The following is a 57671-nucleotide window of genomic DNA, read 5'->3' as shown; positions in this document are numbered from 1 at the left end:
CATCAGCCGTCAATAATTTGGTAACCGAGAATTTCATTATTCCGAAGCACGTTTACGAAAATACGAAAGATTTTTCAGGTAGTTCATTGACGCCAGGCAATGTTGGTACTGGCCCATACACATTAGAGAGTTATAAGCAGGGTCAAGAAGTCCGTTTCGTCCGTAATGACAATTATTTTGGTGAAAAGCCAAAGTTGAAGCACGTGGTACTTCGCATTTTGACCGACCCAAACACGACTGATATCGCTTTAAAGAAGGGCGAAGTTGATGCATCGTTCGTTTTGCCAACTGAGTTGAAGAACTTAAAGGGACATGACTTGACCGTCCATGCGTTCTCAGAGGATCGTGTGGGTTACTTGGGCTTGAACACACATGTTAAGAAGTTGGCAAATAAGTCAGTGCGTCAGGCGATTTTCTATGCACTAGATAAGAATGAAATGAATAAGGCGGCGTACCTCGATAAGAAGTATTACAATACGCCAACTTCATTCTTACCACCAAAGAATTCATTTGCGACGACTGATGTTGCGGCTTACAAGACGAATGTCGGCAAAGCCAAGGCACTCCTTAACAAAGCGGGTGTGAAAAATCTAACCCTTAACTTAGGGTATACGTCTGGGGATGCCGCACAAAAAATTCAAGGTAGCTTGATTGCCGCACAATTAAGTAAGGCTGGCATTAAGGTGAATGTTGAAGCGGTTGATGCCACCGCGTTGTCAACAGCTATTCACAAGAAGGATCAAACCAAGTACGATGCCTTTTTGAATGGCTACATCATGGGAACGGACCCTTATCAATATACGCCGTTGTACACGTCAACTGGTTTTGCTAACTACTGGCAGTACAAGGATCCAGCCATTGATAAATTGTTTACGAAGGGCGACTTAGAGAGTTCAGCGTCTGCTCGTCAAGCAACATACAAGAAGTTACAACAAAAGATTGCGGATGCCGCAGTGATGTATCCAATTGTTGATAACAAGAAGATTTTGGTGATGAATAAGGACGTCAAGGGCTTCTCTGAGGCGAAGACTTTGCCAGTTTACACATTTGCTGACTGGTCAAAGTTGTCAAAGTAGACGGGAGACGCATATGTTAAAAACGATTTTTAGTCGTTTGCTGCAGGCGATTCCGTTATTGATTGTAATTTCGTTTTTGGTCTTTGGTATGATCCATCTCGCACCGTTTGATGCGGTCGATGCGATTATTAAACCTAATATGTCGCCGGGTGTTGTCCATGTTTTACGTGAACGCTATGGATTGGATCAACCTTTTTTGACGCAGTATGTGCTCTGGTTGGAAAATTTTGTCATGGGGCACTTTGGTCATTCGATTATTAACCAACAAGATATCGGTCAGGCGTTGGCTGAACGGATTCCTAATACAGTGATTTTGGTATTACCGGCGTATGGGACCTCGGTGGTGATTGCAACAGTGCTAGGCTTGATTGGCGGTCGTGCACCGCAGAGTTGGGCTGGTCGTGTAATTGATACCGTGACGGCGGTTGGATTAGCAACACCGTCCTTCTGGATTGCACTGCTACTTATCTACTTTTTGGGTTATGCAGCCAACTTATTCCCACTGTTTGGAATGGGAAGTGCCCATCAACCGTTCGACGTTCTATGGCATATGGTGTTGCCATACATCACATTGGTTGTGGCGTATTTCCCTGAATTGGCACGGTATGTACAAAGTAAGACGATTGGTGAATACCAACAGGATTATGTGATGGTCCAACGGGCGTTTGGCGCAACTGAACGACAAATCCTATTCCATCATGTTTTACCAAATGTACTGTTGCCGGTCGTAACACAAATCGGACAGTCATTACCGTTGTTGGTTACAGGGGCCATGATTACGGAAACAGTGTTTAGTTGGCCTGGTGTGGGTACGTACATGATGAATGCGTCGGTTAAATTAGATTATCCAGTTATCTTAGCGGTGATGCTGTTATCAGCTGCACTGGTGGTCATTGGTAATTTGCTAGCTGACGTCTTGTATGCTGTCGTTGATCCACGGGTTAGGAGGTAGTCATGCGCGAACGATTTAAGGAAACTATTCAGCAACAACATGCTTACCTAACCTGGTTAATTGTGATGGCTGTACTCGTGCTCATTGTGTTATTAGCACCGATTTTGCCATTGCATCCGAATGCAGTTGATGTCGTGCACATGTCACAAGGGCCTAGCTGGCAGCATTGGTTCGGCACGGATGATTTGGGCCGTGATTATTTAGCCCGTGTGGTTTATGGCGGTCGTATTTCGCTGGGGGTTGGTTTTCTAGCAATGCTGGTTTCGGTTATGTTAGGAACTACCATCGGAGTGATGGCTGGCTACTTTGGCGGATTGGCAGATACCATCTTAATGCGTTTGTTAGATGTTTTCTCGTCAGTACCTTGGCTAGTTTTAGTCGTTGTGTTGAGTGCTTTCTTACGACCTGGTTTAACGACCATTATTATCGTGATTAGTGCCTTTTCGTGGATGTCGATTGCGCGTTTAGTCCGAGCCGAAACAGTGACTGTTAAGGAACGCGATTTTGTGAAGTATGCGCAATTTATCGGTATGTCACCTTGGTATGTCATGTGGCATCATATTTTGCCGATGGTGACGCCGATTATTGTGGCAGCTGCAGGCGCGAACATTGCGAATGCGATTATGACGGAATCGGCTTTGAGCTTTTTGGGGATGGGGGTCCAGGACCCGGCTGCCTCATGGGGGTCGTTGTTGAACGCCGCCCAGTCGCGTTTGCAGGATGCGCCGTACATGGCAATTATTCCCGGCTTGTTTATCATCATGACGGTTTTAGCCTTTAATAAGTTAGGTAATTTACTACGAGATATGACATCACCGGAGGATAATCATGGTTAAACCTATTATTAAAATGGAGGGCCTGACGGTGACGGTTCCAAGCAAACGGGGTACGATGGTGCCTATTTTGAATGGGGTGAATTTAACGATTATGCCCAATCAAGTATTAGGCCTAGTCGGTGAATCAGGTTCCGGCAAGACGATGACCATGCGTACGATCCTTGGACTGTTACCGAAGGGGGCGACAGCCGCTGCAGATGTGTGGCAGTTAGCGGGTGAAGATAGCCCAGTTGGTCAACATCAGCAGTTGCGAATGGCGATGGTATTTCAGGATCCTTTAACGGGGTTGAATCCGGTCCGGACAATTGGCTTTCATTTAATTGAGGTGGTTAAGCGAGTTCATCCACGTTATTCGCGTTTGCAACAACAAGCAGCGGCAGAGCAGGCACTTGAAAAAGTGAATATTCCTAAGCCAACGCAACGACTAAAACAGTATCCACATGAGTTGTCAGGTGGTCTGCGACAGCGTGTTTTGATTGCGATGGCCCTTTTAGCCGAACCAGATGTCCTGATTGCGGATGAGCCGACTACAGCTTTGGATGTGACGGTTCAAGCACAAATTTTAACCTTGTTAAAAGAATTGCAACGGACGGAACAGTTGACCATCATTTTTATTACCCATGATTTAGGCGTCATTTCAGCAGTCGCAGATACCATTGCCGTCATGCGTGATGGTCAGATTGTTGAGGCGGGTACTAGCGCAGATATTTTCCAACAGGCGCAACATCCGTATACACAGGCCTTGTTAGCAGCGGTAACGGCCGTAACGGATGGTTATGGCAGCGGGCTACAGACTGTGCCACATACCGATAGACAACACCATGAGGAAATCTGGTTGTCGGCAACACATCGTGTCCTAGGGGGTGCGTCAGATGGCAAATGAGTTACTAAAACTAGCAAATATTACGGTGCGATACCCAGGACGACATGGTAAGCCAGACCTAGTGGCGCTGGATGATGTCTCTTTAACAATTTACGAAGGTGAAACGCTTGGCTTGGTGGGGGAATCCGGTTCAGGGAAAACGACCCTCGGCCAGGTGGCGTTATCACTGTTGCAGCCAACTTCAGGTGAAATAGCCTTCGCTGGTCAGGCAATTACGAAACAAAATCGGCGCACTGTTATGGATGACATGCAGTTGATTTTCCAGGACCCCTATGAATCATTGAACCCCAAGCATACTGCCTTAGAATTGGTCCGTGAGCCATTACGTCGACGTTTTGATCCGGCGACTGCCACAGAGATGGCAACACAGGCGCTTGCAGCAGTGGGGCTAACACCGGCGGACGGTGAAAAATATCCAGTAGCGTTTTCTGGTGGTCAGCGCCAGCGTATCGGGATAGCCAGGGCGATTGTCGGTCAGCCCAAATTCATCGTAGCTGATGAACCGATTTCAGCGTTAGATGTGTCGATTCAGGCGCAAGTCCTATCGTTAATGATGGCATTGCGTGAGCAACAAGCGTTGACTTATTTATTTATCTCGCACGATTTAAGTAAGGTGCAGGCCATCTCAGATCGCGTCGCTGTGTTGTACTTTGGCCACTTAGTTGAATTAGGGCCAACGACGGCGATTTTTGACAACCCGGTACATCCGTATACACAAGAGTTGCTTGCTGCAATCCCATCGATTGGTAAACCACTAATCGCGCAGCAACGGCAAACTATTACGGTTGGCACAACATGGGTTGAAGTGACGCCAGGGCATTTTGTCCGACAATAACCCAGATGAAGCTAACTGTTAAGGCCGGGACAAACGGGAGTTGTTCAGACTTGCAACAGTTGGCAAGGAATAGTTGTAGTAAACAAGCTAGTGTCAACCACAGCAACCAGTCGGTTCCAGTTAACCAACAGGCACCAGCTGCTAATATGTCCAAATCGCCATTTCCAAGAAATTTCTCTTGGAGGTGGCGATTTATTATTAAAGCAACGACATACGCGACAAAAATAGTTAGCCAGGGGAGATTGTGTTGTAAACAGGCAATGAAAGTTGGGCAAGCTAACCAGCGCGAATCGATTAATTTCATTTGCCAATCTTGTTTTGCTAAGATGAAAAGTGGCATAATGATGAAGACTTCTAAATAGTGCATAACGTCATCCTTTATCTGTTTGCTGATTAAAGACGTGATATGGCGCGGTTTTTCCAAAAAAGACACGCCCGGAATTGTTTGCAAAATGAATGCCTATATAAAGGCATTTTTAAACGACTAAAAGGGTTGCAACATTTAGTAAGCAGTGTTATATTATTATTTGTGCTTTTAGTGAGCAGGGTGTTTGCGGTGACGCGACGTGCTGAACTCGTGAACGAAAAGTACCATTCAGCTACATTTTTAGACTTGTTATTAAATGACACGCCTGGAAATGTGGACTACACATTATATAGAAAATTGAAAGGGGACTCTTAGACATGCCTACTATTAACCAATTGGTTCGTAAGCCTCGTAAGTCAAAGAGCACGAAGTCAAAGTCACCAGCTTTGAACTTCGGTTACAACTCACAATCAAAGAAGACGACTAGTGTTTCTTCACCACAAAAGCGCGGTGTTGCAACTCGTGTCGGAACGATGACTCCTAAGAAGCCTAACTCAGCTTTGCGTAAGTACGCCCGTGTGCGTCTTTCAAACTTGATCGAAGTTACGGCATACATCCCAGGAATCGGCCACAACTTGCAAGAACACTCTGTTGTTTTGATCCGTGGTGGACGTGTTAAGGACTTGCCTGGAGTTCGTTACCACATCATCCGTGGTGCTTTGGATACTGCCGGTGTTGACGGTCGTATGCAATCACGTTCAAAGTACGGCGCAAAGCGTCCTAAGAAGAAGTAATTAAGGGAGGACATATAAAATGCCACGTAAGGGTTACACTAAGCAGGCTGAAGTTCTGCCTGATCCAATTTACAACTCAAAGCTTGTTTCACGTTTGATCAACCGCTTGATGCTTGATGGTAAGCGTGGAACTGCTTCAACTATCTTGTACGAAGCATTCGATCGCATCAAGGAAGCTACTGGTCAAGAGCCATTGGCTGTGTTCGAAGAAGCTTTGAACAACATCATGCCTGTATTGGAAGTTAAGGCTCGCCGTATCGGTGGTTCTAACTACCAAGTTCCTGTCGAAGTTCGTCCAGAACGTCGTGTAACGTTGGGATTGCGCTGGTTGGTGCAATACTCACGCGCTCGCGGTGAGCACACGATGGATGAGCGTTTGGCTAAGGAAATCATGGATGCTGCCAACAACACTGGTGCATCTGTTAAGAAGCGTGAAGACACGCACAAGATGGCTGAAGCCAACCGTGCCTTCGCACACTACCGTTGGTAATAACCAATTGATGGCTACAGTCAATATGACAGTAGCCATTTTTGTATAACTTACGGTATAATAGAACCAACGCAACTAACATGTGTTGGATGTAATAGAATTTCAAGGAGAAATACTCATGGCTAACAAGCGTGAATACCCATTGCTACGTACGCGTAACATTGGTATCATGGCGCACATCGACGCCGGTAAGACGACGACGACTGAGCGTATTTTGTACTACACTGGTAAGATCCACAAGATTGGTGAGACTCACGACGGAGCTTCACAAATGGACTTCATGGATCAAGAAAAGGAACGTGGAATCACGATCCAATCTGCTGCCACGACTGCCGTTTGGCGTGGATTCCACGACCAATACGACAAGGAACCATACCGTGTTAACATCATTGACACGCCAGGACACGTGGACTTCACTATCGAAGTTGAGCGTTCATTGCGTGTTCTTGACGGTGCGGTTGCCGTTCTTGACGGTGCTGCCGGTGTTGAGCCACAAACTGAAACAGTTTGGCGTCAAGCTGAGACGTACGAAGTACCTCGTATCGTCTTCGTTAACAAGATGGACAAGATGGGTGCTGACTTCCAAATGTCAGTTGACTCATTGAAGTCACGTTTGGACGCTAACGCAAAGGCTGTTCAATGGCCAATCGGTGCCGAAGATGACTTTGAAGCCATCATCGACTTGATTGAAAAGGTTGCTTTGTACCCAATCGATGATTTGGGTGAGAAGTGGGAGAAGCGCGAAATCCCTGCTGACTACGCTGAGTTGGCAGAGGAGAAGTACAACGAATTGGTTGAAGCCATCGCTGATGTTGATGACGATATCATGGAAAAGTACTTGGGCGGAGAAGAAATCTCTGAAGCAGAATTGAAGGCTGCTATCCGTCGCGCAACGATCGCTTTGGAGTTCTACCCAGTTCTTGCAGGTTCAGCCTACAAGGATAAGGGTGTGCAAATGATGCTTGACGCGGTTGTTGACTACTTGCCATCACCAATGGACGTTAAGCCATACATCGCAACGGACCCAGATACTGAAGAAGAAGTTGACTTGATTGCCGACGATGACAAGCCATTCGCGGCTTTGGCATTTAAGGTTATGACGGACCCATTCGTTGGACGTTTGACTTTCGTTCGTGTTTACACGGGTACTTTGGAGTCAGGTTCATACGTTTTGAACACGTCTAAGGGAAAGCGTGAGCGTGTTGGTCGTTTGCTACAAATGCACGCTACGAACCGTACTGAAATCGACGAAGTGTTCTCAGGTGATATCGCTGCCTTGATCGGTTTGAAGGATACGACGACCGGTGACTCATTGACTGCTACGGATCACCCATTGATCTTGGAGTCAATGGAGTTCCCTGACCCAGTTATCCAATTGGCTATCGAGCCAAAGACGAAGGCTGACCAAGACAAGATGTCAACTGCTTTGCAGAAGTTGGCTGAAGAAGACCCATCATTCCGTGCTGAGACGAACCCAGAAACTGGTGACACGTTGATCTCAGGAATGGGTGAGTTGCACTTGGACATCATCGTTGACCGTTTGCGTCGTGAATTTAACGTTGAAGCTACTGTTGGTGCGCCACAAGTTGCTTACCGTGAAGCATTCACGCAAACTGTTCAAGCACGTGGTTACTTTAAGCGTCAATCAGGTGGTAAGGGACAATACGGTGACGTTTGGATTGAATTCTCACCAAACGAAGAAGGTGCCGGATTCGAGTTCGAAGATGCCATCGTTGGTGGTGTGGTTCCTCGTGAATACATCCCTTCAGTTGAAGCTGGTTTGAAGGACTCATTGAACAATGGTCCTTTGGCTGGATTCCCATTGGTTGACTTGAAGGCTAAGTTGTACGATGGTTCATACCACGATGTCGACTCATCAGAAGCTGCCTTTAAGATTGCTGCATCATTGGCTTTGAAGGAAGCTGCAAAGACTGCTGGTGCCGTTATCTTGGAGCCAATCATGAAGGTTGACATCGTTGTTCCTGAGGATAACTTGGGTGATGCAATGGGTCACGTTTCTGCCCGTCGTGGTATGTTGGAAGGACAAGAGCAACGTGGAAACTCAATGATGATCCACGCTAAGGTTCCTCTTTCAGAAATGTTCGGATATGCAACGACTTTGCGTTCAGCTACGCAAGGACGTGGAACTTTCCAAATGGCCTTTGACCACTACGAAGCTGTTCCTAAGAACGTTCAAGAAGACATCATCTCAAAGTACGGTAAGGGTTCGGACGCTGAGTAATTTTAATTACCAGCGACTCACTTACTAATTGAGTTGAAAAATTAAGGATGAAGATAATTCTTTCGAGTTATCTTCATCCTTTTTTGTTTGGTTCCAGTCCGATTTCGTGGCCTTTTTTTCGACAATCTGCTTAAATAGTAAGCGTCACCTATTAATAAACGGGAATTAATCAGGACAAAACAGTCGTATTGTTATAATCAAAGTTGTTGTTAGTCCGATTTACCTCAATTCTCACTACTAATAGGAATTGGGCTAGCAACATCCCCGTGAGTCGGTTTGAAACAGGAGTGTTTTGAACCGCTTTTTTTGAGAGTCGCAGAGTTTAGAGGAGAGTTTTGCTATGTTAAAGACGATTGGTCAAGTGATCAATGATGTGAGGCGAGAGAAACATATCTCTTTAGCACAAATAGCAGATTTGGGCATTAGTAAGTCCCGCTATTATCGGTTTATCGATGGTGAAATTGATATGCCGATGTTTGACATTATGACGATTATGGACGCGCTGACCTTATCATTCGCAGAATTGGGTCAGTTGACTAATAAAGCAAGCCTACAGGATATTACGTTACATTGGTTGTTAACAACGGATATTGCGGAATTGGTTAATCGCGCGAACGGATCGGATGACCAGGATACCGATTTTCGACGGTTGATTTTTGCTTATGCACTAGCATTGCGTGAAGATAATATCAACCCAGAACAAGATGAGGCTATTTTTCAGCGTTTAGTAACCTTGGAGGCTTTCACACTTATTGACTTGGTTGGCTTCGCATTAATCGCACCGGCCGTCTCAGCTGATAAGTTCAAATTATTGTATGTTCGTTACGCTGCTGGCATGGCTAATTTTCAGAATTTTTTGAATAGTGATATTTATGATTTGGTCTTGTCGATTCACATGGCTGCAGTTGATAAATTGCTCTTACAACCGGAAAATCGTAGCTACAGTAGTACGATGTTTGTGATTGAAACAATCCTAAATCAGTATACAGAACCACAATATATGGAACTACGGTTACTGCAGCAAGTCATGCAATTGCTAAAGACAACCACTGATGGGGTGACGTTTACGACGACTAACCGAATGACAACATTGCTTTTAAGCGCCAAGACACATCAAATCGCAGTGATGAAGACGCGCTTAATGAGCCTTGATTTGAGCGCGTTGTGGACCGAATTCCAAGTTGGTGCGTCAAAGTTTTGGGTAAAGCCGAATGAACATGTGCAACTACCGAAGTTTTCAACGTTACCACCAGAAGAAATGTTTAATCACTACGGTGACGTGTTCCGCTGGATTATCAAGCAAAAGCATGTGACGCCTGGGATGGTGGTTGACGCGGGTGTTTCGACTTACAAGCTATATAAGGCTTACAATGAGAATGGTTATCTGCAACTAGAAGAATTATTGAAATTAATGCATCTATTAGACCTGATGCCAAGCGACATCGACGTTGTTTTGCGACGCCGTTTGATTAATGTCACCAACTCGACTTGGTATCAATATAGTTGGCAGCACATGCAACCGCTTGGCTATGATGCGCTTGCAAGGTCAATGCAGTTAAAATACGAGACGGATCACCAACGCAAGGATTTGGAGGCATACTTCGAATTTAAGGCCTTGGATGGATTATTTGTGCACCAGAATTGGTTACAAAGTCCAGCGGCTGCTGAATTAAGTAAGACAATCAGTGATGAATTGATGGCGATGGAAACCTGGACGTACGCTGAGTTTCGTGTGGCACGGTATGCCATGCTACACATTGAAAATCCGGCAGGAATTCAAATGTGGGCACAATTGTTGAATCGAGCGATGCGGAAAGTTGATCAACGTTATATCAACCGCAATACGGTGCTTGATATTTTCGAATGGCCATTATTACGGGCTATCTTGCTTGGTAAGCGAGAGTTAGCAGAAACCTTGTTGCAGGTAGCGCAGGTACCCGATACTGATCCAGCTGATGTGATGGTGTTTGGCCGTGGTCAGCAACGCTTATTTGATATTTACGCGGCTATTTTGCATAATCAACCTCATGCGCGACGAGATTTACAAGAGCATCTAAGTGATTTTGTTGTGCTAGCCGGTGACCGTAAGTTCAGTGATGCCTATCAAAAAATCCTACGACCATTGTGGGAAGAATAGTAAAAAACACACGCTTCGAGTTGTCGGAGCGTGTGTTTTGTTATGTACCGTAACATACAAAATTGCTTATTTTTGGTAAAATAAAGGTTATGTAAAGAAAGGTGGTACTCAGTAATTGGCACAACCCATTATTGAATTTAAGCACGTGGCTAAGCAATATGATGATACAGTCGTATTGAAGTCTGTCGATTTAGAAATCGAAGCAGGAAAGTTCTATACCTTGTTGGGGCCTTCTGGATCAGGTAAGACAACGATTTTACGTTTGATTGCTGGATTTTTGGAAGCCTCATCAGGTGACATCCTGTTTGAAGGGGAACGCATTAATGACGTTCCAGCTGAAAAGCGCCGTGTTAACACGGTTTTCCAGAACTATGCATTGTTCCCAAACATGAATGTTTTTGAGAACGTTGCCTTCGGAATGTCGATTAAGGGTAAACCGAAGAATGAAATTAAGGCCAAGGTCGCTGAAATGCTTGAACTCGTCAAGTTGGGTGGCTATGAGGACCGTGAAATCTCTGAATTGTCTGGTGGACAACAACAACGTGTGGCAATTGCGCGAGCATTGGCTAACGACCCTGAAGTGTTGTTGCTCGACGAACCATTGTCAGCCTTGGACTACAAGTTGCGTAAGGATATGCAATACGAATTGCGCGAGATTCAAAAGCGTTTGGGTATCACGTTTATCTTCGTGACCCACGATCAGGAAGAAGCGTTGGCAATGTCAGACTGGATTTTCGTCACGAACGAAGGTGAAATCGTTCAGAACGGTACGCCGGTTGATATTTACGACGAGCCGATTAATCATTTCGTTGCCGACTTTATCGGCGAATCAAATATTGTACCTGGTGTGATGCGTGAAGACTATTTGGTGGCATTTGCCGGTAAGGAATTTGAAAACGTCGACGGTGGTATGCGTCCAAACGAACAAGTTGAAGTCGTTTTGCGTCCGGAAGACTTGGATTTGGTCGCTGAAGAAGATGGTAAGCTCGTTGTGACGATTGATGACCAATCATTCCGTGGGGATTACTACGAAATTACCGCGCACGATGATGATCAAAACGAATGGCAAGTCCAAGCCACTAACCCGGCTGTTATTGGTGAGCGACGTGGATTGTACTTTGACCCTGAAGATATCCACATCATGCGTTTGAATGAATCAGAAGAAGATTTCGATGCTCGTCTGGAGCAGTACGACGATTCTGAAGAGGAGGGCGCTGATGAACAATAAGAGAACTGTCAGCTACACCGTTCCGTACATTTTGTGGCTCGTTCTCTTTGTCGTTGCACCAGTTGTGCTGTTGGTTGTGCAATCATTTGGCAACATTTACGGCCACTTTACGCTCGACAACTATGCGACCTATTTTAGCTCAGGAACGTATCTACGGATGACATTTAATTCTGTGTTCTTCGCCTTTATCGTGACGTTGATTACATTATTGATTAGTTATCCAATGGCTTATATTATGAGTCGTTTAAAGAATGCCCAATTCTGGTTGTTGTTGGTCATTTTGCCAACTTGGGTGAACTTGTTGCTGAAGGCGTATGCGTTCATCGGTCTGTTTTCTAAGACAGGAACCGTGAATAACTTTTTGTCATTCATCGGCATCGGCCCACACCAAATTATGTTTACGGACACATCATTTATGATTGTGGCGGCGTACATTGAAATTCCATTTATGATTATGCCGATCTTTAATTCATTGGTCGAGTTGGATCGCAGTTTGATTAACGCAGCCCGTGATTTGGGGGCAACGCCTTGGCAAACCTTAACCAAGGTTATCATTCCAATGTCAATGAGTGGTGTTAAAGCTGGTATTCAAGCCGTCTTTATTCCAACGTTGTCATTGTTCATGATTACGCGTTTGATTGGTGGAAATCGTGTCATTACCTTGGGAACTGCTATCGAGGAACACTTCTTGGTGACGCAAAACTGGGGAATGGGATCAACCATCGGCGTTATTTTGATTATCGCGATGGCTGCAACGATGTTCTTCACGCGTGATCGTAAGAAGAAGGGAGGTCGCCGTCGTGGATAATAAGCCAAAGAAGTGGTCGTACATTTACTTGGTCTTCGTGTTCATCTTGATGTATGCGCCCATCTTTTATTTGATTTTCTACTCATTCAATAAAGGTGACTACATGAATGGCTTTGCCGGCTTCTCATTGCGTCATTACCAGGACATGTTTGCGGATTCACGATTGATGGAAATTTTGGTTAACACGTTTATCGTGGCCTTACTTTCATCAGTGATTGCAACGCTGATTGGAACCTTCGGCGCTTTGGGTATCTACAATACAAAGCACCGGGGGACAAAGAATCTGTTGTTGTTTTTGAATAATGTGTTGATGGTATCACCAGATGTTATCATTGGTGCTAGCTTCTTGATTTTCTTCACGATGATCGGCATGAGCTTGGGCTTTGGGTCAGTGGTCTTATCACACATTGCCTTCTCAATTCCAATTGTTGTGTTGATGGTTTTGCCTCGTTTGAATGAAATGAACCCAGCCTTGATTGATGCGGCCCGCGACTTGGGTGCCTCAAACTATCAAGTGTTGTCACGTGTGGTGTTGCCATATGCTTGGCCTGGTATTTTGGCTGGCTTCTTTATGGCGATTACGTACTCACTTGATGATTTCGCAGTGACGTTCTTCGTGACAGGTAATGGTTTCTCAACGTTGTCAGTTGAAATTTACTCACGTGCCCGTCAAGGAATCGATTTGTCAATTAACGCGCTATCAGCATTGATGTTCTTGTTATCATTGCTGTTGGTCATTGTTTACTACTTCATTTCTAACTACAGTGTGAAATCAAGTAAGAAGAAGCGTGGTGGCGCAGCAGGAATGGTGGTGCATCAATAATGAATAGATTAGCATGGTTAACTGGGATTATCCTGGCCGTTGTCGCTTTGTTGTTCGGCATTAACGTTGCGCTACAAAAGTCGGCGGAGTCAGGATTGAAGACTGGTTCAAATAAGACTTTGACGATTTACAACTGGGGTGACTACGTTGATCCGTCATTGATTAAGAAGTTCCAGAAGGAAACTGGGTACAAAGTGGACTATGAGACATTTGACTCAAACGAAGCGATGTATACAAAGATTAAACAAGGTGGGACGCACTATGATTTAGCGGTGCCATCTGACTACATGATTCAAAAAATGAAGAAGGCCCATATGTTGGTTAAGCTTGATCACAGTAAGTTAACAGGCTTGAACAATTATGATAAGCGCTTCATGAACCAACCATTTGATCGTGGCAATCAATACTCAGTACCTTATTTCTGGGGTACGTTGGGAATTGTTTATAACGACAAATATGTTAAGGCGGGCGACATTAAGACATGGAACGACTTATGGAACCCGAAGTACAAGAATTCAATCATGTTGATTGATTCATCACGTGACATCATGGGGATGACGCTTGCTTCAAGTGGCGAGTCGGTTAATACCAAGAGTATTCCTGAATTGGCCGCAGCGAAGGGAAAGTTGGACACTTTGATGCCAAACGTGAAGGCGATTGTCGCCGATGAAATCAAGATGTACATGGCCCAAGATGAGGCTGCCTTGGCGGTGGATTACTCAGGGGATGCAGCAGAAATGATTGCTGAAAATAGCCACTTGCATTACGTGGTACCGTCAGATGGTGGTAACCTCTGGTTCGATAACATTGTGATGCCAAAGACGGTTAAAAATAAGCCAGCTGCATACGCTTTCTTGAACTTTATGAGCCAACCAGAGAACGCAGCAAAGAATGCTGAGTACGTTGGCTATGCCACGCCAAATAAGGCCGGTAAGGCGCTGTTGCCAAAGTCAATTCGTGACGATAAGCAATGGTACCCAGCCGAAAAGACTTTGTCACACTTGGAAGTGTATCAAGATCTTGGCCCATACTGGGTTGGTCAATACAACGATTACTTCTTGGAATTCAAGATGACTAATCGTTAATCAAAAAACGCTACTGGACACGAAGTTCAGTAGCGTTTTTTCTATGTCCGGAAAATAGTTTGGGACATTTCTGATAAGTGAATGTGGCATAATAATACGGGAATTTTTATGCGAAACGACTCAACGCTGGTAAACTAACGAATTAGGAGGGATATTATCAATACTCCTGATAGGTAAAATTATGCGGCTACTCACGTTTTAAGCTAAATTTTCCTACTTTTAGATGCAAGTTCTCTCTCGAATTTTCTTGTTTCTAAAACCCGGGCCTTTCCCTGTCCGGATACATATTAAAGACCCGACTGTGATGACGAAAAAATTATCGAGCAGGTTTACAAATATTTATGGATTGTTGAAATTTGATGTTTTTCTAAAGCTAAGCAACGTATAATTAGCTGTACTGCGTCTTAGCAGAATAACGACAGGTGGGAGTTTTTAATCCATGAAAAAGATTAAACCAGAAATTATTATTGCCGTTGTGGCTGTCATCTTGGTTGCTGGGGGTGTTGGCTTTGCCATGAAGTCCGCACAACAACCAAATGTACCAACACCACAACTTTCTACAAAGGTTGCCAAGAACGAAAGTGAAGTGGTGATGCATACGTCAAAGGGGAACATTAAGATTAAGTTGTTCAACAAGTATGCACCATTGGCAGTTAAGAATTTCATTACACACGCTAAAAAGGGCTACTATAACAACACAACGTTCCACCGGGTTGTAAAGGACTTTATGATTCAAGGTGGTGATCCAAAGGGAACTGGCCAAGGTGGTGAGTCAATTTGGAAGGGCAAGAATAAGAAGATTGATAGTGGTAATGGTTTCAAGAACGAAATTAGTAAGTCACTATTCAACATTCGCGGGGCCCTATCAATGGCCAACGCCGGCGCTGATACCAACGGCTCACAATTCTTCATTAACCAAAACAACGATGATCAAACAAGCAAGATTAGCCAATCTGATTATCCAGAAAAAATCTTCCAAGCCTACAAGAAGGGTGGAAATCCATCATTGGACGGATCTTATACGGTCTTTGGCCAAGTTATTTCTGGGATGAAGGTTGTTGATGAGATTGCTGACCAGAAGGTAAAGGACAATGGCTCAGGCGAAAAGTCAAAGCCAGTTGATCCGGTTAAGGTCACATCAATCGATGTTGTGAAGGAAGCAAAGTAACTCATTCATAAAAAATGCCATGCCTCGAAGTTGAGACATGGCATTTTTACGTTAACCAGCACTTTCCGTTTGGGCATCACGCGCAGCAGCGGTGTTGTTGACCAAAAGTTGGAAATAGTTATCAAAGCCGGGCTTATCATAGCTTTGCATCAAAGCGATAAAATCAACCGTTGACCATTCACTTACAATCACGGCACCATCATTATATTGCAATGAACGTGCAATTGATGAGGTGTTTTCTACCAAGTAGAAGGTGTCGTTTGTGTCCAAGTACAAGAGTTGCAATTTAATGTTCCGATTCGCACCCAATGCAGCTTTAGTTGCCAAAAATGGATCTGACACTAGACGCTGACTAACATTCTCGTGACGAAACTTGTGAATCGTCTCCAACGTGTTACCGATAATCTTCATAGATGGATCCTCGACTTTATCGAATAATGAGAAATTAAAAATTACTCTAATAACATTTTAATAAAACGTTGATGGATATTATAATACCACTAGTTATAGAAAAGGGCTAGATGGTTCTGTGTCCAAAAAAAGAAAGACATCAACCTGCGAGTTTGGTCGACGTCTTTCTTGTTCTTTTAACTATTGAACAATCAAAACGTCTGACTTGGCGTTTTGAACAACGAATGAGGCAACTGAACCAACCAACAAACGCTCCAACGTGTTCAAGCCTGACTTACCAAGCATGATCAATTCGTTACCGTGGTCAGCAGGGAAGTCGCGGGCGATAACCGTCTTTGGTGAACCAAAACGGACGTGGATGTTAACATCCTTAGCGCCTTCGTTGTGAGCAAGTTCTTGGTACTTAGCCAACTTTTCTTCGGCGTCTTGTACCAATTGGTAAACCACATCACCAGAAATTGACATGCCGGCCAAGCCTGACAATGAGTTTGTATCGATGACGTACAACAAATCCAACGTCGTGTTGTTACGAACTGCAACCGCAGCTGCCTTCTCAACTAACACCGTTGAAATCTTTGAACCGTCAACGGGCGCCAAAATGTTCTTGTATGCAATCTTATCTTCTGCCATGGTTCTGTACCATCCTTTTGTAATCCTTAGGAAGCACATATGTATGTGTTCCTTTGATGTATTTTATTATATACCTAATGATACAATAATGTAAGCGTTTACCGTGAGATATTTATGAGATTAAAGAGTGATTGGTTTTTGTGATTTCATTTGCATTATAGCCTAAAATGTTGTGAAAGTTTGTCATTGCGTGTCCGAATTTCTTTTACTTGCACATGGTTAGCAGAGTGTGTATACTTATTGTTATGCGATGAGTCGAGAAGATCATGTTCTGATCTTTGTAAACGGTCCTCATATAACAGCCGCATTGCTGGAGGATGAGATAGGGAGTTGTGGAACTCGCTTCTCTGCACATGACTAACTTCGGTTTCGACCGTTGGTGTACGTTGACTGGTGGGCAACCACCACATGAGCTAGAGCATGTCAATTCTAGCATTGCCAAGCGGAAAACGTCGGTCTTCGGGCCGGCGTTTTTTGCATCCAATTGTGTCCTGAAAATAGCCAATTTAAGGTCATATGTAGTTTTATGCGCTAAAATATGTATGTAAGTTACATGCGATTGGGGGATATGACCATGGAGAAGCTAATTCAAATTCGTATTGAAGAAGAAATTCGTAATGCAGCCGATGAGGTATTTCGTCGCAATGGTTTAACAACGCAACAAGCGGTAAAAATGTTTTTGACACAGGTGGCTAATAACGGACAATCACCATTTGATAATCTGTTTACACCAAAACAACAGTAGTTTGAAAAAACGCCATTTGTGTGATGCAAATGGCGTTTTATTGTTTCTTCATAACATGTTGCGATATGGTTTGCTATAATGAAAGTATTAAAACCTGGGGGATGAATATGAAAACAGTTACTTTTCGTCGTTTCTCGTTTTGGCAACGATTACTGATCAACACGGTGATGTTGCTTGCTTTGGCGGGATTGTTCCACCAAGGTCTTTACATTAGTAACTTTGTGACAGCTATCTTAGCAGCATTAATCTTAGGTGTGTTAAATGCATTAGTGAAGCCTGTGCTCCAAATATTGGCGCTGCCATTTACTATTTTAACTTTTGGCTTGTTTGGGTTAATCGTGAATGGGGTAGTATTGTGGCTCGCCTCACAGATTATTGGAGATGGGTTCCGCTTTGCTAGTTTTGGCTGGGCAGTCTTCATTGCAGTGGTGATGTCGATTGTTAATTTGATTATCTCAAGTTACTTTAGTCGTAAAGACGACGCTGAAAAATAAGGAAGACAACGGATATGGCAAAGAAGATTACAGTTAAAGATTTGCTGGCCAGCACGCACGTAAACTTGGTGGCTGGTGAGGAGTATCTGGATCGCGAAATTACAACGGCAGATATTTCAAGGCCTGGGTTGGAAATGACCGGGTACTTCAATTACTATGCACCAGAACGCGTGCAATTGATGGGAATTACGGAAACGTCATTTGCCCACCGTATGAACCACGATGAGTTATTGATGGTTGCACGCAAGATGATGCAACCCAATACACCAGCTTTTGTCGTTTCAACCGGACGTCAATTGCCAGAAGAGTTTATGCAAGCTGCAATAGAAGCAAAGATTCCAGTATTGGCAACGGATTTGACATCATCACGAATTTTGTCGAATATGACTTACTTCTTAAGTGGCGGTTTGGCAGAACGCCAATCTGTTCACGGTGTTCTGGTTGATATCTTTGGACTTGGTGTGCTGATTACTGGTGATTCAGGAGTTGGTAAGTCTGAAACCGCGCTAGAATTGGTGCAACGTGGTCACCGTTTAATTGCGGACGATCGTGTTGACGTGTACGCGCAAGATGAGGAACGCCTTGTTGGTGAGCCACCTGCTATTTTGCGTAATTTGATGGAACTGCGTGGTGTGGGAATTATTGATGTCATGAACTTGTTTGGGGCTGGTGCGGTGCGCTCGCACGCAACGATTGCCTTCAACCTGCACTTGGCTAAGTGGACAGATGATCAAAAGGTTGACCGTCTTGGTAACGGCGAAGAGAACATTCGCATCCAAGGTGTCGATTTGCCGCGCTTTGTGTTGCCAGTTCAAACTGGTCGTAACTTGGCTGTTTTGATTGAAACGGCGGCTAAGAATTTCCGTGCTAAGAAGATGGGCTTCGATGCCACAGAAACATTTAATGATAATTTAAATCGTTTAATTGCCGAAAATTCGGAAAATTAAGCGAAATTCTTAAGAAAACCCCGTTGTGACGGGGTTTTTCACTTTAAAGCATTTTCAAATTAATGGTTTATGGTATTATTACTGTGTTAGTTTTGGCGTCAGACCAGCACTAACAACAAGGAGGAACATTGTGAGCAATGAAGTGATTGCAGTGCTTGGCGCCGGTTCATGGGGAACGGCCCTTGCAAATGTTGCTGCCGAGAACGGGCATGACGTGCGCCTATGGACGTACAAGCCTGAACAAGTAGTTGAGATTAATGAGCAACACCGCAACAGCAAGTATCTTGGTGATAACCCACTCGACGAGGGTGTCGTTGCCACTGCAGATATGACTGAGGCTGTGCGTGATGCAACCATCGTGTTGAGCGTCGTGCCAACGAAGGCCACACGTGAGGTATCAAAGCACTTGTCTGAAGTCTTGGCAGAGTTGGATCAACAGATTGTGTTGATTGCCGCAACAAAGGGATTGGAGCCTGGTACTTACAAGCGCGCATCAGAGATGCTTGCTGAAGAGGTACCAGCGACGCAACGTTTGGGACTTGGAATTATTTCTGGTCCATCACACGCTGAAGGGGTTATCAAGCATGACCCAACTTTGGTATCAGCTGTTAGCGAAGATTTGGCCACTGCCGAACGTGTGCAAGCAGCTTTTACTAATAATGTCTTCCGTGTATACACGAACACTGATTTGATTGGAGCCGAGTTTGGGGCGGCTCTCAAGAACGTGATTGCTATTGGTGCAGGGGCCCTTGAGAGCCTGGGATTTGATGCAAACGCCAAGGCAGGATTGTTCACTCGTGGATTGGCTGAAATTAGCCGTTTGGGTCAAGCGTTTGGTGCGAACCCAATTACGTTCATGGGCTTGTCAGGTGTTGGTGATTTGTTTGTTACTGCCACGTCAGTGCACTCACGTAATTATCGTGCGGGTGTGCAATTGGGTGAAGGTAAGAAACTTGATGACATCGTCGAAAATATGGGGATGGTCATCGAAGGTATTTCAACAACCAAGGTTGCGCATGAGCTCGCCTTGAAGAAGCACGTTGAAATGCCAATTACATCTACAATTTATCGCGTCTTGTACGAAGGTCAAGATATCAAGGATGCCATCAATGAATTGATGGGTCGTCCAGTTTCACAAGAAGGGAAGTAAATTCATATGAAGCCAGTACGTAAGGCTATTATCCCAGCAGCAGGTTTGGGAACTCGTTTTTTGCCAGCAACTAAGGCCTTGGCCAAGGAAATGTTGCCAATCGTTGATAAGCCAACGATTCAATTTATCATCGAAGAAGCTTTGGCATCAGGTATCGAAGATATCGTTATCGTTGACGGAAAGTCAAAGCGTTCAATCGAAGATCACTTCGATTCAAACCCTGAGTTGGAAAACAACTTGAAGGAAAAGGGGAAGGATGAATTGTTGAAGTTGGTTGAAGAGACGACTGACATCAACTTGTACTTCATCCGTCAATCACACCCACGTGGTTTGGGAGATGCTGTTTTGACGGCCAAGTCATTTATCGGCGACGAGCCATTCGTGGTTATGTTGGGTGACGACTTGATGGCAGACGAGACGCCATTGACGAAGCAATTGATTGACCGTTACAACACGACGGGAGAGTCAACGTTGGCTGTTATGAAGGTGCCTCACGAGCAAGTTTCTGAATACGGTGTGATTGCACCTGAAAAGGAAGTTGAAGACGGTTTGCACCAAGTTAACTCATTCGTTGAGAAGCCAAAGCCAGAAGATGCACCTTCAGACTTGGCAATCATCGGACGTTACTTGTTGACGCCTGAGATCTTCGAAGAATTGGAGAACACGAAGCCTGGTAAGGGTAACGAAATCCAATTGACGGATGCCATTGATTCATTGAACAAGCGTCAACACGTATACGCCCACGAATTTAAGGGTAAGCGTTTTGATATTGGTTCAAAGATTGGTTTCTTGACGACTAACATCGAATATGGTTTGAACCACCCACAAACAGGTGAAGCCTTGAAGCAATACATCAAGGACTTGGCTGCAACGTTGGACTAAACAAAAATAACGATTAAAACAGGACTTTCTCCTTTTGAGAAGGTCCTGTTTTTTAGGTTAAATCTGTTAATGGGATATACGTGTTTCCATTTGCAAGGATAAACGAACCTTAAAATTTCCCGGTTTTGAGACACTACCGCTGAGAATAGTTCACCAAAATATACACTACGGGACTGAAAATTCCCGCTTAATAGTAAATTGCTCCACTGACGAAAGTATAGTGTTATCATGCTCTTTGTTAATGTTAGGTATGGTTACTTCATAATTTAGTGAAGACTTAACGCAAACGGTATGGTTATACAGAGGAAAGTGGGTAAAAAGAGGAATGGTTGATAAAGAAACCAATCACCAAACAAAAGTACACTTCAAGATGTACAAGGATGGTAAGCAGTGGGTCACCCGTGGCTTGGCACTATTTGCAGTGTCGTTGATGGTCGGCGGCCCCGTTGCAAACACATTAACTAATGTGAAGAACAACGTTGCATTTGCGCAGACAACAGACAGCTCATCGAGCGATTCAGTTGCTTTAACAAACACAAACAACGTTGTTTCGGCTAATCAGAAACTAAACGCTGATTATGATGCTTGGCAGAAGCAAGAAGTTGAACTGCAAAAGGACGCGACATTCAATCAATTTATGTTTATGGATGATGTCGTTCGAAATGCGGTTTTGGATGGTCACAATGCAGCTGGTCGTGGGGATTATGCTGGTGTTGTCTCAGCTGATGCTCAGTTGTTGCACTATGTCTCAATTGTGCAAGAAGCATTACGCTTGCTGAAGTCTGTTGACCCAGCAACGAAGGGATACAATGATTTGTTCGAGGATTTGCACCTTGCAAATCAACACGACCCAAAGGCGGTTGAAGCACACGTCATTGCCCTTGGTGGTGTCGTCAATGATTTGACTAATGCAAATGACTTTGATGATACAAAAGCGCCTGATATGGCAGGTGAAAAGGCACCAGCACAAAGCAAGGATTTAACGGATCTTGAAAACCGCATTCAAAATTACTATCAAAATCACGGTATTTTTGGTATTCCAGCTTCAGTGATTAAGGATGTATACAACGAGATTGTGGCAGAAGAGACGACACCATCAAAGAGTGCTGATGCTGATGAAGTTAAGGTATTGCAAGACCTCTTTACCAAGATGAAGCAGGCAGACTTAGCTTATGTGGATAGTACCGTGCATGCAGTTGTTGCCCAAGCAGTCGATGCTAATAATCAAGCAGCGCATGATGGTGTACCGGCTTCCGTGAAGAGTGCCGATTTTAAGGCGATTAATGATGCGGCTACGAAGATTTTAGTCGGTATGGATACCATTGAAAATGATGCACTTGATGCTCATTACAATAACATCCATATTCAAGTTAACGACTTGCAACAACAAGTGGATGATTTCCAAAAGAAGATTAATGATTACAAGGCTGATCAAATTGATCAAGCTGCCCAAAAAATTGTGGATGCTAAAAATGACGCCGCACGAATTGGTATTCATTCTTCTGATGTTGATGACTTGTTCAACCAGGGCATGGCTGAAGCAGGAAAGCCATCCTCAACTAATGTTCGCGATACGGTTAAGAAATTGAACGATATTGCTGAGCAAATGAAAACAGCAACGAAGCAGTCTTGGGACGATCAAATTGGGGCGTTCATGTCTGACGTGCGATCAGTTTACGCCAAGGCAACACATGATGGTGTGCCAGCTAGTGTGAAGGAACCAGCTTACCAGGCGCTTGTTGCTGAGGCGACTAATCAAACTCACCCTGATAGCCTGGGGCTGGAGTTACAGACGTTAGGTAACTTGTTGCAAAAGATGATTGATGCAATTAACGCGTATAAGCCAATTGATTTACCAGCTGGTTCAACAGCAGCAAATCAAACGGCCGTTGTATCAGATGCTAATAGCTTTTTTGCAAGTAACTTAATGGATCAAGGACGTTCATCGTACGGCTCAATGGCCCAATCTTTGGCGACGTCAGCAGCTAAGGATTCAGCGTTGAGTCAAATTAATGTTGATGCAGGTGCTAATTCGGGTAAGGTATCAGATAGCGACCTAGCAGCCGACGTGGCAAATGCAACTTCAGGTATTGATAGTGCAGCTAACGTTTCAGACGTTAATAGCATTGTTAACTCATATGAGAGTAACTTGGTCAGCCAATCTGTTGCAACATCAAATTCAATTGCAACGTCAATTGCTAATTCAGTTGCGGCTTCAGAGTCTGCGTCAATTTCAGCATCAACATCAGTGTCAATTGCTAATTCGTTGGTTCAATCTCAAATTGCTAGTCAAGCAGAGAGTTCAGCAGCGCAATCAATGATTGCGTCAGGCCGTTCAGCAGATGCATCGCAAGAGGCATCACTAGCATCATCAGCTGCAGCAGAATCGATGATTGAATCTGGACACTCAGCAGATGCATCACAAGAAGCATCACTGGCGTCGTCAGCAGCAGAGAATTCAGCAGCGCAATCAATGATTGATGCGGGTCGTTCGGCGGATGCATCACAAGAAGCATCGCTAGCATCATCAGCTGCAGCAGAATCAATGATTACGTCAGGCCGTTCGGCAGATGCGTCACAAGAGGCATCATTGGCGTCATCAGCAGCTGAGAATTCAGCAACGCAATCGATGATTGCGTCAGGCCGTTCAGCTGATGCTGCACAGGAGTCAACGTTGGCCTCATCGGCCGCAAACTCAGCGGCGCAATCAATGATTACGTCAGGCCGTTCGGCAGATGCATCACAAGAAGCGTCACTAGCATCATCTGCTAGTGCAAAGTCAATGATCGAATCAGGACGCTCAGCGGACGCGTCACAGGAGTCAACGTTGGCATCATCAGCGGTCAACTCAGCGGCGCAATCAATGATTGCGTCAGGTCGTTCAGCAGATGCGTCACAAGAAGCGTCACTGGCATCATCTGCTAGTGCAAAGTCAATGATCGACTCAGGACGCTCAGCGGACGCGTCACAAGAGTCAACGTTGGCATCATCGGCGGCCAACTCAGCGGCGCAATCAATGATTGATGCGGGCCGTTCAGCAGCGATGTCACAAGAAGCGTCATTAGCAGCATCTGCCTCAGCACAATCTTTGATTAACGCAGGACGTGATTCATTGATTGCACAAGAATCACAATTGGCTTCAGAAGCAGCACACGAGAAGAGCGTGGCTGATTTCAATAAGGCAAAGAATGATGCGGAAGCGTCAACTAAGGCTGAAGCTAAGTCAAAGGGTGTTGCGAACGACAAAGACGTTGTGAAGGCTATCGAACAAATCAGCAAGGCAACTGATCAAAAGTCATTGCAAAATGCGGTTGATCAAGCAGCGATTGCGATTGCTAATGCGGTTGATCGTGCTAAGACTGCTAAGAGTGGTCATCGCGATGGTCACACGACTAGTGGTAATAACAACACTAAGGGTGGTGCTACTAAGAACCAAAACCCAGAATAAGGTCAACAAGGCATTGGTAATGGCGGTTCAAAGGGGCAGTCAAATCCAAAACAAGGCCACAACGGTACTAAGGGTGACCAAAACACAAATGGTCACCAGAAGTCTGAACAAGGTCAAGGTGTTGTTGCTGGTGGGTCAAATGGCGGTTCAACAAATGGTGGCGTCAATGGTAACCAAGTGGCTGGTCAAAATAGTAGCTACACAGGCGAATCAAATGTTGCTGGCGTAACGAATGGTCAAATTGCCGGTAACAATGCAGGTGATGTTGTGTTGCCAAGCTTGAATGGGGTGTCAACGACAAACGTTGCAACGCCAACGCAATCAGCAACTGGTAATGCAACGGCTGGCGCAGTGATGCCATTGGCAAATGCGACAACTGGCACGAATGCAACGGGTTCAGCACCTACTAACACGACGACTGGTAACACAACCGCGCAAGTTGCCGGTGCTACGTCAGGTACGACGACAACTAATAACGGTCAGCCTACCAAGACTAAGACGGCAGCCAAGACAGATACTGGTACTGCTACAGTTCAAGGTGCGACTGGTTCCGCAGCTGATCCTGCCACCCGCGCATTGCGTGATTCGCAAATGAAGCACAATGACAATAGTGCATTGTTGACGTCATTGCTATCATTGTTAATCGCGGCTGCGGCTGGATTCTGGTTCTTCCTATGGAAGCGTCGCAAGGATCAAGAAGAAAAGATGGACGCAAATTTTGCTGGCGATGATGATGCATTGTCAGATGAAGTGAAGAACATCAAAGATTCTTGGAAGTAATTAAATAGGTAATTAAGACCGATTAATTGGACTTAATTGTGCTTTAAAACGACATTTTGACTGATATTTCGGTCAGAATGTCGTTTTTTCAATGAAATGATTAGAGTTATGTCATAAAACGTGCAACGACGGCGTTTTTGGCTTACTATTAGTAACGAAGAGTTTTAATCAACTTTCAATTAGGGAGCACGAATTATCGTCTCGAGAGAAAGGGGTGGATGCTTGTGTTGGAGAGAGCACAAGGTCACGGGGAACGTACAACCCGTTTTAAGATGTACAAAGATGGCAAGCGTTGGGTAACACGAGGCTTGACTGTTGCTGGGGTAGCTCTAGTGGTAGGAGCGCCTGTGGCGACGGCAACAATGCAGTTAGCTAGTGTATCAACAACGTATGCTCAAACGGTGACGAGTCGGCAATTGACAGCAACTGAGACTGATCAAATTAGTCGATTACAGTCGGTGATGGACTCATACAGTTTTGTGCGGGCAATTGCATTGGATGGCTTGAATTGGCAAGATGATTTGACGGCAGCGTATAACAACGCAACGCAGATGATTCAAACGATTCAATCGGGTGCTTACACGCATACGAATGGTGTTCAAACTGAAGGCATGACTTTTTCTGATCAACAAGTGACAAACGCAGTTAACCGCGTTGAGGATTACGCGTTGGCCATTGAAGTTGCGGACATTCGCGCGCACCATGCCGGTTGGTATGCTGAAGTGGTAAATGGCCAAAAGTTTGCGGACATTCACTATGATGTTTTGACGAGTTATGCGCCCGGTGCACAAGACGGTTTCGTGTGGATGAAGCCATTGTTGCTAGAAATCATTAATGGTAGTCGTGCCGAAGCCAACGATCAGGCTGATATTGTGACGTCATCAGCGGTTGATGCGGAACCAACAAATGTTGCCGGTTCTGATTACTACGACAATACTGCCGCAAAGTCATCAGCAGTTGATTCAGCATTGTCAGTACAAGAATCATCAGCAGTTGATTCAGCGTTGTTGGTACAAGAGTCATCAGCGGTTGACTCAGCGTTGTCGGTACAAGAGTCATCAGCGGTTGACTCAGCGTTGTCGGTACAAGAGTCATCAGCGGTTGACTCAGCGTTGTCGGTACAAGAGTCATCAGCAGTTGACTCAGCGTTGTCGGTACAAGAGTCATCAGCAGTCGATTCCGCATTGTCAGTGCAGGAGTCATCGGCAGTTGGACCAGCTACTTCGGCTAGTGTTGCTGACAAGGCGTCAGCTATACCTAGTGCTAGTCAAGCTAGTGAAGTTGCGTCATCAGCGATTGAAGGACCGGTATCATCACAGGCAAGCAGTATAGCATCTGTTGCGACTGTTGATCGAACTGTGAATACGTCAAACCAGACTACAACTAGTAACGACACATTATTCAACCACGATAATCAGGTGAGTGATGATGCTGTTGCGGCGCCACGTTTGATAACTTCACAATCGACGGCGCCTGCTCTGAGTGCCAAGGCAGTCACTTTGACTACGATGCCAATGGTTATGGCAAGCGAGGCCGGTAAAGTAACTCGTCGGGTCACGACGACGCCAAGTTCTGATGTGTCAGTTTCATCAAGTACGATGGCTGTCTCAAGTGCTACAACGACAGCATCAGGTAGCGTGACATCAAGTACAACCAATTCATCTGCAGTTAGTGTAGCTTCAAATGCAGTAAGTTCAGTGGCTGTTAGTGCAGCACCAAGCGCTGTTGCCACGCAAAACGTGGCAACTAATAACAGTGCTGCCACGACGTCGGCCACTGCGACAAATGGCGCCGGCAACAAGGCACCAGCAGCTACACCTGCAAAAAACGTAGCGATGGATGATGGCGCAACAGTTCAAGCCGGTGTGAACACGGCTGGTAACGATGCCACAAGTCATTTGAATGACACACAATTCTCGTTGAATGACAATACCCAAGTTTTGGGAACTATTTTGTCAACAATCATCGCGATTGCATCTGGAATTGCCTTTAAGATTGTTCGCAGTCGTAAGGGAGCCCATGCGTCGGCAGATGGTGAATTCGATGAAGAAGATGAGCAATTATTCGATATGGTTGCAAAATTGAAAAACTTCATCAAGTAGTTGCATAATATTTTCTACGAATCATAAATCTCCAGTTTTATCAGCTCTGTTTGGCTGACGAAACTGGAGATTTTTTGTTAATTTGAAATTGCGAAACCAAAGCCGTGTTTTTATTTTTTGTAAGCAGTAGAATTGGAACATAAACGAGGAAATTTGGGATTTTAACTCGTTTACGAAACTGCTGAGAGAGGTTTCAAAACAGGGAAAGGGGTGTTTTCTTATGACTAAGAAGACGCAATTAACATTAAAAAATTACGAACATAAAAACAATCGACAATGGGTAGCGAGTGGCTTAACAGCGCTTGGTGTCACCGTCTTGGCCATTTCACCATTGGTAACAACGACCGCCAGTGTCTTGCAACCAACGACGGTGTTTGCGACTGATAATGCACGCAACTTAACGGTAACGGAGCAGTTGCAAATTGCCCGATTACAGGCTGCTATTACAACCTATCAAACAGTTGCAAACATTCAGCTACGCAATGAAGCCGGTTGGCCAGCACAATTGACGCAAGCGATTGTGGATGCCCAAAGTATGATTCAAACAATTCAAACTGCCAGCTATCTAACAGGTAATCGTGATCGTGGTGGTCAACCTTTTGGTGATGATCAGGTCACAAATGCGACAAATCGTATTATGAGTTATGCACTCGCCATTCAAGTTGCCCAAATTCGTCAAGATAATCCAACGTGGTATGCCAAGATGATATCAGGCGCACTTGCTAGCAATATTACGTATGATCCGCTAACGTCAATTGCATTTGGCGCACAGGATGGTTTCCCTTGGATGCAGGGGATGCTCCAACAGATTTTGGCAGTGTATGCGGATAATATGGCGAATGACGTAGTTAGCTCAGACGCGCCCGTTACTTCATCGGCAGCTGATGCATCAGACGCCACGTCGTCAAGTGCCGTTGATGAGTCAGATGCAACTGTTAGCGCAACACCAGACGTGTCAGTTTCAAGTGAAGTTTCAGACAGTCCCGTGTCATCGAGTGCTGCTGATACGTCATCTAGCGTAGTAGCGCCATCAGCTAGTGTAGCGCCAGAATTGTCATCATCTGACAGCGCAATTGATTCGGCTTCAAGTTCGGCCTCAGATAGTAGTGTATCGTCGAGTGCGGTAGATACATCAGTTAGCGCAGTAACGCCATCGTCGAGTGCTGATATCTCGTCGAATGTGACGTCAGATACGTCTGTTTCATCGAGTGTGACTGACGCAGCAGCAAGTACAACAACGTCTTCGATCAGTGTGACTACTGAGACGTCAACAAAGGCCAGCTCAGGTGCATCTGCATCAAACAAGACAGCTAGCGCAGACTCATCAAGTGCAGTTGATACATCTGTAACGAAGGTTAGTGATGTAACTGTTGCACGCCCATCAACAGTTAGTTCTGCATCAGTGGCGGCGTCATCAGCTAGTGTGACTGGCACAACGTCAGCCGTGGCTAGTGCGACAGCAGATGGTGCAGACTCGCTAGTTGCCAATTCAACAACCGTAACTGACCAGGTGACGACATTACAACCAAATCAAGTGTTAGCTGCGACGACGTTACGCAATACGACTAATCTAGCAAATGGGTTAACGACGGTTGCCGGGGGTGCAACGAATGTCCCTTCAGCGCCACAAGCAAGTCAAGTAACACGTTTCCTAGCAGGGGCGCCATCAGCGGCGACAGCAAATAACGTGGCCCAAGCCCAAGCAGCGTACATGGCATCAGCAACATCAAATGTGGCTGCGACAGCGGCTAACGGTAGCACCGCCAACGGACTTGATACAGGGGCGACAGTACAAGCTGGTACGGTGAATGCCACCGATGAGGCAACAACGCATTTGCGAGATACACAGTTTGATACGTCTGCAAATCAGTTGCCAGTAGTAGCGTCAGTCCTTTCAACGTTGTTGGCAGGTTTGGGCGGTTTGTTCTTCATGCTGTGGCGACGTCGCAAGGAGGCCTCGGTTGAGGAATCAGAACGCCTGGCAGCTGAAGATGATCAGCTCTTTGCGGAAATTGACAAGATGAAAGATAACTGGCAGTAATAGTAAGTGATAAAGCATGACGCATAATAATGGGTTGTGCTTTATTTTTGTAAGTGGCCCCTTTTCATTTGACATCAGAACCGGTAGAATAGGTCTTGTAATCTTAAAGATTTATGAGAATCCGAACATAGCGATTCTAAACGAAGGGGGAAGTTAAAATGGCACAACATTATGACACAATAATTCTCGGGGCCGGCCCTGGTGGGATGACCGCAGCAACATACGCATCGCGGGCGAATATGTCAGTTTTGATGATTGATCGCGGCATTTACGGTGGACAGATGAATAACACCGCTGAAGTTGAAAACTATCCAGGGTTCGAGTCTATTCTTGGACCCGAGTTGGCAGAAAAAATGTACGCATCGTCAACAAAATTTGGTGCTGAGTACGCCTTCGGATCGGTCTTGCATGTTGAGGCGCAAAATGATGGGACTTGGCATGTTGTAACGGACATGGACGACTATACGGCCAACACAGTGATTGTTGCGACTGGAGCAGCCAACGTTAAGCTAGCAGTACCTGGCGAAGATCAGTACACTGGTCGTGGGGTGTCATACTGTGCCGTCTGTGATGGGGCCTTCTTCCGTGGACAACACGTAATCGTTGTCGGTGGTGGTGATTCTGCTGTTGAAGAAGCAACGTACTTGGCAGGCTTGGCTGACAAGGTAACCATTGTTCACCGTCGTGACAAGTTGCGTGCCCAAAAGATTTTGCAAGACCGCGCTTTTGCAAATGAGAAAATCGACTTCATTTGGAACACGGAAGTTGAAGAAATCCTTGGCGATGACAAGAAGGTCACTGGTGTCCGTGTGCGGAATAACCAAACTGATGAAGTTTCTGAAATTGCGGCAGCCGGAGTATTCATTTATGTCGGATTGACGCCTGTTTCAGAACCTGTTCAAGCGTTGGGCATTACAGATGCTAATGGCTGGATTAACACGAATGATCGCATGGAAACGTCAGCGCCTGGTATCTTTGCCATCGGTGACGTTCGTGACAAGGAATTGCGTCAAATTACCACTGCAGTTGGGGATGCCGCAATTGCCGGACAGAACGCCTTTTCTTACAATGAAAACTTTAAGATGGCAGCATCTGAAGTAACTGAATAACAATTAAGGAACTTGTTTCTGCAAGTTCCTTTTTATTTACCTAATTCGTTACCAAAATTCAGTAACATAGCGTAAAATGAATAAGAGCATTTTTGCTGATACGAAAGAAAGGGGTCCACATATGACGCAAGGAACTAAGATTATTGCCTCAGCTCACTACGTTCCAAGTGATATCATTACGAACGATGACTTGGCGGCAATCATGGATACGAACGACGCGTGGATTCAAGCACACACTGGTATTAAGGAGCGACGTATTTCATTGCAAGGTGAGAATACGTCTGATTTGGCCACACAAGCAGCTCGCATGGCGCTTGCACAAACTGACCTTAAGCCAGAAGATATTGAACTAATCATTGTGACGACGTTTACGCCGGACGGATTAGCACCTTCAACGGCTGCGCTCGTACAGCGTAACCTGAAAGCTGAAGGGGCGTGGGCATACGATATTTCTACTGCGTGCTCAGGATTTGTCTTTGGTATGAGTACTGCAGACAAGTTTATCCGTTCAGGTGTTTACAAGAACGCATTGGTTATTTCAGCAGAAGTTAATTCGAAGATGATGGACTTTACAGATCGTACATCAACTGTCTTCTTCGGTGATGGTGCCGCTGCAATGGTGCTGGTTGCTGATGAAGAAGGTGGTATTGTGAAGGGTGAGGAAATGCACACCATTGGGGATGCAGAAGTTGTTCACTCTGGTCGTATCCAACCGTTGACTGAAATTTCTGCCGAAAACTACCCAAAGACGGATGCCTTCCACCAAGAAGGTCGTCAAGTCTTTGAAGAAGTTGTGCGCTTGATTCCAGATCACATTGTAAAGTTCTTGGGTGATCGTGATTTGACGCCAAATGACGTTGATTACTTTATTACACACCAAGCCAACTTGCGCATTATTGAGGCGATTGCTGAGGCGATTGACCAACCAATGGACAAGTTTGCCACGAATATTACAAAGTATGGAAACACGTCATCAGCCGGAATTGGTATTGGTTTGGATGAGCTGAACAAGAAAACTGATTTGACGGGTAAGCGAGTTCTGTTAACGGGATTCGGTGCCGGATTTACATACGGAAGTCTGTTGCTTGAATTCTAAAGTCTTATGAAAAGTAATGAACGTGTGCGTTTTTGAAACAAACACGTTCTTTTTTTATTCTTTAAAAATGCACCGGTTTTCATGAAAGTTTGTTAAAATAGTAACAGTTAATTATTACAGGAGGGGTCAGTTATGGACTATGAAGAAATGCTTGAGCAATTACGATCTGGCGAATTAGAAGAGTTCGTTTTGGAAGCAAAGGACTTCAAGGCGTTTTACGAAGTTTGGCGTAATTACCCTTATCAGAACGCGATTCGTGGCGTTGCCGCACGTGGCGGGGTTGTCACATATACGGCGAAGAATAAGGCCGAGTAGAATCATCGTCGCTTCCACTTATTCACAAAAAGTTCACAAAAGCCTAATGAAAAGGTAATGTAAGCGCTTGCGCAAATGCTTCATACCTGCTAGAATTAACGACATAGAGTTGGTTAGAAAGATTTCGAAAGCGTATCTCATTTAGCCAAGTCAAAAATTATACAAAGATAGATATTTTTTAATCTAGAGGAGATTATCACCATGGAATCACGCGAATTTCACATTGTAGCCGAAACTGGTATCCACGCACGTCCAGCAACTTTGTTGGTACAAGCAGCTTCAAAGTTCTCATCAAACGTAACGTTGTCATACCAAGGTAAGGACGTTAACTTGAAGTCAATCATGGGCGTTATGTCATTGGGTGTTGGTCAAAACGCCGATGTTAAGATTTCAGCAGAAGGTGATGACGAAGCTGAAGCATTGGCTGCGATTGCAGAGACGATGTCAGCAGAAGGTTTGACTGACTAATTTTTAGTTAAAAATTTATTTGAACATTTACTTTGAGGGATAAGACGGCGATGGCAAAAGAAATTAAGGGTATTGCAGCATCAAACGGTGTTGCAATCGCAAAAGCATATAAGCTCGTTGATCCTGATTTGTCTTTTGATACTCGTACAGTAGACGATGTTCAAGCTGAGAAGGACCGCGTAGCAGCGGCCTTTTTAGCATCTAAGACAGATTTGGAACAAATTCGAGACAAGGCAGCAACTTCAATGGGGGCTGAAGAAGCTGAAGTGTTTACAGCACACATTATGGTGCTTGAAGACCCTGAGCTTTTGGGGGGCATTTCTGCTAAAATCGACAGCGACTCAGTTAACGCTGAAGCTGCGTTGAAGGAAACGACAGACATGTATATTGGTATGTTTGAGGCAATGGCCGATGACAATCCATACATGGCTGAACGTGCCGCCGACATTCGAGACGTGACAAAGCGTGTGCTAAGTCACTTGTTGGGTAAGGAATTGCCAAACCCAGCCTTGATAAAGGAAGAAGTTGTGATTGTTGCGAAGGACATGACGCCTTCAGATACAGCCCAGCTTGACCGTCAATACGTTAAGGGATTCATCACTAACGTTGGTGGTCGTACAGCGCACGCCGCTATCATGGCGCGTACGTTGGAAATTCCAGCAATTGTTGGATCACAAGTTGCGACGGACGAAATTCAAGAAGGTGACATGGTCATCTTGGATGGACTTGACGGCGTTGCAATCGTTGACCCTTCAGACGAACAAGTTACAGAATACAGTGCCAAGGGTGAAAAATACGCTGCGCAAAAGGCAGAATGGGCAACGTTGAAGAACGAAAAGTCTATTTCAGCTGATGGTAAGGAGTTCTTGGTGGGTGCCAATATTGGTACGCCAAAGGACTTGACTGGTGTTGTGGACAACGGTTCAGAAGGAATTGGTTTGTACCGTACCGAATTCTTGTACATGGATTCAAAGGAATTGCCAACTGAAGATGAGCAATTCGAAGCCTACAAGAAGGTCCTTGAGGGCATGGACGGTAAGCCTGTCACGGTCCGTACGATGGACATTGGGGGTGATAAGTACTTGCCTTACTTGCCACTACCTGAAGAGGAAAACCCATTCTTAGGTTACCGTGCCATCCGTATTTCATTGGACCGTGATGACATTTTCCGTACTCAGTTGCGTGCCTTGTTACGTGCTTCTGTTTACGGTGACTTGTGGATTATGTTCCCAATGGTGGCAACGTTGCCAGAATACCGTGCGGCTCGTGATATCTTCAATGAAGAGAAGGCGAAGTTGCAGGAAGCTGGTGTACCAGTAGCCGATGATATCAAGTTGGGAATTATGATTGAAGTGCCAGCTGCAGCTGTTTTGGCTGATAAGTTTGCCCAAGAAGTTGATTTCTTCTCAATTGGAACCAACGACTTGATCGGTTACTCAATGGCCGCAGACCGTGGTAACGACAAGATTTCATACTTGTACCAACCTTACAACCCATCAATTTTGCGTTTGATTAAGAACGTGATTGACTCAGCGCACAAGTACGGCAAGTTTGCTGCAATGTGCGGTGAGATGGCGGGTGATCCAATTGCCGTACCAGTGCTAGTTGGTATGGGCTTGGATGAATTCTCAATGTCAGCAACGTCTGTTTTGCAAACCCGTTCTTTGATGAAGCGTTTGGATACGACGAAGATGGCAGAATTGGCTGATAAGGCATTGGATGCTGAGACGAACGACGAAGTTATCGCGTTGGTTCAAGCTGCTGTACCAGCTGAATAAGAAGTAACGAGAAACCAGCTTTGTGGCGAGACTACCGATGTAGCGTCATGGAGCTGGTTTTGTGTTGTAGCTGATATGAAGTGCTGTTTGCTATAATGAAAGCATATATGAAGGGCGGTGAAGCTGATGAGTCGACAACCAATCGTCGTTGCAAATTGGAAAATGAATAAGCTACCAAGCGAAGCTGAGGGTTATATTCGGGAGGTGGCGCCAAAGCTAGCTCAGTATCCAAATGTTGATACTGTATTGGCTGGGCAAGATGTGTTGTTGAATGCCATGGTATCAGCTGCCGAGGGGACGTCAGTGTGCATCGGAGCTGAAAATGTTTATTGGGAAGACCGTGGGGCGTACACAGGGGAAACAAGTCCGGCAGCATTAGCGGATTTAGGCATCCAAGTGGTTATTATTGGTCATTCGGAACGGCGCAACTATTTCCGTGAAACCGATGAGATGGTAAATCTGAAGACGCTTGCGTCATTGCGCAATGGGTTAATGCCAATTATTGCCATCGATGAGGCAGTCCAACTGGAATCTGAAAATGATCACGCACATTGGATTGTGAACCAAGTCATCGAGTCCCTAAAGGGTGTGACAGAACCGGATTTGGACCGGGTTATGCTGGCTTATGAGCCAACGGCAGCGATTGGATCCGGTCAGGCGATGAGCCCAGCCATTGCCCAGAAGAGTTTGCGGATTATTCGCCAGACAGTGGCTGATATGTTTGGTCAACCAGCCGCTGATCAAATGCGTATTTTGTACGGGGGTTCCGTTAAACCAACTAATGCCTATGAATTATTAGCGCAACCGGACATTGACGGTGTCTTGGTGGGTGATGCGGCACTTGATGCCATGACGTTCATTGAGCTGGTTAGTCTAGCTGATCAAGCGAAGCGATCTTTGCAAAAAGAGGCGTGAAATATTCAGATTCCGTTACGTTTTGATTCACGAGTTAGCCGTACCTAAGCGATAAACTGATGTGTATAGATGAAATAACACACAATGAATCAGAAGCTTAGGGGGACATGAGTGATGTTTGAATTTATGACGAAGATTTTGTCAGATGGTAATTTTGTGAAAATCTATCTAACGTCAGGTGAGTCATTTATTTTGAATGAACTTGATGGCGAAGCAGAGGGTGTTATCTTTGGATCACGCGATGCTTCAGGGCGTAAGGTACGTTATGCGGTGACGGTTGCCGAAATTGCGGCAGTTCGCGAACACTGGTAAAAAGAAAAAAGACACCGCAACTGCGGTGTCTTTTATTATTTAAGTGTATTTTGTTCAGGTTCAACCATCGTGACCGTGTCATCACTTGAGCTAACCGGGTGGATACCAGCAGCAATTAACTTGTCGTTAAAATTATGTTGGTTGTCACTCGTGTTTGTCACGTGCGTATCAGCACTTTGATAGGTGGTATGTTCAGTTGTTGGTGCTAGACGCTCCATGGCATACGAGGCCCCAAATAGATACAGTGGCACCGCAATTAATAATCCCATTAACCCCAAAATAGAAAATTTGATCTTTTTCATTTTAAACGCAGCCTCCTCCTCGTTGGTATGCGTACTTACGTTTTTAACTATGCATATAAAGTAACACGAGATTTCATGACATAGTGGACAGTAATGTAACAAATGCAACACGGAATAATTGCTACTGTTTATCAGTAAGTGTTTCGTATACGGTTCGCACAATAATCGTAATAAAGGGCAATGAATTGCTACACAACGTGTGAATTATGTTACAATAAATGGCAAGGGATATTCCCAGATAACTATACTTTTAAAACAAGTAAGGAGAAGACAACATGTCTGCAATTACTGATATTTACGCACGCGAAGTCTTGGACTCACGTGGTAACCCAACTGTTGAAGTTGAAGTTTACACTGAATTGGGTGGTTTCGGTCGCGGAATCGTTCCTTCAGGAGCTTCAACTGGTGTTAACGAAGCCGTTGAATTGCGTGACGGTGACAAGGGTCGTTTCTTGGGTAAGGGAACGTTGAAGGCCGTTGAAAACGTTAACAAGGTTATCAAGGACAAGTTGGTTGGTATGGATGTTACTGACCAAGTTTTGTTGGACCGTACGATGATCGAATTGGACGGAACTCCAAACAAGGGTAAGTTGGGTGCCAACGCTATCCTTGGTGTTTCAATTGCTGCTGCTCGTGCAGCTGCTGACGAATTGGGAACGCCTTTGTACAACTACCTTGGTGGTTTCAACTCAAAGGTTTTGCCAACGCCAATGATGAACGTTGTTAACGGTGGAGCCCACGCGGACAACTCTGTTGACTTCCAAGAGTTCATGATCATGCCAGTTGGTGCAAAGACTGTTGCTGAAGCTATCCGTATGGGTTCAGAAACTTTCCACGCATTGCAAGCATTGTTGAAGGAATCAGGTCACTCAACTGCTGTTGGTGACGAAGGTGGATTCGCTCCTAACTTCGCCTCAAACGCAGAGCCATTTGAGTTCTTGTTGAACGCTATCGAGCGTGCTGGTTACAAGCCTGGTAAGGACATCGCCATTGCCTTTGACGTTGCCTCATCAGAATTCTACGACCACGAGAAGAAGATCTACACGTTGGCAGGTGAGCCTGATAAGAAGGAATACACGACTGACGAGTTCATCGACTACTTGGAGAACTTGGTAAACAAGTACCCTGTTGTATCAATCGAAGATCCTCTAGCAGAAGCTGAGAACTTGGATGATGAAGAGCAATGGGATAACTGGGTAAAGTTGACTGACCGTTTGGGCAAGAAGGTTCAATTGGTTGGTGACGACTTCTTCGTTACGAACACGAAGTTCTTGGCTAAGGGTATCGAAAAGGGTGCCGGTAACGCCATCTTGATCAAGGTTAACCAAATCGGTACTTTGACTGAGACTATGGAAGCTATCGAAATGGCTAAGGAAGCTGGTTACACGGCTATCGTTTCACACCGTTCAGGTGAAACTGAAGACACGACGATTGCTGACTTGGTTGTTGCTACGAACGCAGGTCAAATCAAGACTGGTTCAATGTCACGTACTGACCGTATTGCTAAGTACAACCAATTGATGCGTATCGAAGACTTGTTGACTGACAAGGTTGCTGAATACAAGGGTATCAACAGCTTCTACAACATCGACAAGACTGCTCGCGAAGCTATCGTTAACTACGAGCGCTAATCACGAGTTCGATCGATTAGATTGATTTAATTAAAGACGACACCAACTCAAATGAATTGGTGTCGTCTTTTTTGGTGCTTTTATTCAGACGCCTATTACTTCAGGTGCTATACTAATTGGTGATAAAAAATAAGGAAGTAAGCATATCATGCAAGAGAGTCAAAGCGGTTTGAAGCTATGGTTGTCGATGACGGCGGTCGGATTGTTCACCTTTATGAGCACTTTGGACGGATCAATCGTCAACATTGCATTGCCAGTTATGTCTAAGGAAATGAATATTCCCATGAACCAGGCAACGTGGACAGTCTCAATTTATTTAATTGTTATTTCAGGATTGTTGGCATTATTTGGTAATTTGGGTGATCAACTGGGCAAGATTAAGATTTTTAGAATTGGAACGGTTGTCTTTACCCTTGGTTCTGTCTTGGCGGGAATTGATTTAGGTTTGCCATTTTTGTTATTTGCCCGTTTTGTACAAGCCGTCGGGGCATCGATGACCATGAGTAATTCATTTGGTATTACGACAACGCTTGCCCCACAAAATTTGCGTGGTCGTGCGATGTCATTTATTGCTGCGTGGGTGTCACTTGGTTCTATCCTGGGACCAGCCCTTGGCGGTATGTTACTACAAAATTTGAGTTGGTCATACATTTTCTGGATCAATGTCCCAATTGGCATTATCGCGATTGTCGCGGGTGCGTTCTTGCTACCAAAGTCTTCTAAACAAGGGGTTAAGCCAGAAATTGACTGGTGGGGTGCCATCTCGCTGTTCTTGTTTGTCGCCATCTTGTTCCTAGGCTTCAATATTGCCCAAGTACAAGGATTCTTAGCTCCTGTACCGGTGATTGCGATTGTTATCGCAATTATCTTCTTTGTTTTGTTCGTGCGTCATGAACTGCATGCAGAGAAGCCATTGCTTGATTTGACGATTTTTAAGTCAAAGTTATTTACAATTAGTTTGATTACCGCCTTCTTGGTCTTTGTAACGAACTTCTTTATTAATGTGCTGATGCCGTTCTACCTTGAAAACTTACGTGGGTTGAGTACGGGTACCTCGGGTATGTACATGCTCTTGTGGCCAGTTGCAATGTTGGTATTTTCAGCAGTTTCAGGAACATTGGCCGATAAGATGGATCGTGAATATGTGACCTTGTTTGGTTTGACGGTCTTGGCGGTTGTGATGTTTAGCTGGTTCTTTGCTGGTGCCAATACACCAATGTTAGTTGTTGGTTTGCTATTAGCTGGATCAGGATTCGGAATGGCTTTCTTCCAGTCACCGAATAATGCATTGATTATGTCAAATGCGCCACAGGATAAGCTGGGTGTGGCAGGCTCACTAAACGCCTTGTCTCGTAACTTAGGAATGATTACGGGAACGACGTTGGTGACGTCCGTCTTGTACGCCGTCATGAGCGCTAAACTTGGCACATCAGTTACAACGTATCCCGCTAAGCATCCGGAAGCGTTTGTGGCCGGAATGCACGTTGCGTTTGCGGTCGCAGGTATTTTGCTAGTCATTGCGTTTATCATGACGTATTACCGCGTTTGGATGCGTCGCAGTGAGAAGCGTGCCTAGTCGATTATTACGATGATAAAAAGTCACGAGATGTTCGATAATCGAATGTCTCGTTTTTTGTTGAGAGACAGGCGTTCGTATGTTATGCTAGACAAGTATAAAAACCCGACATGATCGGGAATGAAGAGGAGGCGCCCACAATGTACAACGTATTGTTGACAGCGATGATTGTCGTTGGCGTGTTAATTATTTTGGCAGTGTTGATGCAACCATCTAAGCAACAAGATGCTTTGTCTGCCTTGTCAGGTGGTGGCGGCGATTTGTTCGCAACGCAAAAGGCACGTGGGTTCGAGGCAGTGATGCAACGAATCACGGCTATTCTTGGAGCAATCTGGTTTATTTTGGGATTGGCACTAGTTTACCTATCTTCACACTAAACACAAACAGCGCTACTGACCTCTCGTGACTTGTTGCGAGGGGTCTTTGATTATATAGAAGAGTGAGATTTTAATGGACGCACAAAAATTACAGGACCAATTATTTGGTTTCCTAAAGGCGAATCCAACGCAAGCCTATCCAGCACAAACGCTGGTCGATGGTTTGCGTTTGGATGACGCAAACGCCTTTACAAAGGTTGTTCAAGCTTTAGCAGCTTTGGAACGAGCCGGTAAGGTGAAGGTTAATGATGAAGGCGCATTCCAATATGACGCTGATAAGGAAGGTGTTATCGGAACGTTTAAGTCTAATGATAAGGGCTTTGGTTTCGTACACTATGATGATAAGGCTGAAGATGTCTTTGTTAACCCTGACAACACAATGTTCGCTGTCCAAGGTGATGAGGTTCGTGTGAAGTTGTTGAGTAAGGGTGATGCTACGAGTGGTCGTGGGCCAGAAGGCAAGGTTGCCGAGATTATTACGCACGCCCGTGAGCACGTGGTTGGTGAGTTTAAGTTAGGGTCAGAATACAAGGGTTACGTTGGTAGCATCCGTTTGACGGACAAAAAGTTTGCGTCATTTGAATTCCTAGTGAAGGAAGGTGGCGTGGCAGCAACTGACGGCGAAATTGTGATGGCGTCAATTGATCAATATCCTTCAGCAGTTGCCCCAAAGCGTTTCACGGGTGCGATTACTGAGAAGATTGGTTACAAGGATGAACCTGGGGTTGATATTCTACAAATCGTGTACAACCACGATGTGCCACACGTTTTCCCAGAAGCTGTCTTGGAACAAGCAAACAAGATTCCAGAAGACGTACAAGATTCTGAACGCGAAGGCCGTGAGGATATTACAGACCAACCGTTGGTTACGATTGACGCGATTGAATCAAAGGACTTGGACGACGCGGTTGTTGTCTGGAAAATGCCAAATGGTAACTTCCACCTTGGTGTTCACATTGCAGACGTTTCTCACTACGTTGTTGAAGGCACGCCTTTGGATGAAGAGGCCTATAACCGTGGCACGTCAGTTTACTTGACGGACCGAGTTATCCCAATGTTGCCACGCAATATCTCAAATGGTATTGCGTCATTGAACCCTGGTGTGGATCGTTTGGCAATGTCAGCTGAAATGGAATTTACCCCAGCTGGTGATTTGGTTAACCACCGTTTGCACACATCAGTAATGCGTTCACATGCCCGTATGACGTACAAGGCAGTTAACGCTATCTTGGCTGGTGATGAAGAAACCCGTTCAGAATACAGTGACTTAGTGCCAATGTTCGAAGAAATGGAACAATTGCACAACGCTTTGGCTGCAAAGCGTACAGAACGTGGTGCAATTGAATTCGATGCACCAGAAGCTAAGATTATTGTTGATGAGACGGGTAAGCCAACGGACATTGAATTGCGTGAACGTGGTTTGTCTGAACGTATGATTGAGTCATTTATGTTGGCAGCGAATGAAACGGTTGCCATGCACTTTGACCAAGCCAACGTGCCATTCTTGTACCGTATTCACGAAACACCAGATGCTGACCGCGTCCAAAATTTTGTGGACTTCGTGAAGGCCCTTGGTGCACCGGTTAAGATCGACCCAGAAAACATCAAGTCAACTGATTTGCAAGCCATCCATAATTTCTTCTTGGATCGTCCAGAAGAACAAATGGTTTCAACGATGATGCTGCGCACGATGAAGCAAGCTAAGTATTCAGACCAACCATTGGGTCACTTTGGTATTGGGGCTGAGTACTACACGCACTTCACGTCACCAATTCGTCGTTACCCTGACTTGACGGTTCACCGTTTGATTAAGTGGTATGAGAAGAATGGTTTGGGCGAAGAAGCGCAAGCTAAGTACCGTGATCAGTTGGCCCAAATTGGTGAAGATACTTCTGTGCGTGAACGTCGTGCGGTTGACACAGAACGTGATACGGATGCCATGAAGAAGGCTGAATTTATGGCTGACAAGGTTGGCGATGAATTCGAGGCAGTGGTTAATGGTGTCTTGAAGTTCGGTATGTTCGTCTCATTGGAGAACACGGTTGAAGGTTTGATTCATACATCAAACTTCACGGATGATCAGTATGTTTACGATGAGGCTCACATGGCCTTGATTGGTCGCCGTTTCCACCACATCTATCAAATTGGACAACCGGTTAAGGTACGTTTGGTACGTGTGGATAAGGAACAATCAGCTTTGGACTTTGTGCTAGTTGATCCCGATGCTGCCCCAATCACGGATATTAAGGTGCCTGAGGACCGTCGTGGGGCCTTTGGTGGTCGCAACCGAGGTGAGCGTCGTAGCAACGACAAGAATAACCGCTCAAGCAAGGGTGGTAAGACGCACAACGGTGGAAAGCCATTCGGTGCGAATACAGACCGCAAGCCAGAGTCAAAGCACCAAAACACAAACCGTAAGGGCCGACACTAAAAAGAGCATAGAGTGGTGGTTTTCTCGCAACGCGAGAAAATCGGTCGTCCGGAGTTAAGCCGAAAATTTCTCGGTGCGCCAAAGGCGTGCGAAAATTTTTGACTTAATGGAGTGATGACCGAAGCCACGGCAGGCGTTTAAAAGAGCATAGAACAACGGTTTTCTCGTGAAACGAGAAACCATCTAAACGGAGAAAAGCTTTAGGAGGTCATTATGGCCAAGAAGAAGTCAAATAACGGTGGTGCACTTGCAACCAACAACAAGGCGAAGTACAACTACTTTATTGGTGAGACGTACGAAGCTGGGATTGAACTAACCGGAACGGAAATTAAGTCGGTCCGGGCAAGTAAGATTACAATTGCTGATGGATTTATACAGGTGCGTGATGGGCAGGCTTGGCTAGATAATGTGCATATCAGTCCGTTTGAACAGGGAAACCGGTTTAACCATGAGCCATTACGTAGCCGACGTTTGTTACTCCACAAAAATGAAATTAAAGCGCTTGGTGAAGCGACGGCGCAACAAGGTAAGACAATTGTGCCTCTGCGAGTTTATTTAAAGCATGGCTTCGCAAAGGTATTGATTGGGGTTGCAACGGGTAAGCATAATTACGATAAGCGTGAGACAATTAAAAAGCGAGATCAGGAACGCGATTTGCGTCGTAATCTGAAAGTTCGCTAAAAAATGAGCCGATATTACTAATATCGGCTCATTTTTTGCATAGTTTTGATAAGTAAAGCGCTATAATGGGGGTGTTTTAGAACAATTATTTGGGGGTCAAAGAAAATGAAGATTAATAAAGATTTAGCATATGGGGCAGATGCGTTACAAAAATTAGATATTTACGAGCCGGAAAGTGACGCAATTGCCGATATCGTTCTTGTTCATGGCGGTGGCTGGTGGCAAGGTGATAAGCGTAAGGAGGATGAACTGGCCAGTGCGCTTGTCGCGGCAAACTTTCGCGTTGCGGCAATTAATTATCGTTTAGCGAATGGTGAGACGGGCGAGAATATCTTTCCTACCCAACGGACTGATGCGGTTACAGCGGTAAAGTGGCTTGTTTCAAATGAGCATTTCCGGTTAGATAAGCTCGTCATTTGGGGTGCCTCATCTGGTGGTAACATCGCATTAGAGGCCGCACAATTATTAGCAACGCCAACGGTTTCATGGTCGGGATTAAATGATTTAGCCGGTTTCATGGCAACGCACCCTGATGTTGTGGGTAAGCAACTGATTATTGGGGCTGATGTGAAGTCAAAAGATATCGATCAAGATGGTGAAAATCAAGCCTACTATAAGTGGTTAGTTGATAATCTAACAGCAAATGGACAAGTACCATATGAAACGGCAACCATTTATGATCGGTTAACACCCGCAACAAAACCCGTCTTTATTGCAAATTCGATGACTGAGTTAGTGCCAGTTGGCGAAGTTTCGACGTTAATGAATCGCTTAATCACATTAGGGGTCGGGGTTGAAACCTTGGTTTTGCCAGGCGGACGTCATGGTGAAGGGTATATGGCTGATGCTTTGCCGGCTTCAATCGCTTTTGTGATCCGTGTGTTAGGCTTGGGGGCAGCGTCATGAGTGAGACACAAAATTCACAGTCGATTACGGCCTCATTAGGCGCTTTTTCATTTGTCACGGCCTTATCTGGGGCGAGTGTGACACTGGCTTTGCCACGCATGGCGCGTGCATTTGACGTTAGTGCCGCCTTAAGTACTCAGGTCGTACAAGTTGGCCTCATTACGACGGTCGTCTTCTTGGTCATGTTTGGCCACGCGGGTGATGTTTTTTCGAAAAACGCGGTTTACCGAGCTGGTGGCTGGGTGTTTATTATTGGCTCGCTCTTGACTGGTATCGCGCCCAATTTTATCGGTGTGTTGGTTGGCCGGTTTGTGCAAGCGGTGGGTTCAGCGATGGTCATGGCGAATGCCATGGGCATCATTAATGAACACTTTGCTGACAAGGAACGTGCCAAGGCACTGGCTTATAATTCCATGTTTATCTCGGTTGGGTCAATTTCCGGACCTGCGGTTGGCGGTTTAATTACATCGATTTTGTCATGGCGGTGGATTTTTTTACTAAACGTACCGGTCGCCATCGCGATTATGTTCTGGGCGAAGGGGGCTTTTCCTCGACCAAAACTAACCTGGACTGATATTCGTGAACAAGCGCGACGGGTTAACTGGTTAGGACAATTCATTTTTTCAGTCGGTATCGTGTTAATGTTCAGTAGTGGTTGGATTACGTTGCCAGGACTGAACCAATTCACCAATATGATGGTCTTTTTGGTTGGTGGTGGAATTGTCACGGCGCTATCATTCTTGCAGGATGATTTCGCACCATCACCTTGGATTGATCCACAAGTCTTACGGAATATCACCTTCTTAACATCAACCAGCGTGTTATTCTTGGCAATGTTCGTCAACTCATTTTCTAACATTTTGTTGCCGTTCTATCTACAGGACTACCTACCGTTTTCACCGGGTGTGAGTGGTTTGATTGTTGCCACCCAATCTGTCGTGATGTTATTGCTTTCTCCGTTTGTTGGTCGATTAGCGTCAGCGCCTGAACGACGGCCGCAACTAGTGACCATTGGCTTAGCCATGTTGTTAGTGTCGCAGATTGGTTATGCTTTCTATGGTGGCCAAAGAGGTTTAGGTTATGTGCTGTGGCCAATTATTCTAAACGGGGTAGGGATGGCATTTACCTTAACGCCTAACAATTCGATTACGATGGGGCTGGTATCACCTAAGCTGGCTGGCGTGGCCGGTTCAATGAATTCATTGTTCCGGACAATTGGCATGGCGGTCGGTATTAGTTTTGCGACAAACTTCCTGTATGCACAACTACCAGGAGTTAAGCACATCACGCGTGGCCTAGGCACAACCTACCTGCACGCAAGTCGGATGGTCTTTTATGTCGCAGTCGGTGCATCGCTTATCGCACTTATCATAAATGTTTGGCGTACAGCGACCAGTAAATCGGAAATGTGAGCAAATCTGACATCACACAACATCTTTTTTCTGAATGAGAGTAAGATACTAGCATATAGAATAATATGGGTGATTTAGGAGGATTTCGTCATGCGCAAATGGCTGACCGGCCTGGTAGTGCTAGTTGCGACCGTCATGGGGATGACAGTCGGCGGGCAAACGATGCATGCAGCATCGCATTACACGATTACAACGGATACGACGTTCCCACCATTTGAGTTTCAAACCCAAGGTGGGGATTATCGTGGTATCGACATGGATATGTTGAAGGAAATTTCGAAGCGCGAACACTTTACGTATACGTTGAAGCCAATGAGCTTTAACGCGGGTGTACAAGCAGTTCAGGCAGGCCAAGTTGACGGTATCTTGGCGGGGATGTCGATTACGGATGAACGTAAGCAAACATTTGATTTTGGTACGCCATACTATAAGAGTGGTATCGTCATGGCAGTTGCTAACAAGTCTAAGGTGGATTCACTGAAAGACTTGAAGGGTAAGACCGTGGCAGCCAAGACGGGTAGTTCTGGCGCGATGTATGCGCAACGAATGGCCAAAAAGTACGATTTCAAGATTACCTACTTTAATGATTCAAACACGATGTACAATGATGTCATCATCGGTAACACGGTGGCGGCTTTTGAGGATCAGCCAGTAATGGCCTATGCGATTCAACAAGGTACAAAAATGAAAATTGTGACGGACCCAGCTGATGGTAATTGGTATGGCTTTGGGGTTAAAAAGGGCGCTAACGCAGCGTTGCTAAAGGACTTCAATGCTGGTTATGCCAAGATAGTTAAGGACGGCACTTACGATAAAATCGTTAACCGTTACCTTGGTGAAGGTGGGTACAACTACAAGGAAAATGCAGCCGCTAAGTCAGCCGCTGACCAATCTATCTGGTCGTTGATTAAAGAAAACAAGGCAGCTTTGTTTGATGGATTAATTAAGACGTTACAATTGACGATTGTTGGTATCGTCTTGGCAGCCATTTGGGGTGTGCTACTTGGTGTGATGGGTGTTGCGCCAAGTAAGGTTATCCGAGGCTTATCATCGGTTATTATCTACATCTTCCGTGGGTTGCCAATGCTAGTTTTGGCCTTCTTTATTTATATTGGTATTCCTAACTTGACTGGCCAAAAGATTCCGGCCTTTACAGCTGGTGTCGTTACGCTGATTTTGAATGAAGGTGCCTATATCGGGGCGTTCGTTCGTGGTGGCTTTAGGTCAGTTGATCCGGGTCAGCTAGAAGCCGCTCGGTCACTTGGGATGCCATATGGTAAGGCGATGCGTAAGGTTGTGATGCCACAAGGAATTCGTTTGACGATTCCTAGTTTCATTAACCAATTTATTATCACGTTGAAGGATACATCAATTTTGTCAGCAATCGGAATTATTGAACTGACGCAAACGGGTACGTTGATCATTGCGCGTAATCTCCAAGGGTTCAAGGTCTGGTTAATGATTGCTGTTTTGTACTTGATTGTCATCACGGTGTTGACGTGGTTATCTAACTGGGTAGAAAAGAGGATTAACTAATGGCAGCGATTGTTGAAGTGAAGGATGTTCACAAAAGCTACGGTAAAAACGAGGTCTTGAAGGGCATTAGTTTGGACGTTGAAGAAGGCGAAGTGGTTGTCATGATTGGACCATCGGGTTCAGGAAAGTCAACTTTCTTGCGTTCACTTAATAAGTTGGAAGAAATTAATTCTGGTCAAATTAAGATTAATGGTTGGGACTTAGTTGACCCAAAGAACAACATTGATAAAACACGCGAAACGATTGGTATGGTGTTCCAACACTTTAACTTGTTTCCACATTTGACGGTGTTGGAAAACATGATGTTGGCCCCGGTTGAAGTTGGGAAGCAAAGCAAGGCTGAAGCCGAACAGACGGCCCGTAAGTTGCTTGAGCGGGTTGGACTAGCTGATAAGGCGGATGTTAAGCCGAACACTTTGTCGGGTGGACAAAAGCAACGTGTGGCGATTGCACGTGCGTTGGCCATGAATCCAAAGATTATGCTGTTTGATGAGCCGACGTCAGCCCTTGACCCTGAAATGGTTGGGGATGTATTGGCTGTTATGAAAGAACTTGCGGAAGAGGGCATGACGATGATTGTCGTGACCCACGAAATGGGCTTTGCCAAGCAAGTTGCTGATCGGGTTGTTTTCTTCGCTGATGGTTACATTCGTGAAGAAGGCACACCTGAGGAAGTCTTTAATAACCCGCAAGATGAGCGAACACGCGACTTCTTGAATAAAGTTTTGAATGTCTAATGAAAAATCCCGCTGGTCATGTTGTGACCGCGGGATTTTATTATTCCGTAAATTTCAAACCAACAGCGGCGGCTAAGATGATGGCGATGAATAGAATACGTTTCCAATCGCGTGATTCGCCGTAAAAGAGCATGCCAACCAGGGTACCACCGACTGTACCAATGCCAGTCCAGACAGCATAGGCCGTACCTAATGGAATATCACGAATCCCCAGCGAGAGTAGCGATAGACTAAACCCGAAGCTGATGAGTAGCCCAACGATGGCCGACCAGTGCCGGCGACGGTGCCATTCATTCATCATGACGACACCACTGGTTTCGCCGAGTCCAGCTAAAATAATAAATAACCAAGCCATTATGCGTCCTCCATTAATTTCAAACCAATAACCCCAAAGAGTAGGGCCGCGATTAAGCCCAATTGTACGACGCCAAGTGATTCACCATAGAACGCCCAGTTGGCAATGATGGTGGCCACGGTACCAAGACCAACAAAAATGGCGTACACCGTGCCGACAGGTAATTCATCACTTGCCTTAAGTAGCATGAAGAAGGAAGCAATCAGGGCGAAAATGGTTAACCCAGTCATCCAAATATTGTCGGCGTGTTTCATCCCCAACACCCACATGGGCTCAAAAACCACCGCAGCAGCCACTTTTAGCCACGGATTTCGTAATAAAGTCATCATAAGTCCTCCTTTGATCACATCAATAGAAAAGCCTGGGAGTTAGCGGCATATGTCGTTAACTCCCAGGCTTTTGTCCTTCCGTGTACGTGCAAGCACGCGGTCGCTCTTGGACCAGACCACAGTAACTGTGCGGAACCCTAGCGACGCTTTTGATGCGATTTAATTGATGTCCCAAGTGTAACAAATTGGGAATGGCTTGGCAAACCAGGTTTTAATTCGCGATATGACGATCCGAGTAGCGGTTCACGACCAGTCATGAGAGTGAACCAAGGCGCCGTTCGACCACTCGCAATGAATTGCCAACGATCTAGAAATGCCGTGATTAAGACAAGGGCGACTTCATTATCGACATCAGCGATTTGAATGGTTAGGCGGCCATCGCCCTTTGGAAAAGAGACTGCCAGCTGGTGGCGCATTTTACTGATTTGAAAACGTTGTTTATCCAAATTGCCAAGGATTAACCAATTCACGCCACTCACGAAGAGGACTTCTCGAAGCTGTAATGATAAGCCGATTGACCCGACTTGGGTGTTAGCTACCCGTAGTGTAAAACGGGGCAGAAAGCCAAGGGAAGCTTGCTCTAATTCTGCTAAGACGTGAGCACTTTTATCAAGAATTTTTAAACGATTACCAGTTTGCCCCATTTCTCCGGTAATATAGTATGCAATAGTCCCCAATTCGTTGGTGACCAGACTCATGCCTGTTGCGGCATGGGTGACTTGTGTTAGATATAATTCACGCATATGGGCACCTCCTTAGCCCTATTATATAGTTAAACCAAATAAAATGTGAGGCATAACCATGGCAGATTTAACCAACACCGACTGGTTGCAACCTTTGACTGAGCGATTAGGGCAGTCGTATTTTGATGCAGTCCAGCAATTTTTAGAAGCAGTTTATGCGGGTGGGGCAGTTTATCCAGCCCGTGAAAATGTTTTCGCCGCTTACCAGGCGACACCGCTGAGCCAAGTGAAAGTTGTTATTCTTGGGCAAGATCCATATCCGAATCCAGCTCAGGCGCAAGGCCTTAGTTTCTCGGTACCTGCCGACATGGCATTGCCAAAGTCACTTGTGAATATCTATAAAGAGTATGTCACCGACTTGCAGCAACCAGCCCCGCGGACGGGCGATTTGCACGCCTGGGCTGAGCAGGGCGTGCTTTTACTGAACACAGTCCTAACAGTACCGGCTCATCAGGCAAATGGGCATGCCGGCAAAATTTGGGAACAATTGACCGACGCTACCATCAGTTTGGTCGCCCAGCAACCGCAACCAACGGTCTTTATTCTGTGGGGAAAACCAGCGCAAAAGAAGGCGCCGTTAATTATGGGACCAAATAACTTGATTTTGCAGGCACCACATCCAAGCCCGCTGTCAGCTTACCGTGGGTTCTTTGGGTCACGCCCGTTCTCACAAGCGAATGCTTTTTTACAAGCCAATCAGCAACAACCAATTCGTTGGTAATGTTTTTTGTGTGAATAAAATCACAAAAAATGTCACTTTTGACTAGTAAACAAAAGCGATATTTGTCATAATAAGGTTGTAATAAAAAACGCTATCAAGCTATAAAAAAACGGAGGTTTTCCATCATGGAACTCTTTGAGCAATTGTCATCACAAATTAAGGGCCAAGGTAAGACTTTGGTATTCCCAGAAGGTGAAGATGTACGTATTCAAGGCGCAGCGGTTCGTTTGGCTGCGGAAGAATTGGTAAAGCCAATCTTGTTGGGAAGCAAGGCAGCTATCGAAGCAACTGCGGCAGCAAACAACTTTGATTTGTCAGGTTTGCAAATCATTGATCCTGCAGAATACCCAGCAGATGCACGTGAGAAGATGGTTGATGCTTTGGTTGAACGTCGTAACGGTAAGACGGATGCGGCAACTGCTTCAAAGTGGTTGGAAGATGTTAACTACTTCGGTACGATGTTGGTTTACCTTGAAGTTGCTGATGGTATGGTTTCTGGTGCAACGCACCCAACTGGGGACACGGTCCGCCCAGCTTTGCAAATCATCAAGACGGCACCAGGTTCATCACGTATTTCAGGTGCCTTCGTCATGCAACGCGATGATGAGCGTTACATCTTTGCCGATGCGGCCATTAACATTGATATCGATGCCCAAACGATGGCTGAAATTGCTGTACAATCAGCTAACACGGCCAAGGTCTTTGGTATCGATCCAAAGGTTGCAATGTTGAGCTTCTCAACGAAGGGGTCAGCTAAGGCGCCACAAGTTGATAAGGTTGCCGAAGCAACGCAATTGGCTAAGACGGCTGCGCCTGAATTAGCTATCGATGGTGAATTGCAATTTGATGCAGCATTTGTTGAATCAGTTGCAGCTGCTAAGGCTCCTGAATCAGAAGTTGCTGGTCACGCGAATGTCTTTGTCTTCCCAGATTTGCAATCAGGTAACATTGGTTACAAGATTGCCCAACGTTTGGGTGGCTTTGAAGCAATCGGACCTGTTTTGCAAGGTTTGGCAAAGCCAATCTCAGACTTGTCACGTGGTGCAAATGAAGAAGATGTCTACAAGGTAGCTATCATCACAGCTGCACAAGCTTTGGCTTAATGATTAAATAATAATTAGAAACGCAAATTTGCTGAGTGCAAGTTTGCGTTTTTTGTTGCCGTTAAACAGTCAGTTGACTACCTTTTTCACCTGTAATATGCCTGTCAAAAATGGTATACTTGACATTATGAGATTAACAGTAAACACAGTTGAAGAAACACAAACGCTAGCGGCCCGACTAGCAAAACTGGTTCAACCGGGTGATACAATTTTGTTGAATGGTGATCTGGGTGCTGGTAAGACAACCTTTACACAAGGTTTGGCGCGGGCGCTTGGTATTCGTCGTCCTTTGAAAAGTCCAACATTTACATTAGTACGCGAGTATCAAACCGAAAACTTTCCCCTCTACCATTTGGACGTCTATCGTTTAGGTGAAGAGGGCGGCGGTGATGAATTAGGTTTGGCTGAATACTTCGGTGGTGAAGGGGTGGCATTGATCGAGTGGTCAGAGTTTATTCAATCAGAATTGCCGCAAGATGTCCTCATCATTGATTTGGCACGCCTTGACCAGGATGAAACGGGACTATTACGGACGATATCAGTGCGAGCTACCGGGCCTCGTTCAGAAGCTATTTTAGCTGCTTTGGAGAAATAACATGGAATTAATGATTCGACCAGCTGAAGGTCGTGATGCCGATAAGTTGCTGGCGCTGCTACACCAATTACAGACAGAATCGACAACGTTTATGGTTGCGCAAGATTTAGAAACGATTGATGGGGTTACTGAGGCAGATAATATCAGTTTTCTGCAAGCAACCACGAATAATATTATTTTAGTGGTTGCCAGTGACGAAGATGAATTGTTTGGTCTGATTTCAGCGGCTGCGATTCCAGGCAAGCCACGTGAAGTTGAAGTCGGGGTTGCCGTATTGGCAGCATACCAAGGCTTTGGCCTCGCACAAGCATTGATTGATGAAATGTTGACTTGGGCTCACGAGTACAGCACAGTTGATGTCATTCGTTTAACCGTTCAAAGTCATAATGCACCGGCGATTCATATTTATGAAAAAGTGGGCTTTACCCGCGTACCTAATTCGGAAACTTTGGTAGAAAATAGTGCGGGCGAACAGGTGCCGGCGTTTGATATGCTGTTAAACTTGAAGTAAATAATGGGGTGCACGATTTATGAATTTTGTCGCAATGGACTTTGAAACCGCGAGTGCCCAGCGCCATAGTGCTGTTTCAATGGCACTTGTTGTTGTACGTGACAACATACTCGTGGATGAATTTTATACACTAATTAAGCCGGAATCGTATTTTGATGCCCGAAATACTAAAATTCACGGCATTACGGAAGCTGATGTTGTTGATGCGCCAAAGTTTCCCGAAGTTTGGGAACAGATTAAGCAGTTTTATACCGCAAATCAACTTGTCATTGCGCACAATGCGCCGTTTGACAACGGGGTACTGCGTGAGACATTAGGCCACTATGGCATTTCAGCCCCACATTACCTGTCATTAGACACGGTGCGGACGTCACGTAAGTTGTATCCACAGCTACCAAATCACAAGTTGAACACGGTAGCCGATGCCTTGCAAATTGATTTGAAGCACCACCACAATGCCTTAGATGATACCGTTGCGGCGGCTCGGATTTTGGTCACACAAGCCGAACAGTTTGGGGTCGATCCCTTGAAGCAACTGGTTAAGGTAATTTAACGAGGAAAATAAGAGAGATGAACACAAATGAACTTATAACAGCCTTTCCAGGGCTAGATATTCGTCAACATGTGGCTTTATCTGCTTACACGAATACACGTGTGGGTGGTGAAGCTGATTTGGTATTTTGGCCCCGGACGGTCGCAGAGTTACGTGAAGTGGTTGCCTATGCAACCACGCATGACGTGCCAATGACAGTGTTGGGCAATGCCTCAAACTTGATTATTACGGACGATGGGTTGCGCGGCCTCACGATTTTCGTGACGAAGCTTAATGAGGTAGCCGTGTCAGGCAACCGCATTAAGGCAACTGCAGGGGCAACTATTATTGATGTTACCCAAATTGCCCGTGAGCACAATCTGGCCGGGATTGAATGGGCTGCTGGTATTCCGGGCTCAGTCGGCGGTGCCGTCTTCATGAATGCGGGCGCATATGGTGGGCAAGTTGATGGCTGGCTTGAGTCAGCTGAAGTCATCACACCAGCAGGTGAAATCAAGAGCTATAGCAATGCAGACTTACAATTTAGTTACCGTCACAGTTTGGTCCAAGATACGGGCGATGTGATCATTTCGGCAACGTTTAAGCTCCAGCCAGATGATGGGGCAGCGATTGAAGCACGTATGGAAGACTTTAACCAAAAGCGTGCTAGCAAGCAACCTTTGGAGTTTCCGTCGTGCGGCTCTGTCTTCAAGCGACCAGAAGGCTACTTCGCGGGTAAGCTAATTATGGATGCAGGCCTACAAGGCTTCCAAATTGGGGGTGCCCAAGTTTCAACGAAGCACGCTGGGTTTATCGTTAACCGCGGTAACGCAACGGGCTCTGATTACGTCAATGTAATTAAGCACGTCCAAGCGGTGGTTAAAGAGAAGTTTGGGGTTGATTTGGAAACTGAAGTTCGTATTTTGGGTAACTAATGAATTGAATTAAGGGAGGAATTATGGAACTATTACAAACCATTGTGGGGTTAACCTCATTGGTGGTCATCGGTAATATTTTGTCGCATTTCCTCAAACGTGTGCCGGTCAGTTTGATCCAAATCAGTTTGGGTCTGCTGGCCGCTTTGTTTTTAAATGTACACATTGAATTAGATACAGAATGGTTTTTGCTATTATTTATTGCACCGTTGCTGTATTCAGACGCCTGGCGATTTCCGAAACGAGAACTTTGGGAGTTGCGCGGTGCGATCTTCGGAAATGCTATTTTACTAGTCTTTTTAACGACCATCCTGGGGGGCTTTATTATTTATGGCCTCGTCCCAGAGTTACCGCTGCCAGTCGCATTTGCGATTGCTGCGATTTTGTCACCAACTGACCCGGTCGCTGTGGCTGCGATTGCCAAGCAAGCCAAATTGCCACCGTCAATCATGCACTTGGTGGCCGGCGAAAGTTTGATTAATGATGCCAGCGGGTTGGTCGGCTTTAACTTTGCTGTCAAAGCAGCATCTGCTGGAACCTTTTCACTATTAGCCGCGACCGGTAACTTTTTCTATATCTCGTTGATGGGAACGTTGATTGGGTTGGTGCTCGGGTTCTTGCTGAATATCCTGGGTGATTTCTTATCATCAAAGGGCGCAACTGATGTTGTCTTGCGCGTGGTGTTGCAATTATTTAGCCCATTCTTGGTGTACTTATTGGCTGAAGAAGTACATGCGTCAGGGGTTATTGCGGTGGTTGTTTCGGCGATTGTGCAAAACCTTCACACGAAGAATGACGCTGATTATTCTGGTGAGTTACACGTCGTTGGAATCAACACATGGAATGTGTTTGGTTATTTGTTGAATGGCTATATTTTCGTGATTCTGGGCATTGAGCTACCACTAGCAACTGAGTTGGGCAACGTGATTTCTGTACCAATGGCCATCTGGTATGCCTTTATTACCTGGGTTGTTATCTTTGGAATGCGTGTCATTTGGACATACATTAACCAATGGGTGCGATTAAAAAATCACCATAACGAAACAGCGTCATGGCGGGTTGCCTTGTTATCTGGTTTGTCAGGGGTGCGTGGGGCCGTGACAATGGCCGGTGTGTTGTCGGTACCGTTGGTCACTGATGCGGGGATGCCATTCCCACAACGTGCTCTAATGCTCTTTATTGCAGCGGTGGTTATTATCATTTCATTGTTGGCTGCGATTATTTTCTTGCCGTTGCTGGCTGAAAAGCCAAAGACGCAGGTTCCGCCAGGTGAAAAGAGTCCACAGGCGGTTGTCGCACAGCACATGTCCGAGCCACGTGCCCGAGTGTATGTCTTGCAGTCAGCAGTCCGCGAAATTGAGACGCGTCGCCGAGAATCAAATCAAGCCATTGCCTATGAAATTATTCTGCGCTATCAAATGCAGATTCGCCAATTGCAGATGCGATTTATGAAAATTGACAAACTTAGTCCAATTTTGAAAGCCGAAATGAACTTACGTGAAATCGCATTGGACGCGGAACGAAGTGCATTACGAGGCTTGTTGGTTGACGAAAAAATTACACCATTGGTGTTTGCAAGTGAGAATCGCCGGATTGATCGCGTGGAAGCGGATTTGGATGATTTGATTACGCATGATAAAACCAAGCGGACATGGCGTCAATTGAAGCGTTTTGTGATTTCGACCCGCCGGTCAATTCGAATTTGGTTGAGTGACGATTCGTCTGATCGCCTAATTGCGGAATACAAGCTTGCCCGTCATGAATCATCGAAAGCTGCGATTGCAGCAATTTCAACATATTTGGCAAGTGAAGATGGCCAAGCGTCAAAGACTGACCAAACGGCAGCCTACAACTTAATCATTATGTATCGTTCACGCTTGGAGCATCAGAAACATAATGGTGGGCAATCGGAGGCGTTGGTACGCATGGATCTTGAAGTGGCTGGACTAAATGCACAACGTGAGGCAACCCAGCATTTGTATGACGCGCACTTTATTTCTGCTGAGACTGGCTTGCGGATTCGTCAAATGATTAATTTTGCTGAAGCTGGTCTATTAACGGATGAAGAAGAGTAGGGGGCAGTACAATGAATTTTAATATTGAAGCACTGGTGAAGAGTGTCAGTATTGTCCGCATTATTGACGTTGTCATTGTTTGGTGGCTCCTTTATCGGTTGATGATGCTGATTCGCGGTACCAAGGCGGTTACGCTGTTACGTGGTGTTGGTATTGTGATTGTGGTGAAGGTTGTTAGTTGGTACATTGGTTTGACCACGATTTCGTGGTTAACCGACCAAATTATTAATTGGGGTGTGATTGCATTAGTTGTCGTCTTCCAACCAGAAATTCGACGCGGTTTGGAACACCTGGGGCGATCGGCATTGTTTAAGCAACGACAGGCTTATCAAGACGAAACCAAGCTGATTAATGAATTGGACGATGCCATTCAATATATGTCAAAGCGACATATTGGAGCGTTGATTTCAATTGAAATGGAAACCGGGCTAGAAGAATATATCGAAACCGGAATTAAGATTGATGCGGAAGTGACCAGTCAATTGTTGATTAATACTTTTATTCCGAATACGCCTTTGCACGACGGCGCGGTAATTATCAAAGATGCCCGCTTGGCAGCGGCAGCGGCTTACTTGCCATTATCAGATAATCCAACGATCCCGAAGGAACTGGGGACGCGGCACCGTGCCTCAGTGGGGATTTCAGAAGTAACGGATGCCTTGACGATTGTTGTCTCAGAGGAAACCGGGGCAGTGTCAATTACGCGTAATGCAGAATTAATGCAGTCATTGTCGCGTGAGGACTATCGCAAATATTTGACACGCCAATTAGTGCCTGAAAATGGGGCGGTCAAGCAAAACTGGTGGTCACGCTTTGTACCGACATTTAAGCGGGGTGAGAAGTAATGAAAAAAAGTTACGACAAACTGATTTATCTGGGGGCAACGTTATTAGTTGCCATCTTAATGTCGGTCTATGCGGATGGCCAGTCAACGAAGACCACGCGCAATTCGACAGAAAGTGGCGCAACAACCACGGGTATCTTAAAAGGGTTGGTCTCATCGAAGTCAGAAAAAGTGTCGGTTCCGTTGCAATTGAACGGCATCGATACGGATGAATATTATATTTCGGGTGCGCCTGATACAGTTGATGTCACCTTGACTGGTTCGTCGGCTTTGGTGACGGCAGCTAAGAACACCAAAAACTTTCAAGTCTATGCAGACCTAACAAAACTGACTGATGGTACGCACACGGTGGCGCTAAAGGTGTCAGGTTTGAACCGCGATTTGACGTATAAGCTAGCCAAGTCGAAGGTAACTGTGACGATCTATAAGCGGACGTCAGCGTATTACACGGTCCACACGGATTACAATAAGGATGCGATTGCGGACGGGTATACCGTTGGCACCGTGACGTCATCAGTTAACAACGTTCAGTTGATGGGACGTGAATCAGCAGTTAACGAAGTAGAGACTGTGGTTGCGGTGGCGCAATTGAAACGCGACACGAGCAAGTCAGTCACACAAACAGTGACATTGCAGGCCCTTGATGCTAAGGGACACCCAGTTGACGTTGGCATTTCACCACAGGTAACGACGGTGAAAATTCCAGTGACAGCTGGGACAGGTACCAAGCAGGTACCGCTAAAAATTAAGACAAAAAACGGGTCGGCTTCAAACTTTAATCTTACGGGCTCTGTAAATGAGATCACAGTTCGTGGTAAGATTGATGTATTGAATAAGTTAAAAGAGATTCCTGTGACGGTCGATTTGAACGGGGTGACGGCAGCGTCATCTCAAGATGTCACGGTGAATACGCCAGACGGAACGGATAGTGTAAATCCGACAACGGTCACGGTAACGATTACGCCCAAGGAGCAATAAAAAAACATTATGGTTGAATTACATTATTTTGGAACAGATGGTGTGCGCGGGATTGCCAATAAGGAATTAACGCCAGAATTGGCTTTCCGTCTCGGTCGCATGGGTGGTGCAGTTTTGACGCGCCACGCTGAAGGCCGCCGACCACGCGTGCTAGTTGGTCGTGACACACGTATGTCAGGACAAATGTTGGAGCATGCTTTGATTGCTGGTTTGCTATCAGTCGGTATTGAAATTTTGCGTTTGAACGTCATTTCAACGCCCGGCGTTGCTTACTTAGTGCGTGCCCAACAAGCAGATGCTGGTGCACAAATCACAGCCTCACACAATCCAGCTGAAGATAACGGGATTAAGTTCTTTGGCGCAGATGGCTTCAAATTATCAGATGAGTTGGAAGCTGAAATTGAAGCGTTGCTTGATGCACCGGAAGATACATTGCCTCGTCCAGCCGCTGAAGGCTTGGGAACAGTGTCAGACTTTCCTGAAGGGGCCGCTAAGTACCTCGAGTACTTGCAGACAACCATCCCTGATGATTTGTCAGGCATGAACATTGCCATCGATGCAGCCAATGGTGCAACGTCTGGTTTAGTTGCCAATTTGTTTGCTGACATGGGCGCTGACTTTGTCACGATGGCCACATCACCTGACGGATTGAACATTAACAAGGGCGTCGGGTCAACACACCCTGAAGCAATTGCGAAGTTTACGGTTGAAAATGGTGCCCAAGTTGGGTTGGCCTTTGATGGTGACGGTGACCGCTTGATTGCCGTTGACGAAAACGGTGACGTTGTCGACGGTGATAAGGTCATGTTCATTACAGGTAAGTACTTGTCAGAACACGGTCGTTTGAAGCAAGACACAATTGTCACAACGGTCATGTCAAACATCGGTATGTACAAGGCCATGGCTGAAAACAACATGTCATCAGTTAAGACGGCTGTTGGTGATCGCTATGTGGTCGAAGAGATGTTGAAGTCTGGGTATAACTTGGGCGGTGAGCAATCAGGTCACGTGGTGTTCTTGGACTGGTCAACAACTGGTGATGGTATGTTGACAGCTTTGCAATTGCTGCATGTT

General features: G+C 45.4%; 56 protein-coding genes and 1 riboswitch (1 of these 57 running past the window's edge). Of the genes, 49 read left to right on the top strand and 7 right to left on the bottom strand.

The features are described from left to right. The 5 genes in view from ACJ28U_RS05925 to ACJ28U_RS05905 are tightly spaced (at most 13 nt apart) and all read left to right on the top strand, a layout consistent with a single transcriptional unit that may run on beyond the window. Positions 1–1076, top strand: the 3' portion of a protein-coding gene (locus tag ACJ28U_RS05925) for an ABC transporter substrate-binding protein (RefSeq protein WP_407618669.1). It extends 475 nt beyond the left edge of the window; only the last 1076 of its 1551 coding nucleotides appear in the window; the start codon falls outside the window, past its left edge; it ends in the stop codon at positions 1074–1076. Between the two features lie 13 nt (positions 1077–1089). Then, positions 1090–2028, top strand: coding sequence for an ABC transporter permease (locus ACJ28U_RS05920; RefSeq protein ID WP_407618668.1), 939 nt, complete (start codon positions 1090–1092; stop codon positions 2026–2028). Between the two features lie 2 nt (positions 2029–2030). Next, positions 2031–2864: an ABC transporter permease gene (locus ACJ28U_RS05915; protein ID WP_099088222.1), complete on the top strand. Its 834-nt coding sequence runs from the start codon at positions 2031–2033 to the stop codon at positions 2862–2864. Next, positions 2857–3747: an ABC transporter ATP-binding protein gene (locus ACJ28U_RS05910; RefSeq protein ID WP_407618667.1), complete on the top strand. Its 891-nt coding sequence runs from the start codon at positions 2857–2859 to the stop codon at positions 3745–3747. Before ACJ28U_RS05915 ends, ACJ28U_RS05910 begins: the two co-directional genes overlap by 8 nt. Further along, positions 3737–4582, top strand: a complete 846-nt coding sequence (locus tag ACJ28U_RS05905; protein WP_407618666.1) for an ATP-binding cassette domain-containing protein — start codon at positions 3737–3739, stop codon at positions 4580–4582. The genes ACJ28U_RS05910 and ACJ28U_RS05905 overlap by 11 nt, the downstream gene beginning before the upstream one ends. Here the strand turns inward: ACJ28U_RS05905 and ACJ28U_RS05900 are convergent. Next, a complete protein-coding gene (locus tag ACJ28U_RS05900) occupies positions 4527–5006 on the bottom strand; it encodes a hypothetical protein (protein WP_407618665.1) in 480 nt (159 codons plus the stop codon). The genes ACJ28U_RS05905 and ACJ28U_RS05900 overlap by 56 nt on opposite strands. 260 nt (positions 5007–5266) lie before the next feature. Here ACJ28U_RS05900 and rpsL point away from each other — a divergent pair, with 260 nt between their 5' ends. The 9 genes from rpsL (at position 5267) to ACJ28U_RS05855 (ending at position 15664) form a co-directional block, all read left to right on the top strand. Beyond that, positions 5267–5683: a 30S ribosomal protein S12 gene (gene rpsL / locus ACJ28U_RS05895; RefSeq protein WP_099088218.1), complete on the top strand. Its 417-nt coding sequence runs from the start codon at positions 5267–5269 to the stop codon at positions 5681–5683. 19 nt (positions 5684–5702) lie between these two features. After that, a complete protein-coding gene (rpsG, locus tag ACJ28U_RS05890) occupies positions 5703–6173 on the top strand; it encodes a 30S ribosomal protein S7 (protein WP_003608096.1) in 471 nt (156 codons plus the stop codon). 118 nt (positions 6174–6291) lie between these two features. Beyond that, positions 6292–8415, top strand: a complete 2124-nt coding sequence (gene fusA / locus ACJ28U_RS05885; protein WP_010370077.1) for an elongation factor G — start codon at positions 6292–6294, stop codon at positions 8413–8415. A 340-nt stretch (positions 8416–8755) separates the two neighbouring features. Continuing rightward, complete coding sequence (locus ACJ28U_RS05880) at positions 8756–10552, top strand: helix-turn-helix domain-containing protein (RefSeq protein WP_407618664.1); 1797 nt, start codon at positions 8756–8758, stop codon at positions 10550–10552. A gap of 115 nt (positions 10553–10667) precedes the next feature. Then, positions 10668–11780, top strand: a complete 1113-nt coding sequence (locus ACJ28U_RS05875; protein ID WP_099088216.1) for an ABC transporter ATP-binding protein — start codon at positions 10668–10670, stop codon at positions 11778–11780. After that, a complete protein-coding gene (locus ACJ28U_RS05870) occupies positions 11770–12588 on the top strand; it encodes an ABC transporter permease (RefSeq protein WP_407618663.1) in 819 nt (272 codons plus the stop codon). The genes ACJ28U_RS05875 and ACJ28U_RS05870 overlap by 11 nt, the downstream gene beginning before the upstream one ends. 49 nt (positions 12589–12637) lie before the next feature. Beyond that, on the top strand, positions 12638–13411 hold the full coding sequence (locus tag ACJ28U_RS05865) for an ABC transporter permease (RefSeq protein WP_407618740.1): 774 nt from the start codon (positions 12638–12640) through the stop codon (positions 13409–13411). After that, positions 13411–14496 (top strand): ABC transporter substrate-binding protein, encoded by a 1086-nt coding sequence (locus tag ACJ28U_RS05860; protein WP_407618662.1) that lies wholly within the window; start codon positions 13411–13413, stop codon positions 14494–14496. Before ACJ28U_RS05865 ends, ACJ28U_RS05860 begins: the two co-directional genes overlap by 1 nt. Before the next feature lie 439 nt (positions 14497–14935). Continuing rightward, complete coding sequence (locus tag ACJ28U_RS05855; protein WP_043708713.1) at positions 14936–15664, top strand: peptidylprolyl isomerase; 729 nt, start codon at positions 14936–14938, stop codon at positions 15662–15664. 51 nt (positions 15665–15715) lie between these two features. Here ACJ28U_RS05855 and ACJ28U_RS05850 read toward each other — a convergent pair whose 3' ends face one another. Next, entirely contained in the window at positions 15716–16075 is a 360-nt protein-coding gene (locus ACJ28U_RS05850; protein ID WP_010370055.1) for a hypothetical protein, read from the bottom strand. A gap of 180 nt (positions 16076–16255) precedes the next feature. After that, a complete protein-coding gene (locus tag ACJ28U_RS05845; protein ID WP_010370050.1) occupies positions 16256–16705 on the bottom strand; it encodes a universal stress protein in 450 nt (149 codons plus the stop codon). A 574-nt stretch (positions 16706–17279) separates the two neighbouring features. Here ACJ28U_RS05845 and ACJ28U_RS05840 point away from each other — a divergent pair. The 16 genes from ACJ28U_RS05840 to ACJ28U_RS05765 all read left to right on the top strand — a co-directional run bounded on the left by ACJ28U_RS05840 (position 17280) and on the right by ACJ28U_RS05765 (position 35287). Further along, positions 17280–17450: a type II toxin-antitoxin system RelB/DinJ family antitoxin gene (locus ACJ28U_RS05840; protein ID WP_010370047.1), complete on the top strand. Its 171-nt coding sequence runs from the start codon at positions 17280–17282 to the stop codon at positions 17448–17450. Between the two features lie 107 nt (positions 17451–17557). Then, positions 17558–17944 (top strand): phage holin family protein, encoded by a 387-nt coding sequence (locus ACJ28U_RS05835; protein ID WP_010370044.1) that lies wholly within the window; start codon positions 17558–17560, stop codon positions 17942–17944. Between the two features lie 14 nt (positions 17945–17958). Then, positions 17959–18891, top strand: a complete 933-nt coding sequence (hprK, locus tag ACJ28U_RS05830) for an HPr(Ser) kinase/phosphatase (protein ID WP_407618661.1) — start codon at positions 17959–17961, stop codon at positions 18889–18891. 130 nt (positions 18892–19021) lie between these two features. Further along, entirely contained in the window at positions 19022–20041 is a 1020-nt protein-coding gene (locus ACJ28U_RS05825) for an NAD(P)H-dependent glycerol-3-phosphate dehydrogenase (RefSeq protein ID WP_407618660.1), read from the top strand. Positions 20042–20047: 6 nt separating this feature from the next. Continuing rightward, positions 20048–20923 carry a UTP--glucose-1-phosphate uridylyltransferase GalU gene (galU, locus tag ACJ28U_RS05820; protein ID WP_003608080.1) on the top strand — a complete coding sequence of 292 codons (876 nt, stop codon included), beginning with the start codon at positions 20048–20050 and terminating at the stop codon, positions 20921–20923. Between the two features lie 325 nt (positions 20924–21248). Continuing rightward, on the top strand, positions 21249–24371 hold the full coding sequence (locus tag ACJ28U_RS05815; RefSeq protein WP_407618659.1) for a KxYKxGKxW signal peptide domain-containing protein: 3123 nt from the start codon (positions 21249–21251) through the stop codon (positions 24369–24371). 177 nt (positions 24372–24548) lie between these two features. Next, positions 24549–25151 (top strand): hypothetical protein, encoded by a 603-nt coding sequence (locus tag ACJ28U_RS05810; protein WP_407618658.1) that lies wholly within the window; start codon positions 24549–24551, stop codon positions 25149–25151. 218 nt (positions 25152–25369) lie between these two features. After that, complete coding sequence (locus tag ACJ28U_RS05805; RefSeq protein ID WP_407618657.1) at positions 25370–27253, top strand: KxYKxGKxW signal peptide domain-containing protein; 1884 nt, start codon at positions 25370–25372, stop codon at positions 27251–27253. 220 nt (positions 27254–27473) lie between these two features. Then, positions 27474–29294, top strand: a complete 1821-nt coding sequence (locus ACJ28U_RS05800) for a hypothetical protein (RefSeq protein ID WP_407618656.1) — start codon at positions 27474–27476, stop codon at positions 29292–29294. A 158-nt stretch (positions 29295–29452) separates the two neighbouring features. Continuing rightward, entirely contained in the window at positions 29453–30403 is a 951-nt protein-coding gene (trxB, locus tag ACJ28U_RS05795; protein ID WP_407618655.1) for a thioredoxin-disulfide reductase, read from the top strand. Between the two features lie 121 nt (positions 30404–30524). Continuing rightward, on the top strand, positions 30525–31499 hold the full coding sequence (locus tag ACJ28U_RS05790; RefSeq protein ID WP_099088203.1) for a beta-ketoacyl-ACP synthase III: 975 nt from the start codon (positions 30525–30527) through the stop codon (positions 31497–31499). A 132-nt stretch (positions 31500–31631) separates the two neighbouring features. After that, entirely contained in the window at positions 31632–31814 is a 183-nt protein-coding gene (locus ACJ28U_RS05785) for a hypothetical protein (protein ID WP_060655462.1), read from the top strand. Between the two features lie 201 nt (positions 31815–32015). Continuing rightward, positions 32016–32282: a phosphocarrier protein HPr gene (locus ACJ28U_RS05780; protein ID WP_010370017.1), complete on the top strand. Its 267-nt coding sequence runs from the start codon at positions 32016–32018 to the stop codon at positions 32280–32282. Between the two features lie 50 nt (positions 32283–32332). Then, positions 32333–34060 (top strand): phosphoenolpyruvate--protein phosphotransferase, encoded by a 1728-nt coding sequence (gene ptsP, locus ACJ28U_RS05775; RefSeq protein ID WP_010370014.1) that lies wholly within the window; start codon positions 32333–32335, stop codon positions 34058–34060. Between the two features lie 126 nt (positions 34061–34186). Beyond that, positions 34187–34975, top strand: coding sequence for a triose-phosphate isomerase (gene tpiA, locus ACJ28U_RS05770; protein ID WP_172437045.1), 789 nt, complete (start codon positions 34187–34189; stop codon positions 34973–34975). A gap of 114 nt (positions 34976–35089) precedes the next feature. Then, a complete protein-coding gene (locus tag ACJ28U_RS05765; protein ID WP_010370006.1) occupies positions 35090–35287 on the top strand; it encodes a hypothetical protein in 198 nt (65 codons plus the stop codon). A gap of 35 nt (positions 35288–35322) precedes the next feature. On the opposite strand, the gene ACJ28U_RS05760 is transcribed toward ACJ28U_RS05765, so the two are convergent. Then, entirely contained in the window at positions 35323–35589 is a 267-nt protein-coding gene (locus ACJ28U_RS05760; protein ID WP_099088201.1) for a hypothetical protein, read from the bottom strand. A gap of 275 nt (positions 35590–35864) precedes the next feature. On the opposite strand from ACJ28U_RS05760, the gene eno reads away from it, so the two are divergent. The 9 genes from eno to ACJ28U_RS05715 all read left to right on the top strand — a co-directional run bounded on the left by eno (position 35865) and on the right by ACJ28U_RS05715 (position 46876). Further along, entirely contained in the window at positions 35865–37220 is a 1356-nt protein-coding gene (eno, locus tag ACJ28U_RS05755) for a phosphopyruvate hydratase (RefSeq protein ID WP_043710636.1), read from the top strand. Between the two features lie 148 nt (positions 37221–37368). After that, a complete protein-coding gene (locus ACJ28U_RS05750) occupies positions 37369–38796 on the top strand; it encodes an MFS transporter (RefSeq protein WP_407618654.1) in 1428 nt (475 codons plus the stop codon). Positions 38797–38936: 140 nt separating this feature from the next. After that, positions 38937–39173, top strand: coding sequence for a preprotein translocase subunit SecG (gene secG / locus ACJ28U_RS05745; protein WP_003608067.1), 237 nt, complete (start codon positions 38937–38939; stop codon positions 39171–39173). A 73-nt stretch (positions 39174–39246) separates the two neighbouring features. Then, entirely contained in the window at positions 39247–41604 is a 2358-nt protein-coding gene (gene rnr, locus ACJ28U_RS05740) for a ribonuclease R (RefSeq protein WP_407618653.1), read from the top strand. A gap of 213 nt (positions 41605–41817) precedes the next feature. Continuing rightward, on the top strand, positions 41818–42285 hold the full coding sequence (smpB, locus tag ACJ28U_RS05735; RefSeq protein ID WP_407618652.1) for an SsrA-binding protein SmpB: 468 nt from the start codon (positions 41818–41820) through the stop codon (positions 42283–42285). 105 nt (positions 42286–42390) lie between these two features. Beyond that, the gene (locus ACJ28U_RS05730) at positions 42391–43191 is read left to right on the top strand and encodes an alpha/beta hydrolase (RefSeq protein WP_407618651.1); all 801 of its coding nucleotides are present in this window, start codon (positions 42391–42393) and stop codon (positions 43189–43191) included. Beyond that, the gene (locus ACJ28U_RS05725) at positions 43188–44603 is read left to right on the top strand and encodes an MFS transporter (protein WP_407618650.1); all 1416 of its coding nucleotides are present in this window, start codon (positions 43188–43190) and stop codon (positions 44601–44603) included. The genes ACJ28U_RS05730 and ACJ28U_RS05725 overlap by 4 nt, the downstream gene beginning before the upstream one ends. Before the next feature lie 90 nt (positions 44604–44693). Beyond that, a complete protein-coding gene (locus tag ACJ28U_RS05720) occupies positions 44694–46139 on the top strand; it encodes an ABC transporter substrate-binding protein/permease (RefSeq protein ID WP_407618649.1) in 1446 nt (481 codons plus the stop codon). Further along, complete coding sequence (locus ACJ28U_RS05715) at positions 46139–46876, top strand: amino acid ABC transporter ATP-binding protein (RefSeq protein ID WP_099088195.1); 738 nt, start codon at positions 46139–46141, stop codon at positions 46874–46876. Before ACJ28U_RS05720 ends, ACJ28U_RS05715 begins: the two co-directional genes overlap by 1 nt. Positions 46877–46916: 40 nt before the next feature. Here the strand turns inward: ACJ28U_RS05715 and ACJ28U_RS05710 are convergent, their stop codons facing one another. From ACJ28U_RS05710 to ACJ28U_RS05700, 3 genes are all read right to left on the bottom strand, one after another. Further along, positions 46917–47231: a multidrug efflux SMR transporter gene (locus ACJ28U_RS05710; protein ID WP_010369965.1), complete on the bottom strand. Its 315-nt coding sequence runs from the start codon at positions 47229–47231 to the stop codon at positions 46917–46919. Then, entirely contained in the window at positions 47231–47560 is a 330-nt protein-coding gene (locus ACJ28U_RS05705) for a multidrug efflux SMR transporter (RefSeq protein ID WP_224228719.1), read from the bottom strand. Before ACJ28U_RS05705 ends, ACJ28U_RS05710 begins: the two co-directional genes overlap by 1 nt. A 57-nt stretch (positions 47561–47617) precedes the next feature. Next, a riboswitch (guanidine-I (ykkC/yxkD leader) is annotated at positions 47618–47712 on the bottom strand. Further along, the gene (locus tag ACJ28U_RS05700; RefSeq protein WP_407618648.1) at positions 47698–48303 is read right to left on the bottom strand and encodes a hypothetical protein; all 606 of its coding nucleotides are present in this window, start codon (positions 48301–48303) and stop codon (positions 47698–47700) included. Its footprint overlaps the riboswitch before it by 15 nt. 58 nt (positions 48304–48361) lie before the next feature. Between ACJ28U_RS05700 and ACJ28U_RS05695 the strand changes: the two genes are divergently transcribed. The 10 genes from ACJ28U_RS05695 to glmM form a co-directional block, all read left to right on the top strand. Next, positions 48362–49024: a uracil-DNA glycosylase gene (locus ACJ28U_RS05695; protein WP_407618647.1), complete on the top strand. Its 663-nt coding sequence runs from the start codon at positions 48362–48364 to the stop codon at positions 49022–49024. A gap of 125 nt (positions 49025–49149) precedes the next feature. Next, the gene (gene pta, locus ACJ28U_RS05690) at positions 49150–50127 is read left to right on the top strand and encodes a phosphate acetyltransferase (protein ID WP_010369953.1); all 978 of its coding nucleotides are present in this window, start codon (positions 49150–49152) and stop codon (positions 50125–50127) included. Positions 50128–50254: 127 nt separating this feature from the next. Then, positions 50255–50722 (top strand): tRNA (adenosine(37)-N6)-threonylcarbamoyltransferase complex ATPase subunit type 1 TsaE, encoded by a 468-nt coding sequence (tsaE, locus tag ACJ28U_RS05685; RefSeq protein ID WP_010369951.1) that lies wholly within the window; start codon positions 50255–50257, stop codon positions 50720–50722. 1 nt (position 50723) lies between these two features. After that, on the top strand, positions 50724–51233 hold the full coding sequence (locus tag ACJ28U_RS05680; RefSeq protein ID WP_099088192.1) for a GNAT family N-acetyltransferase: 510 nt from the start codon (positions 50724–50726) through the stop codon (positions 51231–51233). Between the two features lie 19 nt (positions 51234–51252). Next, positions 51253–51786, top strand: a complete 534-nt coding sequence (locus ACJ28U_RS05675) for a 3'-5' exonuclease (protein ID WP_010369947.1) — start codon at positions 51253–51255, stop codon at positions 51784–51786. A 17-nt stretch (positions 51787–51803) separates the two neighbouring features. After that, on the top strand, positions 51804–52700 hold the full coding sequence (gene murB, locus ACJ28U_RS05670; protein ID WP_099088191.1) for a UDP-N-acetylmuramate dehydrogenase: 897 nt from the start codon (positions 51804–51806) through the stop codon (positions 52698–52700). Positions 52701–52723: 23 nt separating this feature from the next. After that, positions 52724–54775, top strand: coding sequence for a Na+/H+ antiporter (locus ACJ28U_RS05665; protein WP_099088190.1), 2052 nt, complete (start codon positions 52724–52726; stop codon positions 54773–54775). An 11-nt stretch (positions 54776–54786) separates the two neighbouring features. Beyond that, on the top strand, positions 54787–55620 hold the full coding sequence (gene cdaA, locus ACJ28U_RS05660; protein ID WP_010369941.1) for a diadenylate cyclase CdaA: 834 nt from the start codon (positions 54787–54789) through the stop codon (positions 55618–55620). Further along, the gene (locus ACJ28U_RS05655) at positions 55620–56597 is read left to right on the top strand and encodes a YbbR-like domain-containing protein (protein WP_099088189.1); all 978 of its coding nucleotides are present in this window, start codon (positions 55620–55622) and stop codon (positions 56595–56597) included. Before cdaA ends, ACJ28U_RS05655 begins: the two co-directional genes overlap by 1 nt. Before the next feature lie 9 nt (positions 56598–56606). Next, positions 56607–57671 (top strand): phosphoglucosamine mutase (gene glmM, locus ACJ28U_RS05650; RefSeq protein WP_407618646.1); only part of this gene is annotated, 1065 nt, incomplete at its 3' end.

The organism is Weissella sp. MSCH1 (genome assembly GCF_045799135.1).
Taxonomy (GTDB): Bacteria; Bacillota; Bacilli; order Lactobacillales; family Lactobacillaceae; genus Weissella.
This window is presented reverse-complemented; position numbering and strand designations above follow the sequence as displayed.

Excerpts from the sequence above, each read along its gene's own strand:
- ACJ28U_RS05815 (WP_407618659.1), top strand. The coding sequence starts at position 21,249 with ATGGTTGATAAAGAAACCAATCACCAAACAAAAGTACACTTCAAGATG.
- secG (WP_003608067.1), top strand. The coding sequence starts at position 38,937 with ATGTACAACGTATTGTTGACAGCGATGATTGTCGTTGGCGTGTTAATT.
- pta (WP_010369953.1), top strand. The coding sequence starts at position 49,150 with ATGGAACTCTTTGAGCAATTGTCATCACAAATTAAGGGCCAAGGTAAG.
- ptsP (WP_010370014.1), top strand. The coding sequence starts at position 32,333 with ATGGCAAAAGAAATTAAGGGTATTGCAGCATCAAACGGTGTTGCAATC.
- ACJ28U_RS05730 (WP_407618651.1), top strand. The coding sequence starts at position 42,391 with ATGAAGATTAATAAAGATTTAGCATATGGGGCAGATGCGTTACAAAAA.
- ACJ28U_RS05865 (WP_407618740.1), top strand. The coding sequence starts at position 12,638 with ATGTATGCGCCCATCTTTTATTTGATTTTCTACTCATTCAATAAAGGT.
- ACJ28U_RS05880 (WP_407618664.1), top strand. The coding sequence starts at position 8,756 with ATGTTAAAGACGATTGGTCAAGTGATCAATGATGTGAGGCGAGAGAAA.
- ACJ28U_RS05750 (WP_407618654.1), top strand. The coding sequence starts at position 37,369 with ATGCAAGAGAGTCAAAGCGGTTTGAAGCTATGGTTGTCGATGACGGCG.
- ACJ28U_RS05835 (WP_010370044.1), top strand. The coding sequence starts at position 17,558 with ATGAAAACAGTTACTTTTCGTCGTTTCTCGTTTTGGCAACGATTACTG.
- rpsG (WP_003608096.1), top strand. The coding sequence starts at position 5,703 with ATGCCACGTAAGGGTTACACTAAGCAGGCTGAAGTTCTGCCTGATCCA.
- ACJ28U_RS05725 (WP_407618650.1), top strand. The coding sequence starts at position 43,188 with ATGAGTGAGACACAAAATTCACAGTCGATTACGGCCTCATTAGGCGCT.
- rnr (WP_407618653.1), top strand. The coding sequence starts at position 39,247 with ATGGACGCACAAAAATTACAGGACCAATTATTTGGTTTCCTAAAGGCG.
- murB (WP_099088191.1), top strand. The coding sequence starts at position 51,804 with ATGAACACAAATGAACTTATAACAGCCTTTCCAGGGCTAGATATTCGT.
- ACJ28U_RS05695 (WP_407618647.1), top strand. The coding sequence starts at position 48,362 with ATGGCAGATTTAACCAACACCGACTGGTTGCAACCTTTGACTGAGCGA.
- ACJ28U_RS05680 (WP_099088192.1), top strand. The coding sequence starts at position 50,724 with ATGGAATTAATGATTCGACCAGCTGAAGGTCGTGATGCCGATAAGTTG.
- ACJ28U_RS05860 (WP_407618662.1), top strand. The coding sequence starts at position 13,411 with ATGAATAGATTAGCATGGTTAACTGGGATTATCCTGGCCGTTGTCGCT.
- ACJ28U_RS05850 (WP_010370055.1), bottom strand. The coding sequence starts at position 16,075 with ATGAAGATTATCGGTAACACGTTGGAGACGATTCACAAGTTTCGTCAC.
- ACJ28U_RS05845 (WP_010370050.1), bottom strand. The coding sequence starts at position 16,705 with ATGGCAGAAGATAAGATTGCATACAAGAACATTTTGGCGCCCGTTGAC.
- ACJ28U_RS05840 (WP_010370047.1), top strand. The coding sequence starts at position 17,280 with ATGGAGAAGCTAATTCAAATTCGTATTGAAGAAGAAATTCGTAATGCA.
- ACJ28U_RS05915 (WP_099088222.1), top strand. The coding sequence starts at position 2,031 with ATGCGCGAACGATTTAAGGAAACTATTCAGCAACAACATGCTTACCTA.
- hprK (WP_407618661.1), top strand. The coding sequence starts at position 17,959 with ATGGCAAAGAAGATTACAGTTAAAGATTTGCTGGCCAGCACGCACGTA.
- tsaE (WP_010369951.1), top strand. The coding sequence starts at position 50,255 with ATGAGATTAACAGTAAACACAGTTGAAGAAACACAAACGCTAGCGGCC.
- ACJ28U_RS05655 (WP_099088189.1), top strand. The coding sequence starts at position 55,620 with ATGAAAAAAAGTTACGACAAACTGATTTATCTGGGGGCAACGTTATTA.
- ACJ28U_RS05920 (WP_407618668.1), top strand. The coding sequence starts at position 1,090 with ATGTTAAAAACGATTTTTAGTCGTTTGCTGCAGGCGATTCCGTTATTG.
- ACJ28U_RS05780 (WP_010370017.1), top strand. The coding sequence starts at position 32,016 with ATGGAATCACGCGAATTTCACATTGTAGCCGAAACTGGTATCCACGCA.
- ACJ28U_RS05720 (WP_407618649.1), top strand. The coding sequence starts at position 44,694 with ATGCGCAAATGGCTGACCGGCCTGGTAGTGCTAGTTGCGACCGTCATG.
- ACJ28U_RS05800 (WP_407618656.1), top strand. The coding sequence starts at position 27,474 with ATGACTAAGAAGACGCAATTAACATTAAAAAATTACGAACATAAAAAC.
- ACJ28U_RS05905 (WP_407618666.1), top strand. The coding sequence starts at position 3,737 with ATGGCAAATGAGTTACTAAAACTAGCAAATATTACGGTGCGATACCCA.
- fusA (WP_010370077.1), top strand. The coding sequence starts at position 6,292 with ATGGCTAACAAGCGTGAATACCCATTGCTACGTACGCGTAACATTGGT.
- tpiA (WP_172437045.1), top strand. The coding sequence starts at position 34,187 with ATGAGTCGACAACCAATCGTCGTTGCAAATTGGAAAATGAATAAGCTA.
- trxB (WP_407618655.1), top strand. The coding sequence starts at position 29,453 with ATGGCACAACATTATGACACAATAATTCTCGGGGCCGGCCCTGGTGGG.
- ACJ28U_RS05705 (WP_224228719.1), bottom strand. The coding sequence starts at position 47,560 with ATGATGACTTTATTACGAAATCCGTGGCTAAAAGTGGCTGCTGCGGTG.
- eno (WP_043710636.1), top strand. The coding sequence starts at position 35,865 with ATGTCTGCAATTACTGATATTTACGCACGCGAAGTCTTGGACTCACGT.
- ACJ28U_RS05700 (WP_407618648.1), bottom strand. The coding sequence starts at position 48,303 with ATGCGTGAATTATATCTAACACAAGTCACCCATGCCGCAACAGGCATG.
- ACJ28U_RS05855 (WP_043708713.1), top strand. The coding sequence starts at position 14,936 with ATGAAAAAGATTAAACCAGAAATTATTATTGCCGTTGTGGCTGTCATC.
- ACJ28U_RS05665 (WP_099088190.1), top strand. The coding sequence starts at position 52,724 with ATGGAACTATTACAAACCATTGTGGGGTTAACCTCATTGGTGGTCATC.
- ACJ28U_RS05760 (WP_099088201.1), bottom strand. The coding sequence starts at position 35,589 with ATGAAAAAGATCAAATTTTCTATTTTGGGGTTAATGGGATTATTAATT.
- ACJ28U_RS05790 (WP_099088203.1), top strand. The coding sequence starts at position 30,525 with ATGACGCAAGGAACTAAGATTATTGCCTCAGCTCACTACGTTCCAAGT.
- ACJ28U_RS05805 (WP_407618657.1), top strand. The coding sequence starts at position 25,370 with ATGCTTGTGTTGGAGAGAGCACAAGGTCACGGGGAACGTACAACCCGT.
- ACJ28U_RS05715 (WP_099088195.1), top strand. The coding sequence starts at position 46,139 with ATGGCAGCGATTGTTGAAGTGAAGGATGTTCACAAAAGCTACGGTAAA.
- ACJ28U_RS05765 (WP_010370006.1), top strand. The coding sequence starts at position 35,090 with ATGTTTGAATTTATGACGAAGATTTTGTCAGATGGTAATTTTGTGAAA.
- ACJ28U_RS05710 (WP_010369965.1), bottom strand. The coding sequence starts at position 47,231 with ATGGCTTGGTTATTTATTATTTTAGCTGGACTCGGCGAAACCAGTGGT.
- smpB (WP_407618652.1), top strand. The coding sequence starts at position 41,818 with ATGGCCAAGAAGAAGTCAAATAACGGTGGTGCACTTGCAACCAACAAC.
- rpsL (WP_099088218.1), top strand. The coding sequence starts at position 5,267 with ATGCCTACTATTAACCAATTGGTTCGTAAGCCTCGTAAGTCAAAGAGC.
- ACJ28U_RS05675 (WP_010369947.1), top strand. The coding sequence starts at position 51,253 with ATGAATTTTGTCGCAATGGACTTTGAAACCGCGAGTGCCCAGCGCCAT.
- cdaA (WP_010369941.1), top strand. The coding sequence starts at position 54,787 with ATGAATTTTAATATTGAAGCACTGGTGAAGAGTGTCAGTATTGTCCGC.
- galU (WP_003608080.1), top strand. The coding sequence starts at position 20,048 with ATGAAGCCAGTACGTAAGGCTATTATCCCAGCAGCAGGTTTGGGAACT.
- ACJ28U_RS05870 (WP_407618663.1), top strand. The coding sequence starts at position 11,770 with ATGAACAATAAGAGAACTGTCAGCTACACCGTTCCGTACATTTTGTGG.
- ACJ28U_RS05785 (WP_060655462.1), top strand. The coding sequence starts at position 31,632 with ATGGACTATGAAGAAATGCTTGAGCAATTACGATCTGGCGAATTAGAA.
- ACJ28U_RS05910 (WP_407618667.1), top strand. The coding sequence starts at position 2,857 with ATGGTTAAACCTATTATTAAAATGGAGGGCCTGACGGTGACGGTTCCA.